This is a genomic window from Vibrio mimicus CAIM 602 (assembly GCF_000338875.1).
GTDB lineage: Bacteria > Pseudomonadota > Gammaproteobacteria > Enterobacterales > Vibrionaceae > Vibrio > Vibrio mimicus.
Genome location: NZ_AOMO01000055.1, coordinates 1 through 57,671, shown reverse-complemented (window position 1 = coordinate 57,671; position 57,671 = coordinate 1). Strand labels below are relative to the sequence as shown.

Annotated in this window: 43 protein-coding genes and 1 pseudogene (1 of these 44 running past the window's edge); 30 read left to right on the top strand and 14 right to left on the bottom strand. The window is 46.6% G+C overall.

Features of this window, described 5'->3' with window-relative positions:
* From D908_RS04040 to D908_RS04055, 4 genes are all read right to left on the bottom strand, one after another.
* A protein-coding gene (locus tag D908_RS04040) for a magnesium transporter (protein ID WP_000141576.1) crosses the window boundary here: on the bottom strand, positions 1-671 show its beginning. The gene continues 676 nt to the left of window position 1, outside the view; only the first 671 of its 1,347 coding nucleotides appear in the window; it begins with the start codon at positions 669-671; its stop codon lies off the left edge, out of view.
* Between the two features lie 2 nt (positions 672-673).
* Complete coding sequence (locus tag D908_RS04045) at positions 674-1,234, bottom strand: mechanosensitive ion channel domain-containing protein (RefSeq protein ID WP_000385040.1); 561 nt, start codon at positions 1,232-1,234, stop codon at positions 674-676.
* Positions 1,235-1,375: 141 nt separating this feature from the next.
* The gene (locus D908_RS04050; RefSeq protein ID WP_005526446.1) at positions 1,376-2,599 is read right to left on the bottom strand and encodes an HlyD family secretion protein; all 1,224 of its coding nucleotides are present in this window, start codon (positions 2,597-2,599) and stop codon (positions 1,376-1,378) included.
* Positions 2,596-2,949, bottom strand: coding sequence for a hypothetical protein (locus tag D908_RS04055; protein WP_000055362.1), 354 nt, complete (start codon positions 2,947-2,949; stop codon positions 2,596-2,598). The genes D908_RS04050 and D908_RS04055 overlap by 4 nt, the downstream gene beginning before the upstream one ends.
* Before the next feature lie 132 nt (positions 2,950-3,081).
* Here D908_RS04055 and D908_RS04060 point away from each other — a divergent pair, with 132 nt between their 5' ends.
* From D908_RS04060 to speB, 3 genes are all read left to right on the top strand, one after another.
* Positions 3,082-4,074, top strand: coding sequence for an AraC family transcriptional regulator (locus D908_RS04060; RefSeq protein ID WP_005526444.1), 993 nt, complete (start codon positions 3,082-3,084; stop codon positions 4,072-4,074).
* A 217-nt stretch (positions 4,075-4,291) separates the two neighbouring features.
* Complete coding sequence (speA, locus tag D908_RS04065) at positions 4,292-6,202, top strand: arginine decarboxylase (RefSeq protein WP_005526442.1); 1,911 nt, start codon at positions 4,292-4,294, stop codon at positions 6,200-6,202.
* The gene (gene speB, locus D908_RS04070; RefSeq protein ID WP_005526440.1) at positions 6,203-7,132 is read left to right on the top strand and encodes an agmatinase; all 930 of its coding nucleotides are present in this window, start codon (positions 6,203-6,205) and stop codon (positions 7,130-7,132) included.
* 205 nt (positions 7,133-7,337) lie between these two features.
* On the opposite strand, the gene D908_RS04075 is transcribed toward speB, so the two are convergent.
* Both D908_RS04075 and kduI read right to left on the bottom strand, forming a co-directional pair.
* Complete coding sequence (locus tag D908_RS04075; protein ID WP_005526438.1) at positions 7,338-8,786, bottom strand: OprD family outer membrane porin; 1,449 nt, start codon at positions 8,784-8,786, stop codon at positions 7,338-7,340.
* 467 nt (positions 8,787-9,253) lie between these two features.
* The gene (kduI, locus tag D908_RS04080) at positions 9,254-10,090 is read right to left on the bottom strand and encodes a 5-dehydro-4-deoxy-D-glucuronate isomerase (protein ID WP_001167140.1); all 837 of its coding nucleotides are present in this window, start codon (positions 10,088-10,090) and stop codon (positions 9,254-9,256) included.
* A 305-nt stretch (positions 10,091-10,395) separates the two neighbouring features.
* Here kduI and kdgK point away from each other — a divergent pair, with 305 nt between their 5' ends.
* The 7 genes from kdgK to D908_RS04115 all read left to right on the top strand — a co-directional run bounded on the left by kdgK (position 10,396) and on the right by D908_RS04115 (position 20,482).
* Positions 10,396-11,325, top strand: coding sequence for a 2-dehydro-3-deoxygluconokinase (kdgK, locus tag D908_RS04085; RefSeq protein ID WP_005526436.1), 930 nt, complete (start codon positions 10,396-10,398; stop codon positions 11,323-11,325).
* 22 nt (positions 11,326-11,347) lie between these two features.
* Entirely contained in the window at positions 11,348-11,980 is a 633-nt protein-coding gene (locus D908_RS04090; RefSeq protein WP_005526433.1) for a bifunctional 4-hydroxy-2-oxoglutarate aldolase/2-dehydro-3-deoxy-phosphogluconate aldolase, read from the top strand.
* Positions 11,981-12,046: 66 nt separating this feature from the next.
* The gene (gene galT / locus D908_RS04095) at positions 12,047-13,102 is read left to right on the top strand and encodes a galactose-1-phosphate uridylyltransferase (protein WP_005526432.1); all 1,056 of its coding nucleotides are present in this window, start codon (positions 12,047-12,049) and stop codon (positions 13,100-13,102) included.
* 128 nt (positions 13,103-13,230) lie between these two features.
* Positions 13,231-13,992, top strand: coding sequence for a 2-dehydro-3-deoxy-D-gluconate 5-dehydrogenase KduD (gene kduD / locus D908_RS04100; RefSeq protein ID WP_005526430.1), 762 nt, complete (start codon positions 13,231-13,233; stop codon positions 13,990-13,992).
* A 181-nt stretch (positions 13,993-14,173) separates the two neighbouring features.
* Positions 14,174-15,343, top strand: a complete 1,170-nt coding sequence (locus D908_RS04105) for a glycoside hydrolase family 88 protein (RefSeq protein ID WP_005526428.1) — start codon at positions 14,174-14,176, stop codon at positions 15,341-15,343.
* A 68-nt stretch (positions 15,344-15,411) separates the two neighbouring features.
* The gene (gene gnpA, locus D908_RS04110; protein ID WP_032467699.1) at positions 15,412-17,595 is read left to right on the top strand and encodes a 1,3-beta-galactosyl-N-acetylhexosamine phosphorylase; all 2,184 of its coding nucleotides are present in this window, start codon (positions 15,412-15,414) and stop codon (positions 17,593-17,595) included.
* 316 nt (positions 17,596-17,911) lie between these two features.
* The gene (locus D908_RS04115) at positions 17,912-20,482 is read left to right on the top strand and encodes a polysaccharide lyase family 8 super-sandwich domain-containing protein (RefSeq protein WP_005526424.1); all 2,571 of its coding nucleotides are present in this window, start codon (positions 17,912-17,914) and stop codon (positions 20,480-20,482) included.
* 76 nt (positions 20,483-20,558) lie between these two features.
* Here the strand turns inward: D908_RS04115 and D908_RS04120 are convergent, their stop codons facing one another.
* From D908_RS04120 to D908_RS04130, 3 genes are all read right to left on the bottom strand, one after another.
* Positions 20,559-22,649: a sensor domain-containing diguanylate cyclase gene (locus D908_RS04120; protein WP_005526423.1), complete on the bottom strand. Its 2,091-nt coding sequence runs from the start codon at positions 22,647-22,649 to the stop codon at positions 20,559-20,561.
* 408 nt (positions 22,650-23,057) lie between these two features.
* Positions 23,058-24,521 (bottom strand): sulfatase family protein, encoded by a 1,464-nt coding sequence (locus D908_RS04125; RefSeq protein ID WP_005526421.1) that lies wholly within the window; start codon positions 24,519-24,521, stop codon positions 23,058-23,060.
* Entirely contained in the window at positions 24,518-26,005 is a 1,488-nt protein-coding gene (locus D908_RS04130; RefSeq protein ID WP_005526419.1) for a sulfatase family protein, read from the bottom strand. Before D908_RS04130 ends, D908_RS04125 begins: the two co-directional genes overlap by 4 nt.
* Before the next feature lie 184 nt (positions 26,006-26,189).
* Between D908_RS04130 and D908_RS04135 the strand changes: the two genes are divergently transcribed.
* From D908_RS04135 to D908_RS04180, 10 genes and pseudogenes are all read left to right on the top strand, one after another.
* Positions 26,190-27,389, top strand: coding sequence for an anaerobic sulfatase maturase (locus D908_RS04135; protein ID WP_005526418.1), 1,200 nt, complete (start codon positions 26,190-26,192; stop codon positions 27,387-27,389).
* A 339-nt stretch (positions 27,390-27,728) separates the two neighbouring features.
* A complete protein-coding gene (locus D908_RS04140) occupies positions 27,729-29,444 on the top strand; it encodes a DUF2264 domain-containing protein (RefSeq protein WP_005526415.1) in 1,716 nt (571 codons plus the stop codon).
* Positions 29,445-29,493: 49 nt separating this feature from the next.
* The gene (locus D908_RS04145) at positions 29,494-31,413 is read left to right on the top strand and encodes an ABC transporter substrate-binding protein (protein WP_005526413.1); all 1,920 of its coding nucleotides are present in this window, start codon (positions 29,494-29,496) and stop codon (positions 31,411-31,413) included.
* A gap of 375 nt (positions 31,414-31,788) precedes the next feature.
* Entirely contained in the window at positions 31,789-32,796 is a 1,008-nt protein-coding gene (locus D908_RS04150) for an ABC transporter permease (RefSeq protein ID WP_000093886.1), read from the top strand.
* Positions 32,797-32,798: 2 nt separating this feature from the next.
* A complete protein-coding gene (locus D908_RS04155) occupies positions 32,799-33,959 on the top strand; it encodes an ABC transporter permease (RefSeq protein ID WP_000213773.1) in 1,161 nt (386 codons plus the stop codon).
* Positions 33,959-35,650, top strand: a complete 1,692-nt coding sequence (locus D908_RS04160; RefSeq protein WP_005526411.1) for a dipeptide ABC transporter ATP-binding protein — start codon at positions 33,959-33,961, stop codon at positions 35,648-35,650. Before D908_RS04155 ends, D908_RS04160 begins: the two co-directional genes overlap by 1 nt.
* A gap of 166 nt (positions 35,651-35,816) precedes the next feature.
* Positions 35,817-37,790 (top strand): methyl-accepting chemotaxis protein, encoded by a 1,974-nt coding sequence (locus D908_RS04165; RefSeq protein ID WP_005526409.1) that lies wholly within the window; start codon positions 35,817-35,819, stop codon positions 37,788-37,790.
* A 314-nt stretch (positions 37,791-38,104) separates the two neighbouring features.
* Complete coding sequence (gene kdgR / locus D908_RS04170; RefSeq protein WP_000151009.1) at positions 38,105-38,896, top strand: DNA-binding transcriptional regulator KdgR; 792 nt, start codon at positions 38,105-38,107, stop codon at positions 38,894-38,896.
* Between the two features lie 241 nt (positions 38,897-39,137).
* Positions 39,138-40,273: pseudogene (locus D908_RS04175) on the top strand (serine hydrolase).
* A gap of 169 nt (positions 40,274-40,442) precedes the next feature.
* Complete coding sequence (locus tag D908_RS04180) at positions 40,443-40,790, top strand: helix-turn-helix domain-containing protein (protein ID WP_000422466.1); 348 nt, start codon at positions 40,443-40,445, stop codon at positions 40,788-40,790.
* Positions 40,791-40,843: 53 nt separating this feature from the next.
* Here D908_RS04180 and D908_RS04185 read toward each other — a convergent pair whose 3' ends face one another.
* On the bottom strand, positions 40,844-41,278 hold the full coding sequence (locus tag D908_RS04185) for a hypothetical protein (protein WP_000439038.1): 435 nt from the start codon (positions 41,276-41,278) through the stop codon (positions 40,844-40,846).
* A 218-nt stretch (positions 41,279-41,496) separates the two neighbouring features.
* On the opposite strand from D908_RS04185, the gene D908_RS04190 reads away from it, so the two are divergent.
* Positions 41,497-42,216: a carbonic anhydrase gene (locus D908_RS04190; protein ID WP_032467697.1), complete on the top strand. Its 720-nt coding sequence runs from the start codon at positions 41,497-41,499 to the stop codon at positions 42,214-42,216.
* A gap of 431 nt (positions 42,217-42,647) precedes the next feature.
* Positions 42,648-43,721: an SGNH/GDSL hydrolase family protein gene (locus tag D908_RS04195; RefSeq protein ID WP_005526403.1), complete on the top strand. Its 1,074-nt coding sequence runs from the start codon at positions 42,648-42,650 to the stop codon at positions 43,719-43,721.
* A gap of 71 nt (positions 43,722-43,792) precedes the next feature.
* Here D908_RS04195 and gcvP read toward each other — a convergent pair whose 3' ends face one another.
* The 3 genes from gcvP to D908_RS04210 all read right to left on the bottom strand — a co-directional run bounded on the left by gcvP (position 43,793) and on the right by D908_RS04210 (position 48,524).
* A complete protein-coding gene (gcvP, locus tag D908_RS04200; RefSeq protein ID WP_005526401.1) occupies positions 43,793-46,657 on the bottom strand; it encodes an aminomethyl-transferring glycine dehydrogenase in 2,865 nt (954 codons plus the stop codon).
* A 142-nt stretch (positions 46,658-46,799) separates the two neighbouring features.
* On the bottom strand, positions 46,800-47,180 hold the full coding sequence (gene gcvH, locus D908_RS04205) for a glycine cleavage system protein GcvH (protein ID WP_000361813.1): 381 nt from the start codon (positions 47,178-47,180) through the stop codon (positions 46,800-46,802).
* 36 nt (positions 47,181-47,216) lie between these two features.
* Positions 47,217-48,524, bottom strand: a complete 1,308-nt coding sequence (locus D908_RS04210) for a serine hydroxymethyltransferase (protein WP_005526395.1) — start codon at positions 48,522-48,524, stop codon at positions 47,217-47,219.
* A gap of 389 nt (positions 48,525-48,913) precedes the next feature.
* Here D908_RS04210 and D908_RS04220 point away from each other — a divergent pair, with 389 nt between their 5' ends.
* From D908_RS04220 to rplT, 6 genes are all read left to right on the top strand, one after another.
* The gene (locus tag D908_RS04220) at positions 48,914-49,537 is read left to right on the top strand and encodes a helix-turn-helix domain-containing protein (RefSeq protein ID WP_005526390.1); all 624 of its coding nucleotides are present in this window, start codon (positions 48,914-48,916) and stop codon (positions 49,535-49,537) included.
* Between the two features lie 243 nt (positions 49,538-49,780).
* The gene (gcvT, locus tag D908_RS04225; RefSeq protein ID WP_005526389.1) at positions 49,781-50,911 is read left to right on the top strand and encodes a glycine cleavage system aminomethyltransferase GcvT; all 1,131 of its coding nucleotides are present in this window, start codon (positions 49,781-49,783) and stop codon (positions 50,909-50,911) included.
* A gap of 294 nt (positions 50,912-51,205) precedes the next feature.
* On the top strand, positions 51,206-53,134 hold the full coding sequence (gene thrS, locus D908_RS04230) for a threonine--tRNA ligase (RefSeq protein WP_005526387.1): 1,929 nt from the start codon (positions 51,206-51,208) through the stop codon (positions 53,132-53,134).
* Between the two features lie 3 nt (positions 53,135-53,137).
* Complete coding sequence (infC, locus tag D908_RS04235; RefSeq protein ID WP_080478870.1) at positions 53,138-53,689, top strand: translation initiation factor IF-3; 552 nt, start codon at positions 53,138-53,140, stop codon at positions 53,687-53,689.
* A gap of 103 nt (positions 53,690-53,792) precedes the next feature.
* Entirely contained in the window at positions 53,793-53,987 is a 195-nt protein-coding gene (gene rpmI / locus D908_RS04240) for a 50S ribosomal protein L35 (RefSeq protein ID WP_001885060.1), read from the top strand.
* Between the two features lie 41 nt (positions 53,988-54,028).
* Entirely contained in the window at positions 54,029-54,382 is a 354-nt protein-coding gene (gene rplT, locus D908_RS04245) for a 50S ribosomal protein L20 (protein WP_001138366.1), read from the top strand.
* 78 nt (positions 54,383-54,460) lie between these two features.
* Here the strand turns inward: rplT and intIA are convergent, their stop codons facing one another.
* The gene (intIA, locus tag D908_RS04250) at positions 54,461-55,423 is read right to left on the bottom strand and encodes an integron integrase IntIA (RefSeq protein WP_005526384.1); all 963 of its coding nucleotides are present in this window, start codon (positions 55,421-55,423) and stop codon (positions 54,461-54,463) included.
* Between the two features lie 244 nt (positions 55,424-55,667).
* Between intIA and D908_RS04255 the strand changes: the two genes are divergently transcribed.
* Both D908_RS04255 and D908_RS20685 read left to right on the top strand, forming a co-directional pair.
* Positions 55,668-56,117 carry a hypothetical protein gene (locus tag D908_RS04255; RefSeq protein ID WP_005526381.1) on the top strand — a complete coding sequence of 150 codons (450 nt, stop codon included), beginning with the start codon at positions 55,668-55,670 and terminating at the stop codon, positions 56,115-56,117.
* Positions 56,118-57,502: 1,385 nt separating this feature from the next.
* The coding region (locus D908_RS20685) for a DUF645 family protein (protein ID WP_005526374.1) at positions 57,503-57,671 on the top strand (169 nt) is incomplete at its 3' end.

Below are 57,671 nucleotides of genomic sequence, written 5' to 3'. Positions count from 1 at the left end.
TCAAGCGCATCCACAGCATCAGACAAAGTTTGCTGAGCATTGAGCGTGACCAATTCTTCCATGCGCAGATTTTTGAGCTGGGTGGTTTCTTCGGCTTGCAATACATCACTAAAGCTCACCAAGCCACGGAATTTTTTGGCTTTGTTGATCAGGTAAATGTACTGAGGGGATTCGTAGTGATATTTATCCAGTAGGACTTTGGCTCGGCGAACACTGATGCTAAAAGGTAAGGTATAAACTTTTCGATCCGCCCAGTGGCCAATTTCGTCATCCGCGAACTCGTTGGCTTGGTCATACAGCTCTAATTCATCGCGGTTGATGAGGCTTAATGCTTCACTGATGATGTCATCGGGGAGAGAGTCTTCCCACTCGATCAGTGAGAGGTTATCCAGTTTGGCCAGCGTGAGTTTTAACTCAATTTCAGACAGCGCCTTGATAACGGAGATGCGCACTTCGGCGCGCATTTCGGTCAGCACATCAATGTGCATTTCTAACGGCAAACTACGCCATAAACGCACCCGTTGTTCAACGGGAAACGCTTCTAGAATCAGGGCAATGGAGCCTTCATCTAAGCCATTTTCCACCATCTCACCAAGCAGGTGTGTCTGCTCGGATTCTTCCGCGGTGGCAATGTGTTCGATTTGTTGAGATAAGTCTTGGTATTCGGTCAAATTTACAATCCCTTAGGTAGCTGTTTTCTTTCTGGCTTTTTGGCCGCTTTCTCGGGTGCCTTCTTCAAGACAATCACAGGGCGAACAATAAATAAGTTGTTGGGGTAAAGCACGCGGTTACCATCAAGGGTTTCTAACTCAACATTGAGCAGTGCCATATCGATGATTTTCCCTTCGATAAAGTTAGCCCCATCAACCACACGTACCCAACTGCCAATCCGGCAATGGTTTTGGACGAACAAAATCAAAAATGCCGTCACGTTACTCAGTAGTGACCAACCCGCAAATAAACCGACCCCAAGCAAAGCAAACAGTGATGAACCCACGACAAGCAGGCCGCGTAGCTCAACACCCCACAAAATTAACGTGGTAAACAGCATCACCAAAAACAGTAAGGTGCGGATCAGCCAACGAGCGCGTTTAAGGCGGTGAATATCCACTCTTCCCGTAATCATGCTTTCAAATAAGCGTAGGGTAATCCGCGAAATGGGCGGATAAAAAAGGATGATGAGTGCGGTCATCAACCATTTATAGTGCGTTTGTAATAAAGCTAAGTAATCCATTTTGCTTCTCACTTGAGAGGAGAAATCACCATAACGGAATTGTATGTAATTACAATGTATAGCCAAGTGAAAAAAGGCGAATCAGTGGCGAAGTGGTGAATTTGCCACCTCTTTGATTGAGATGGCAAATTTTGAAGAGGCTCAGATGGAGTAGAAGAAATACAGTTGCGACTTCATGCGGATAATGATGCCGCGAATCGCATCGAGGAAAGCGAGGAATGAAATGGGCTTTTCACCGCTTACCCAAGCGAGGCCAACAGAGCCAACCGGGACATCATAGCCCTCTGGTTCTGCTATTTTTAAGCGAACAAAATGGTGCTTGTTGCGTAGGTTCTGTGCGGTTGTCGCGGCAACGTTTTGATCAAAGCCCATCAAGTTGCTTTGTGCTTCTCCTGTCGCTTCAACAATGCCTTCCACCGTTGCTGAAAAAATCTTGCCCGGATAAACCGAGGAAGCAAATTCGGCGAGTTGCCCTGCTTTGATATTGCGAATTGCTTGGTGGTTAACGCGCATCAGCACGTACTTCTCGTTGGTGTACATTTGCAAACGCGGCATCATGGCGATTCGTTGCCCTTCACGCAGAATGAAGTTGGTAACAAAGCCATCTGCAGGGGCGTAAACCTGAGTGCTGTTTAAATCCCATTGTGCCTTAGCCACGGTTTCGTGGGCATTGCTCAGATCGTTTTCGCGCTGGGTGATGGTCAGTTGCGCCTGCGTAATCGCAAGTTTTGCTTTATCAGCATCGACTTGTTTTTTCGCCAGTTGTGATTCGATAGTGATCAGATTCTGCTTTGCTACTTGCACGGTAGTGCTTTGTTTATCCATATCCGCTTGAGTGATGGTGTTTTTCACAATGCGGTTTTGCTCGCGATAACGCTCCAGCATCTTCTTTTGTAGCAAGTAATCTTCACGGGCAGAAGCCAATTGGCTTTGCGAAACCGTGATGTCTTTCAGCATGGATTGATAACTGGCTTTTGCGATCTCAACATCGCCTCTGGCACTATCCAAAGCCACACTGGCGGCGTTTTCGGCAATTTTGGCTTGATTAAACGCAATTTGGTAAGGTGTTGCATCAATCTCATAGAGCAACTGTCCTTTTTGAATGGTTTGGTTTGGCTCAATGTAAATTTTACTCACTTTGCCCGTGACATTCGGTGAATCAGGACGGAGCTGAATATGAGGTGATTGCACCACTGAACCGCCAGAAATATCCATTGGCGTGTAGTTGATAAGACCAACCCACACAAACATCAACCAGCCAATTCCCCCTAAGTAGGCAAAACTTTTGGTGACTTTGTTCCACGGCATACCGACCAAACGCAATAGGTAGATAAACAGTGCCCAAACGGCTAAGCCTTCGATCATGCTGAATGCTCCTTGGTTGGTGATTCTGATGCGGTTTCATCTTGCTTTTCATCGAGGCTGCCATGACGCCAAGTTTCCCTTAGATGCAAGATGGCTTTATCCATATCCACAAAAGCAAGAATAACGGCGACAACCCAAACCCAATGCCAAAGAAAGCCGATCCACGTTAAGGCAGTGATCAAGCCGATTTGATGATGATCTTTACTGTGGGCTTTATTGATGGGGATTTCATGCAGTTTCCAAAAACCATAGACGCCAGCAGCGACGGAGGCTACTAGGACTAAACCTGCAACAATATGTAGGGCGGTATCGCTACCTGTGTCGACGAAAGGAACGCTTAAAAGACTCATACCATGCTCCATAACCAAGGGAGCGCGCATTGTGCATATTACAAATCAGAGACCTGCAAAAGTAACCAAAGACGTCAAAATACGTTAGCATTTGAAATAATCGGTATCTCATCAGCAAAGGTGTAGGGTGGTATGTATTTTTTACGAGCGATAGGATTTTCTTATCTTCATTTGAAAATCAAGCAGTTGTACCACTTACCGGAAGGGTGCAGTGGGTTACCTGAGTCCGTGTTCTATCAGCCTATGACATTGATTCCAGCCAATGAGGTCAATATTTGGTATCAGCGCATGGAGCAAGCGACAAAAGATCCGGATTTTTTGCTCAAAGCAGCTCAAGATACGGTTCTGGATATGGCATTACCCGCTCATCGGTGGTTTTTTTCTGGGGCGGATCTGGCCTCGACGATTCGGCGTATCAACTATGGTTTCAGTAGCGTGCAATCGGGGTGCTCCATGGTTGGGGCACAAGTTGGGCCCATTTTGAAGTGGATCTACCGCAATCCACAGATCCAAACCGAGATGAAGGTGCATGACGGTATTCGTATGGCGACGTTTATGCTGAAGGTTTTGCGAGAATATTTGGGCGAACACTTTGCGCCAATGCGCGTACTCCTGCCCGGTAAAAGAGATAACCGGAATAAGTACTGTGATTATTTTGGCTGTGAAGTGGATTGGAACCAGCCACGGGTTGAGATTTGGTTTCACGCCAACCACCGCTTAGCGACTCAGATGCAGCATCGACCCAAAGCCAAGTCTTTGGCGATGCGCTACCAAGAGCTGGATGATTTTCTCAACATGCCTGATCCGACCGACGAACATAAAGTGGTGTATGAAACCATCAACTATGCTTGTCATTACGGTTATCCAACGTTAGAGCGAGTTTCCCAATTGCTCGGGCTTTCAACCCAGCAATTTCAGCGTCGCTTACATGGTTTCGGGATGAGTTTTTCGATCGTCATGGGTTATGTGTTAAGTAATATGGCGGTAAATTTGCTCAGCCGGAAAGTACCGATTGAAGAAGTTGCCTGTCGATTGGGCTATCAGCATGTTGCCAGTTTTAATCGCATGTTTAAAAAACAGCGTGGTGTGACGCCGAGCCAATATTGTCAACGCTTTGAAGAGTAACTTTAGTTGGTGGCATTAAGCGGCACTGAGAAAAATGAATGAAATGAAGACATTTATGCAAGTTTATGTGTGATAACTAACAGTTGTCATAACGATAAATTATTATCATTAGACACACCCTAGCTTTTCACCGATAAAGCGCGTGACATCTAGGGTGTCAGGTGTGATTTCAACCGATGAAATCATTGTAATCCTCTCTGTTTTTGTGAGATACGATGTGGAACAACCATCCAAATTAGACCGCGTTCGCGCTGACTACAATGTGCATTACTGGAGCCAAGGTTTTTTTGGCATTGACGATCAAGGCGAAGTGTATGTATCGCCGAGAAAAGACAAAGCTCATCAAACGCAATTAAGCTCAATTGTTAAACAGCTCGAAGCGCGTGATTTAAATTTGCCTGTGCTTGTACGCTTCCCGCAGATCCTGCATCAACGCGTGCACAACATTTGTGACGCTTTCAATCAGGCGATTGAAGAGTACGACTACCCGAATAAATACCTGCTGGTTTATCCCATCAAAGTGAACCAACAAAGAGAGGTAGTAGACGAGATTCTGGCCAGTCAGGCCGAATTAGAACACAAGCAACTCGGCTTAGAAGCGGGCAGTAAGCCTGAGCTTCTGGCGGTGTTGGCAATGGCTCAGCAAGCCAGTTCAGTGATTGTATGTAATGGTTATAAAGACAGAGAGTACATTCGTCTGGCACTGATCGGTGAAAAACTGGGTCATAAAGTCTTTATCGTTCTGGAAAAACTGTCAGAGCTGGATCTGGTTCTGAAAGAAGCGAAAAGCCTTGGTGTGAAACCACGTCTGGGTCTGCGTATTCGTCTTGCTTCTCAAGGTGCGGGTAAATGGCAATCGAGCGGCGGTGAAAAATCGAAGTTCGGTCTGGCGGCATCACAAGTGCTCACCGTGATTAACCGCTTGAAAGCGGAAGATCAACTGGAAGCGCTGCAACTGGTGCATTTCCACCTTGGTTCGCAAATGGCGAACATTCGCGACGTACGTAATGGAGTGAACGAGGCGGTACGTTTCTACTGTGAACTGCGTGAGCTGGGTGCACACATCGATTTCTTCGATGTCGGCGGCGGCTTGGCGGTGGATTACGATGGTACTCGTAGTCAGTCATCCAACTCGATGAACTACGGTCTGCACGAATATGCGCGTAACATCGTGAGCACAGTCAGCGATGTATGTAACCTGTACGGTCAGCCGCGTCCGGTGATCATTTCTGAATCCGGTCGTTCTATCACGGCGCATCACGCGGTGTTGATCACCAACGTAATCGGTACAGAAGCGTATTCACCAGAAGATATTCCTGCACCGGATGCAGAATCTCCAATGCTGATTAAAAACATGTGGCGTGGATTTGAAGAAGTGCAGCACGGTACCGATGACCGCGCACTGATTGAAATTTACAACGACACGCAAAGCGATCTTTCTGAAGCACACAGCCAGTTTGCAACCGGGGTACTGAACCTTGAGCACCGTGCATGGGCAGAGCAGTTGTCACTGCGTATCTACCATGAACTGCGTCAGAAGATGAGCAACAAAAACCGCTTCCATCGTCCAATTCTGGATGAGCTGCAAGAGCGTTTGGCGGACAAGTTCTTCGTGAACTTCTCACTGTTCCAGTCACTGCCGGATGCTTGGGGTATTGACCAAGTGTTCCCAGTGCTGCCGCTTTCTGGTTTGGAAGAGATGAACGATCGCCGCGCAGTGATGCTCGACATCACGTGTGACTCAGACGGTGCGGTTGAACAATACGTGGAAGGCCAAGGCATTGAAAGCACACTGCCTGTGCCAGCGTGGACAAGCGACAAACCTTACCTGATGGGCTTTTTCCTAGTCGGTGCATACCAAGAGATCTTGGGTGATATGCACAACCTGTTTGGTGATACGCACAGCGTAGTGGTAAACATTAACGATAAAGGCGACTCAGAAATTGCCTTTATCAATGAAGGCGACACGGTTGAAGATATGATGCGCTACGTTCACATTGACGTAGATAAAATTCGCACCAACTATCGTCAACTCGTTTCTCAACGTGTTGCCAAAGAAGAACAAGAGACCGTATTGGCGGAACTTGAATTAGGCCTGAGCGGCTATACTTACTTAGAGGATTTCTAAATGAATGATTTGTTTACTAAAACTGATTATTCACTCTACTCAAACGCGATGACGTTTGTACGTCGTCCTTATGTGCGTAACCCAGTAGATACTAACGCTGATGTTGTGGTACTTGGCGTGCCTTTGGATATGGCGACTTCCGGTCGTCCGGGTGCACGTATGGGACCTGACGCGATTCGTCGTGCTTCAGTGAACCTAGCATGGGAAGGTAAGAAGTTCCCTTGGGATTTCAACCTGTTCAAAAAGATCAACGTGGTTGATGCGGGCGATTTGGTTTTTGATTGCGGTGATGCAGAAGATTTCACTTACCGCTTGGAAGCTGCAACCAGCGAAATCCTGAAAAGTGGTAAAACCATGCTGGCACTGGGTGGTGATCACTTCATCACTCTGCCAATCCTACGTGCTTATGCCAAGCACTACGGCGAAATGGCGCTGATCCACTTCGATGCACACACTGACACTTACGCGAATGGCAGTGCGTATGACCACGGCACCATGTTCTACCATGCGCCAAAAGAAGGTCTGATCTCGGCTAAGCACTCGGTGCAAGTGGGTATTCGTACGGAATACAAACAAGAAGGCCACGGCTTCAACGTGATTAACGCGATGCAAGCCAACGATATGTCTGTAGAAGAGATTGTGGCGCAAATTCGCCACATCGTAGGTGACAAGCCTGTTTACCTGACTTTCGACATTGACTGTCTGGATCCAGCTTTCGCACCGGGCACGGGTACACCAGTGTGTGGCGGTTTGAGCTCAGACAAGATCCTGAAAATCATCCGTGCGCTGAAAGGCATCAACCTGATCGGTATGGATGTGGTAGAAGTCTCTCCTCCTTACGATCAAAGCGACCTGACTTCACTGGCGGGTGCAACGATCGCTCTGGAACTGCTCTACGTTTGGGCATCAAACAAAAAAGACGAAGAGTGATCTGAGTTAAGCAATTTAAAGGCCTGAGAAATCAGGCCTTTTTCTTTTGTATTTGGCTTGTTGAGCGGTTTGCTGAATACGATGTTTTTAAAGGCATCATGGATGACATCGCCTAAACGCTAAACTTGAAAATCATGACTCGGGCAGAATAAAAAAGCCTGATGGAATTCCATCAGGCCACAGAAATAACTGAAATAATGAGGGATTACTTCAGCGTTACACTGTAAGAGATTAACACTTTCAAATCGTTACGGTCGTTCTTGTGTACGATGTCGTCACCACGGAACAAGCTACGGAAAGTTTGAATGTTCAGACCTTCCAAACCGCCATCAAGGAACTTGTAACCGACGTTCCAATCCACGGAGTACATGCTGCCGTCATACTCTGCTTTTTTCAGGTCAGAACGTACGTGAGTACCGTAGTTACCGCCCATACCTGCTGATAGACCCGGTACTCCAAAGCTTGCGAAGTTATAGTTTACGCCTAGCTTAACGGCACGTGTGCCGTCGGCATTGTAGTCATCAAGGCCAGAAACGGTTTGTTGGAAGCTACGGTTATCAGAGTTTGCCCATGGTGTGAGTCGGAAGTTATAAGCCACTTCTTCACCTTGGGTATCGCTTGCTGAAAGCCCCGCAATCCAAGTAAAGTTACCTTGCTTAATGTTTGCACCTAAGCCAACGTAGCTTTGAACTTTCGCATCACTTACACCCGTTAATACGGTTTCTTCAGCAATCGAACCGTGGTAGAAACCGGTGAGGTCTACTTTCGCGCTGCCAAGAGCAAAACCGTATTTTGCAAGTGCTTGCCAGTTCGTACGGTATTCTTTACCGATACCATAACCAACATCAAACGAACCGCCATCAAAGCTGTACACTGCACCAACAGTTTGAATGTAATCAATTACATAGCCTTGGTTGGTCGATAAAGGATTTTGTTGCTGGTGCCAAACGGTGGTCATCGGTAGGAAATCTTTGCGCCAGTCATTCTTGAACTCATCAGCGAAAGCATAACCGACTACCCAATTCCCAAAATGAGCTTTAGCTTCAATACCGCGGTAAGCATGTGGGTTCAAACCCCAGCTAGAACGGATGGTACCGAAGTTAATTGGTGTATAACCACCACGCAGGGCTAAACCCGCTTCCTCATCACCAAATTTTGCTTTCAGTGCAAATACGGATAGAGCTGCATAGGATTTTTCACAAGCAACGCGAGTTGTTTTGCCTGTCGCTGGGTCATAAGTCTGGCTAGAAGGATCGTTAGCACACTCATGATCAAAGTACAGGATCTCAGACATACCTGTTGTGTCACCGATTTTCTGGTTGATGTTCGCCCAGATGTCGAGACCAATGGTGTCTTTGAAGTAACCAGACTTGTAATCCCACGCCAATTGCAGAGTTTGGTTTTCAATATTAGGTTTGAAACTCTCGCCTTCTTTTCTCTCTTCGCGATCACGGAAGTAAAGGAATGAGTGCAGTTTAGAGCTAGAGCTGTCGTAAAACGCTTGTTTGGCTTCAGTCGCAAGATCAACCGCTGCCGCACTTTGGTTACGAATATCGTTTGGATCCAGTGTTTCTGCAAAAGCCGATGCAGCAAACAGAGCCGTCAAAACGGAGGTACAAACGAGGGTTTTAGAGCCTACATGTTTCATTTTCATACGCTTTCCATTTCTTAAAATTATTGGTTTTCTAGTGAACTGATTCACCATTGCAATAATATAGATCTTTTCAATCATTAAAATAGAAATGGCGTTTTAATTATTTAAAGTAAGATCAAAATCAAAACTGTAGATAAAAAACGAAAATAATAAAACGAAAGTCACAGATTGAGATAGATAGGTATTTACACCTGAAAAAAGTAGGGCTAAGCGGGAGGAAGTAAAAAGTAAATGTCGAAAAACAATTTATCTTTATGTTTTTAAAATAAAAAACGCCCATGGAGGGCGCTTTGAGTTAAGAACAGCTATACATCACCGTTTTGTGATCCATTAAGCTTATCATCCAAGTTATCCAGTAACTTAGAGGCTCATTGAATCCAGTCGATGTGTATCCATGTTACCCATGGAATGATCTCATCACTCTTCCTAATCACTTAGGTTGGCCAATAAGTGAGGAAATGACTTCGTTATAGCAAGTCTTGCATTGCGATATGATCCATATCAGTGAAGACTTGGTTTTCACCCACCATACCCCAGATAAAGGTGTAAGCCTGAGTGCCCACGCCTGAATGGATAGACCAGCTTGGTGAAATAACCGCTTGCTCGTTACGCACAACGAGGTGGCGTGTTTCTTTCGGTTCACCCATCAAGTGGAACACGGCTGCGTCATCTTGCATGCCAAAGTAAAAGTAGACTTCCATCCGGCGCTCGTGAGTATGGCAAGGCATGGTATTCCACAGTGATCCAGGTTCGAGTTGAGTGAGTCCCATCAGTAATTGGCATGTTGGCAACACATCTGGAACGATGTACTTGTATATGGTCCGTTTGTTACTGGTGGCGGCATCACCCAAAGTCACGGGTGACGCTTCTTGTAAGGTGATCTTTTTGTTTGGATAAGCTTGATGAGCTGGTGCGCTGTTGTAGTAAAACTTCGCAGGATCCGCAGGGTTTACACTAGCGAATGCGATCTCTTTAGCCCCCATACCCACATACAAGGCTTCTTTGGCCGCAACTTGGTAAGTCTCACCATCAACAGTCACCACGCCATCGCCGCCGATGTTAATCAGCCCTAATTCGCGGCGTTGCAAGAAGTAATCAACGCCGAACGTTTTGCCTAAATCTGCCGCAAAGCTCAGTGTTTGGTTAAGGGGCTTGATCCCACCAAACACAATGCGGTCGATATGGCTGTAAGTCATGGTGTATTGGTCATCAACAAAGATCGACTCAACCAAAAACTGGCTGCGTAGATTTTCAGTGTCGAGTGTTTTCGCATGTTGGCTATGGATTGCTTGGCGTATTTGCATTACTCAATTCTCTTTCAATAAGTATGTCACCGTGTCTCTCTGTGACATGAAACAACTGTATAGCGGTGCTTTTCGGTAACGGTGTTGCTCTTTTTTACCTTCTGCACGGCCACCCGCATTCAACTTGTAGACACTTTACCACTCTTACTTTAAATGAAAATTTTTGAAATGACGTTTTATTAACTTGCTCACAGAAAAGAAAACATCACAAAACTTAAATTGAAATGTCGTTTTAAAAATAAATTTCGTGTGATTAAATACTCTACATAGCTTGAAATGTAGATTGCTGTATTAGGTACGTCACTATGAAAAAGAAAATTGCTGTACTGGGCGAATGTATGCTGGAGATCCAGAAAACTCAGTCGGGACTACGACAGGGCTTTGGTGGCGATACGCTGAATACTGCTGTCTACCTTGCTCGTTTAGCTCGCGCTGCAAAGTTAGATCTATCGGTCAGCTACTTTACAGCACTGGGTAAAGACCATCTTAGCGATGACATGATCAAAAGCTGGCAACAAGAAGGCGTGGATACCACTCACGTGGCTCGTTATGCAGATAAATTGCCCGGTTTGTATCTGATTGAAAATCGAGAAGATGGTGAGCGTGATTTTCATTACTGGCGACAAGATGCAGCAGCTCGTTACTGGATCGCTCGGGAAGAGAATGACCACTTGTGCACCATTCTGTCTGACTACGACCTTATCTATCTCTCGGGAATTACCTTAGCCATTCAAGATAGCGCCTCGTTAATCAAGCTACTGAATTTAATCAAAAAGTTAAAAGAATCGGGCTGTGTAGTGGTGTTTGATAGCAACTATCGAGAGCGCTTATGGCCAACGCCAGCACAAGCTCAGGAATGTTATGAACAGATTTTGGCACTGACGGATATTGCATTACTGACCCTAGACGATGAGCAAAAGCTGTATCAAGAAAAAACGCAAAATGACACCTTAACGCGCTTACAAGCTTTTGGTTTGGCTCAACTGGTGCTCAAGTCCGGCAGTGATGGCTGCATGGTTGTGACGAAAGGCAAAGAGCAGTGGGTACCGACAACGGCGATTCACGATGTGGTTGATACCACTGCGGCGGGGGACTCATTTAACGCAGCATACCTCTATAAGTGGTTGTCTAGCCAAGACGCAATTCAAGCGGCTTTAGCTGGGCATACATTGGCGGGGCAGGTGATACGCCACTACGGAGCCATCATCGCGCAAGATGCAATGCCAACACTGTGAACAGTCATGCTAGGAGAGAAAAATGAGTAAAAACCAATTAGAGAAACAGTTAAGTGCGATGAAAGTCGTTCCCGTGATTGCGATTAAGCATTCAGAAGATGCGGTGCAATTAGCGAAAACCTTAGTGGAGAACGGTCTGCCTTGTGCCGAAGTGACATTCAGAACGGAAGCTGCAGCAGAGGCGATTCGCTTAATGCGCCAAGCTTATCCCGATATGTTGATTGGGGCGGGCACCGTGCTTAGAACCGATCAAGTGGATGCCGCGATTGAAGCGGGAGTCGATTTTATCGTCAGCCCCGGTTTTAACCCAACCATAGTCAAATATTGCCAACAACGTGGTGTCACCATTGTTCCCGGCGTCAATAACCCGAGCCTTGTTGAGCAAGCAATGGAAATGGGCTTGAAGACATTGAAGTTTTTCCCTGCAAGTGCATCGGGCGGTACTGAAATGCTCAAAGCGTTGAACGCGGTTTACCCGGTGAAATTCATGCCAACAGGCGGAATTTCAGCCGCCAATATTCAAGATTATTTAGCCATTAGCAGCGTGCTGGCTTGTGGCGGTACATGGATGGTTCCGGGTCAATTGATTGATGAACAGAGCTGGCCTGAGATCGGCAATCTGGTTCGCAAAGCGGTAGATGCACTGACGGTTTGAAAGTGGTGATGGATGTTGAGGTAACGCCATCAAGTTGAAATCTGGGATGTAGAGAGTATTGGAAACATGACGTTAGAAGAATTTGAAGTAGCAGAGCATCCGCACCGTCGCTATAACCCGTTGACTGGTGAGTGGGTGTTGGTGTCTCCCCACAGAGCGAAGCGCCCATGGCAGGGGCAGCAAGAAGCTGCCAGTGAGCAGTCACTACCAAGCTACGACAAAGGCTGCTTTTTATGTCCCGGAAATCAGCGAGTCAATGGGGAAGTCAATCCGACCTACAGTGGCACTTATGTATTTAAGAATGACTTTGCAGCATTGACGGAAACCACACCCTTTTCAGAACAGTTGAGTGATCCGCTTTTTAAAATGCACAGCGCACGAGGCGAAAGCCGAGTGATCTGTTTCTCTGCCGATCACAGCAAGACACTCCCAGAATTGGAATCTGCTGAAATTGAGCAAGTGATCCGGACTTGGATTGAGCAAACTCAGGAGCTGAGTCAACACTACCCTTGGGTTCAAGTGTTTGAAAATAAAGGTGCGACCATGGGCTGTTCCCAGCCGCACCCGCATGGACAAATCTGGGCCAACAGCTTTGTGCCTACGCTGGTCAGCCAAAAAGATCGACATCAAGCGGATTATTTTGCTCAACACGGTTCGCCTTTGCTGTACGACTATGTTCAGCGTGAGTTAGCACTGCAAGAACGCGTTGTCGTTGAGACAGAATTTTGGGTAGCACTGGTGCCCTATTGGGCGGCGTGGCCGTTTGAAACCTTGCTGTTACCCAAACAACGGGTGAGTCGTTTAACGGAATTGTCTGGTGAACAACGTCAGGACTTGGCTATCTCGATCAAAGCGCTGACCACGCGTTATGACAACCTTTTCCAATGCACATTCCCGTACTCAATGGGCTGGCATGGTGCCCCTTTCTTGGACGATCAAGATTGTCAACATTGGCAAGTACACGCACTGTTTTATCCACCGCTATTGCGTAGTGCGACCGTGCGTAAATTTATGGTGGGTTATGAGATGTTGGCAGAAAGCCAGCGTGATTTAACGCCAGAACAGGCCGCAGAAAGATTGAGAAGTGTGAGTGCGGTGCATTACCGACAACAAGCAAGGTAAGAGCAGCAGTAACGCTTGTGCATCCGCATATTTTTTTTGCCTTAATTAAAATTTGGAACATTGTTTTTAAAAAATGTTCATAACTTTCATAAAACGAAAGAGTAAATCGAATTTACAGGAATCCAGAAATGATATTAGAAGCTTTTGATCTTAAAGGAAAAGTGGCGTTAGTCACGGGGTGTAATACCGGTTTAGGCCAAGGAATGGCAGTTGCACTGGCGCAAGCAGGTTGTGACATTGTAGGCGTTAACTATGCCGATGCGGCGGATACGCCTGAACTGGTTGAAGCGGCTGGTCAGCGGTTTTTCTCAATTACGGCCGATCTGAGTGATCAGCAAGTCATTACTAAAGTCGTTGATGAAGCGGTGGGATTAGCGGGACGCATCGATATTCTAGTCAACAACGCGGGCATTATCCGTCGTGCGGATGCCATCGAATTTACAGAAAAAGACTGGGATGATGTCATGGACATCAATATTAAAAGCGTTTTCTTCCTTTCACAGGCGGTCGCAAGGCAGTTCCTCTCACAAGGTCAAGGCGGAAAAATCATCAATATTGCTTCCATGCTTTCTTTCCAAGGCGGGATCCGTGTGCCTTCTTATACCGCATCAAAAAGTGCCGTTATGGGTATCACTCGTTTGCTGGCCAATGAGTGGGCTTCACAAGGCATCAATGTTAACGCGATTGCACCAGGATATATGGCAACCAATAACACGGCGGCACTCAGAGCGGATGCCGATCGTAACCAAGAAATTCTGTCACGCATTCCGGCTCAGCGTTGGGGTTTGCCAAGCGATTTAGCTGGCCCAGTGGTGTTCTTGGCTTCGCCAGCCTCGGATTACGTCAATGGTTACACCATTGCAGTAGACGGTGGTTGGTTGGCTCGCTAGTAAGCCTGTAATTCACCGCGTATCAGTCACAAAATTAGCATGTTTGTTTTGAAATTATGTTTTTTGAAATGATGTTTTGGAAAATGTGACTCGGCGTGATGTGAATATTTCATAAGCAAGTTATGATTTCAGTATTAGCTTGCTTATGAAGCAAATCGAATCATTGATGAGAATGACTTATATGACCAAACCTATTGCACTTCGACCATTGCCAAGCATGTTAGATGAACCTCGGGTACTCAATCATCTGAGTAAAGTGGTGGAAGCTATTGCACGTAATATTCCGAAAATTGGTGAGCGTAACCCTAAAATCGGTACTCACGATCATCAATGGGAATTTTGTGGCCAATTTGATTGGGTATCCTCATTTTGGACGGGGGAACTCTGGCTTTGTTACCAAATGACAGGCCAAGAAACCTTTAAAAACAGCGCTAAGCTGCGCAAATCTTACTTTGCCAACATGCTTTTGGATCCGTTCTGGTTGGATCATGATTTAGGTTTTCAATACAGCTTAAGCTGTGTTGCGGACTATCAACTGACAGGGGATGAAGAATCCAAGATGATGGCGATTCGCGCCGCCGATCATCTTATTCATCGATTCCGCAAAATTGGTGGTTACATTGTTGCGTGGAACGATACGCATCCCCTTGGGCCTGAAATCACTCAAGGAAAATCGATCATCGATTCTTTGCAAAACACGGCATTGCTCTTTTGGGCATCAAAGATGACAGGTTCACCGGTCTATGCGAATGCGGCTAAGCGCCACAGTGAAACCTTAGCCAAGCACATAGTGCGTGATGATTTCTCAACCTATCACTCATTTAATTTCCATCCAGTGACTCAACAGCCGCTTAAGGGCGAGACTTTCCAAGGTTACGCGGATGATTCTTGCTGGGCTCGTGGCCAATCATGGGCGATTCACGGCTTTGCCCAAACCTACCTTTATACGGGTGATGAGCAGTTTTTAACGCTCGCGAAGCAGCTTGCGAAATACGCGACTGACCACATCACGGACGATGGTGTACCCGTGTGGGATTACTGCCTACCGGCCGATGAAATTCAGTATAAGGACAGCTCTGCTGGTGCGATTACCGCGGCAGGCTTGCTGCTGATTGCGCAGTGCATTGACGATGAACAAGAAGCAAAAATGTACCGCGATTGGGGTCTGTTCTTGCTGCAAGGTCTCATGAAGCAATGCGATTTAACCAATGATGAAAAGGCACTCGGTCTGCTGGCGGAAGGCGCATCCTTCGTCAAAGTCGGTCTTTGCAACAACATGCTGCCTTATGGTGATTACTACTATCTAGAAGCGCTGATGCGTGCAAACGGCTACCGGAACTTCTTCTGGTAAGTCAGTGACTTCTCTTCTCTAGGCTGAGGGAGTTCAGCCTAGAATCGCAACTTTTCGGAGTATGAAAGATGACTAAGATGACCTCACGTAAAGGGCATATGACCCTACCTGTCGAAGTGGGACAGGAAGAGGTAGTTTTGGATTTATATCAGCGTTGGCAAGCGGATGCACTGCGAGATAGTGATGGCACCAGCATGCCAGCTTGTCTGGCAGAGCAAGACAGCGAAATCTATTCGATCATGTGTTTAGTGCGCGCCGATCAAGCCTTTGCGAACCAACACCCAGAGTACTTGCACCGTAAATACTTGATGTCTTTCCCTGTGACGGCAATGGATGAAACCTTAGTGCTGACACCACTAAAAGGGTACAGCAAAGACAAGTATGAGCTGGATGACGACAGCGATCCTAAGCAATGGTGGGAAGTGCGTAACCGCACAACGAACCAAGTGATTCCTGCTGCGCAGTGGGAGTTTGATGCTGATCACCAGCAGGTGACGATTTTCCAAGCGGTGCCTTACCATGAATACACGGTGACTTTCATGGCGCGCCAGGTCTGGGATAGCGTATCCATGTATAACGCGCTCACCAATGACTGGAAAGGGCCAAAAATCAAGAGTTTGGATCCTTATCATCCTGAGTGTCGAGCACATCTTCTGGCACATTTCCAAAAATGGCTGGATGAGCACCCGCACACGACTGTGGTGCGTTTCACGACTTTCGCTTTCCTCTTTGTGATTGATACTGGTGAAAAGAACCAAGATATCTATCGTGATTGGACGGGTTACGGTGAAACCGTTAGCCCGCGCGCCTTGGAAGATTTTGAACGCCGCTTTGGGTATAAACTCTCCCCTGAAGATTTTGTGGATGCAGGCTATTACAACGGAACGTACAAGGTACCATCACAGCGCTACCGTGACTGGATGACCTTTGTGCAAGATTTTGTGGTTGAGTTTGCGGCGCAGTTGGTGGAAATGTCTCACCAAGCCGGCAAAAAAACCGCCATGTTCCAAGGTGATCACTGGATCGGTACCGAACCATTCTTGGATAGCTATCAAAAAATTGGTTTAGATATCAACATTGGTGCAGTGGAGGATGGTGTGGCACTGCGCCGCTTAACCGACTCACAAGGCAGCCAAATTCGCGAAGCACGATTCTATCCTTATTTCTTCCCGGATGTGTTCCGTGAAGGGAATGATCCAGTTGTCGAATCCATGTCGAACTGGACTAAGATCCGCCGCGCGATGTTACAAAAACCGTTGGATCGAATTGGTTACGGTGGTTATCTCTCCTTAGCTAACCAGTTCCCGCATTTTATTGACCATGTGAGTGAGATTTCACGCGAATTTGGCACTTATTTGGATAAAACGGCACGTACTGAATCACAGAAGCTGCCGGGTAAAGTCGCGGTATTAAGCGCGTGGGGCAAAGCACGTAGCTGGCTACAAAACCAAGCACGCGATCAGCGCTTTTATGTTCCGCCTCGTCCGGATGTGATGGAGTTTGTCGGCAATAACTTACTCGAATGTTTGGCTGGGCTGCCATTTGAAGTCGAGTTCATCAGCTTTGAAGACATCATCCAGCACGGCATTGATGATGACATTAAAGTGATCATCAACACGGGCGATGCGAATTCTGCATGGAGCGGTGGCGAGTGTTGGGCCGATCCACAAGTGCTGGTAGCTTTACGTCGATTTGTTGCCAATGGTGGCGGTTTACTGGGGGTATGTGATCCTTCTGCACTGCAAAAGAATGGACGTTATTTCCAACTGGGTGATGTTTTTGGCCTTGAGAAAGAAACGGCATTGACCATGGGACGTGTCGCCATGCCACTGAACATCGCCAAAGATCATTACCTGAGCCAGTTTGTGGCTGGGGAGGAAGACTTCGGTAATCCAAGCTACGTTTACCCACAGGCAGATGATTTGGCCGTACTGGCGGCGCAAGGGCAGCATCTCGCCCTGACGGCAAGAAATTATGGCGAAGGTCGAGCGGTGTACTTAGGTAATCTGCCGTTTACCATGGTCAATGCGCGCTTGTTGCAACACATTCTGGTATGGCTGGGGGGGAATGAAGAACATCCTCAACCTTGGTTGTCATCTCATCCACTGGTGGATGTTGCCTATTATCCAGAGATGAACGTCGCGACCGCGGTGAACTTCTCGAATCAACCGCAAACCGTGATCGTCAAAAATGAAAGCGGAAGCGATGTTGAAATTCGTTTACAAGGTTACGAATGGAAGTGGATCGACTGATTAATTTTGCTTTGTGATAAAGGGCGCTCAGGCGCCCTTTTCTTATTTTAAGCCTTGTCCCGCTTAGGTTAGTGCATTTGTATTCTATTCTTGCATGATAGAGCTTTCATTCCATACGCTCGTTTAAAATTTGATCAAAACCAAGTTCTCTTAAAAATAAAAAGGCTTTTCATTATGGTTATGCTAGTGTTCCAAATAGAATTGCTCAAGCAATCGCCAATTTGAAACAGACAACTTGAAACAAAAAACTTGAAACAAACAACGTCACGTTTGGCATCTCCAATGAAAAGTGAAACCCCTACAAAGAGAACAAACCATGATGATCAATAAACTGAAGACAAAGTGGTGGCTACTGGCACCCTACATGGTCTGTCAATCGGCATTGGCAGACGACATTCAAACCCTCACGCAGCGTATTGCGCCTGATTTTGCTCAGGTTGCCGTTGAAGCGGCTCAAGGTCTTGGGCAACCATTGTCTACACTCGCAGCGCAATATCTGGCTAATCAGCAAACGGATGGTCATTGGGCGGATATTGACTACGCGGCGATTCCGACTCAAGAAGCACCTATCCGTGAGCACTTGACTCGTGTGCGTGCGTTGGCTGCCCAATATTACCTTTCCAATGATGTCACTTTTGCGGCGGGCGCCATCGCGGGTCTTTATCACTGGTATAGCGCTGACCGTACCAACAGCAACTGGTGGTGGAATGAGATTGGTAAACAGATTTATCTCGGCCCGACGGCCTTTTTGCTTGGTAATCAGTTACCCAGTGATTTAAGTACTTCGATACGTTCAGACATGCCAATAGAACCTTACAAAACGGGTGCTAACCGCACGGATATTTCAAAAGGGGTGATTTATGGCGGTTTGCTCGGTAGCGATTCAGCGCAAGTGAAACGTGGGTTAGGTGGCATTGAAGAAACCATAGTGATCACTGAAGCGGAAGGTGTGCAAGCGGATTTCTCCTTCCAGCAACACGGTGCCCAACTTTATAACGGCGGGTATGGTGATGTTTTCTTTGATGCTGCTTCTTATTGGGCTTACCAAGTCCGCGATTTGCAGTGGCATTTTGCGCCAGATAAAAATCGTCTCGTTGCGGATTATTTTTTAGATGGTGTCCGTTGGATGAGCCGACATGGCACGCTGGATTATAACGCGCGTGGTCGTGGGATTAGCCGAATAGATAAAGCCAATCTCGGCCCTCTGCTTCGCCAAGCGGATTATGTCGCCGCATTGGCTCCTGAACGCGCAGCCGAAGCACAGCAGTTTAAACAACATGTGAATGGTGCGCAGGAAACCATCACGGGATTCCGATCTTTTTACCGTTCAGACTATGCCAGCAAAGTGGCTAATGGCCACTTCATTGGCATCAAGATGAATTCTAAGCGAATCAAACCCACTGAAGCCGGGAACGGTGAGAATTTACTCGGTAACTGGATCGGGTTTGGTAGCACCTTCATCATGCAAAGAGGCGATGAATACCACGGCATCTTCCCTGTGTGGAACTGGGCTCTGGTACCAGGTACAACAGCACCACAATTTGCGATTAAACCAGCAGATTGGGGGCGTATTGAAATGCAAACGCAATTTGTCGGCAGCGTGTCGGACGGGCGAAATGGCGTTGCTGTCATGGATATGGATGCCTACCAAACCAAAGCAAAAAAAGCATGGTTTAGCTTTGATGATGAGTTGGTCGCATTGGGAGCCGGCATTCAGTCCACTCGCACAGAATATGTGAATACCACAATCAACCAAACTCGCTTGAATGGACCTGTCACTGTGGATGGTCAAGTGTATAGCAAAGGTAGCCGTCAGTTAGTGAATGCTTCTTGGGTTCACCATGATGGTATTGGTTATGTTTTCCCTGCCAACTGGTATGGGCATATGGATAACCAAACCCAAAATGGTAACTGGAGAAACATCAACACCGGTCAACCGGATGCCCCCGTTTCTGCAGATGTTTTCATGTTACGTATTGGCCACAGTTGGCAGCCAACAAACGCCTCTTATCAGTACATCGTGGTGCCGAATCGTGATGCACAAGCGGTGGCCAGCTACGCGGCCTCTGTGCCTGTCAGCGTTCTATCGAATACCCCACAAATACAAGCGGTAACGCATGTGAGCAAACAGGTGAGTGGCATTGTGTTCCATCAAGCAGGGACGCTGCAATTGCCGAGCGGTAAGACCGTCACTGTGAATAAGCCTAGTGTGCTGGTGATTGATGAATCTCAGGCGACACCTCAAGTCACATTGGCGACACCGGGGATTGGTGATCAAGTGCAGTTGAAAGTGGAAGAAGGCAACACGGTTTGGGGAACAACGGTTATAACCTCTGGAGAGCCGCGTTTGTTGGGTAAAGGCGTACTTGTTGATTTCAACGCCGTACCCGTTATTCCGCCAGCGACAGTAACCGCCAGCGCCGATGTTTTTGTGCGTGATGGACAGTACGCAAACCAAAGTTTTGGTACGAACAGTTACTTAGTCGTAAAAAGCGATGGTACGGGCTATAACCGCAAAACGGTTTTGAAATTCGATTTGAGTCAACAGGCGCTGTCCTCCAATTCACGAGCAGTGTTGCGATTGCATGTGAAAAACGTCAATACCGCTGCATCCCGTGCGATCACGGTTTCTCGTTTAAAACCCAGTGCATGGCAAGAAAACAACCTGACGTGGAGCACTGTGCAGCCGATTGAGAAGCAAGGTGTTACGGTGACTGTTACACCCTCTCAACTCAATAACTGGGTAGAGATGGACGTCTCGAATCTTCTGGTGCAAGGAGAATTGTCCTTGTTGCTTGAGAACAAAGGCACCGCGGATCCAAAGTCGGATGTGAACTTTTCCAGTAAAGAGAGTGGTTTGGCGCCTCAGTTGGTGATCCAACCATAGTCGAATCCCCGTAGGGCTTATCCTCTTACGACCTTGCGTGAATGCCGGCCGTTTGGGTAAGCCCTGTTTTTCCTGTTCATTGTGCAGAAAAAACCACTAATTGCTGCTTACCATTGGCTTTGGCTTGATAGAGCGCTTGATCTGCTAGGCTAAAAAAGCTGTCAGTCGTCATGGCTGAAGTTGGGATGATGCTTGCAGCGCCAATCGATACTGAAAGATGATTAAAGCTCTGCGCTGTTCTTTGGCCAAATTCGGTAATCACTTGAGCTAACAAGTTCAGATGAGATTGCTGCTCAAAGCCAGACATGATGACAGCAAATTCATCACCACCAAGGCGAGTGAGGCGATCCGTCGGTCGATCGAAAATATCACGCAGTAAATCAGCAAACAGTCTGAGCAGTTCGTCACCCACTTGGTGACCGAGTTGATCATTAACCAGCTTAAAACCATCCAAATCCATGACGGCAAGAGTGATGGGTTGCTGAGCTTGGTAGGTTTGCCAATACTCTTGAATGAATTCTTCGTAAGCACGCCGATTGTAAAGCTGGGTCAAACTGTCGGTACGAGCCGCTTGCGCCAATTTCCGATTGACGTTCTGTAGTTCCTGAGTACGGGCGGTGATTCGCTCCTCAAGCGTTTTATTCAGTTTTTCTAGCTTTTCTTGTCCGCGTAGCCTTGCCAACATTTCGCCAAAGTTACGAGTAAACAGTTGGATCAGTTCATGCTGATGTGAGGAAAGCAAACGCTGCCTGAGCAAGTTATCGGCACAGACGAACGCAATCAGTTCATTATCAACGGATAATGCAATGGCGGCATTCCAACCGTGCCCCACCATTTTCCGATCATGCCAAAGCGGAACATCATTGAGCATGATTAAGGTATTCGGTGTCGCGTAGGCTTGTTCAAACAGCGCTGATTCCGGATAAGCCATGGAAAAATAGCTTTCATTACGGATCACACCATCAGTATCCACACCGTAAGTACCTTGCAGCGTGCTCGGTTCTGAATCACTCGGTAAAAAGATGCCGATGCGATCAATATCCAGCTTAGATACGGAGAACTCGACAGCCTGTTGGCAGATTTCCAGCGAGTTTCTGGCGTGCGACATCAATTGCAGCGCTTGGCTGATCATGCGTACTCGATTGTTATGACGGATCTCAACCAAAATCCGTGAAACGGTTTTGGCAAACACTTCTAATGCTTCCTGAATATCAAAATCAAAAGGCTTTTGGTTGAGCAAATTATCCATGGCAATCCAACCAAGCGGCTCTTGTGATTCATTACGCAGTACGACCATGGCATTCCAACCATGGCCGATGGGCTGATGTAGGTGGTAAAGCGTGATATCTGAAACCAAATGAAACCAAGAGTTGGGCTGGCTTAGAACATTTAAAAAGCGAGGATCAAGCTGAGTGTAGGGGTAGTAATCATCGGATTCATCGCGATAGTGGCCTTGATCATCCGTACCAAACACACCGTGGTAGCGACTAGCGTTATGCTCAATTAAAAAAGTACCGACCCGATCTAACCCTAATTCTTCTCGCAGCAGCTTAACGCTCTGCTTGAGCAGATCAAACTCGGTACGGGCTGCCGTTAACTCAGCAACCCCTAGTGCCACTTTACTCATGGCTTGATGTCGGCGAGTTTGGGTTTGTAGCTTATTCAGGATCAAACCGTATTGATGATCGACCGCACGGCGATTTTCCGCGGCGGTTAATTTAATGTATTGAGTGAACCAGAATTGCTGTAATACCGTGGCCAGCATATGCCATTCATCCGCAAAAGTGCGAAAGTGTAAGTCGTTCTCTAAAGAGCAAATCAGTACCGTGGAATGCTCTTCTTCAAAAGAAAGTCGGCACACCAAAGCACATCTATCCTCAACCAACAACTGTGCGGGAATAGGGACAAATCCAGCATCCCTTCTGACTGTGGAAAGCCATTGCCACCAAGTGTTGTCTAACTTTTCAGCAAAGTCAGCCTCAGTAAGACCTGTGCCTCCATGAAGAACACACAGTGCCAACTCAGCAGGATGACAGATTTGAACGCCTTCAACAGGCAATAGAGTACTGAGATGTTGGCACAAGAGTTGGGAGACGTCGTATTGACTGATCCCAATGTGTTCAAATTGAAGTAATGAAGCTGCAGTTTGAGCCAGTTTCTTAGGCATTTCAGTGAGTAATCCATTCAATAATGACAAAGCGAGTGAAGTAAGAATTATCCTTTTCCTACCAAGCGTTTCAGCGATGGCTCCCCAATCTCATTATTTTTAGTCTTTATGGGGAAAACTTCCGATCACTGTGTAACTACAACTTTAGTTGGTCTGGAGATAACGCCCTTACCTTAAAAGTAGCCTACTTACTCAAACAATAAACTGATTTAGTGATTCTAGTCGGCACACATTTACCATAAACCTACGCTGAGGAGAAAGTTTACTCCGCGAAATAAGCTATGAAAGTGTGATGAATACGAACTTTAATCTGTGTCTTGTTGATACTTTACAAAATAGAGTGTGATGGCGATACACACTTGCATGAAAGGAAAATGGGCCATTTGGTCAACAAATAGCCCAGTTGGGTTAGCGGGTTTTGGGTCGCTGAATGGCTTGGTGAAGCGCTTGATCTAACTCCTGAACCATGTCGGGCATTTGTTCAGCCAAGTTGGTGATCTGGCCAACATCATCTTTTAAATCATAAAGTTGAGGTGAAGATTGATTGCCTTTCTCGTTCCCCGTGTATTGGCAAACAAAGTCGTCATCGTGTGCGGGAATATAAGCATAGCGTTGATTTCGGAACACTTTTTTGTACTGCATACCCTCCAACACCATCTCACTTCGCCCGACAGGATCTTTACCTAATAGTGTGTTGAGTAAAGGCTGGCTATCGGGGGCTTCTGTTTGGGTCAACGGGCGGTTGAGCAACTGAGCGAAGCTATGATAAAGGTCGACCTGGTTAAAAAGCGCGGAGCTTTGACCCGAAGCGATTTTTTGCGGCCAACGGACGATAAATGGAACCCGTGTTCCGCCCTCAAATAAGCTGTATTTCCCGCCTCGTAACGGCCCCGCCATACGATGTTGTCCATTGAGTTCAATGGCTTGATCTTTGTAACCATCGTTAAGTACGGGGCCGTTATCGCTGGAAAAGATCACTAAGGTGTTGTCTTTGAGTCCAAGTTCATCGATTTTTTTGAGGACTTTGCCGATACACCAGTCCATTTCAACAATCACATCACCACGTACACCATGTGGAGTCACGCCACGAAATTTAGGGTTAGGAATGCGAGGAACGTGTGGCTGATGCAGTGCGTAATATAAGAAAAAGGGCTCTTGCTGATGTTGTTCAATAAAGGATATGGCGTTATCTGCAAAGACTTCTCCCATGGTTTCATCGTTCCATAACGCGGATTTGCCACCCCGCATATGGCCGATGCGGCTAATGCCATTGATGATGGTGCCGTCATGTCCGTGATCGTACATTACGTCCAACAATTCTGGGTTTTGGCGACCATTGGGTACATCAGGAAAGGCTTTATCCCAATCATAGGTGACTTCGATAGGGTCGCTGGGGTCGAGATTCGCGACTTGGCGGTTATGGATATAAACACAAGGCACGCGGTCGTTGGTGGCCGCCATAATAAAGGAGTGCTCAAAACCAACATCATTCGGTGTGCCTTGGATCTCCTGATTAAAATCCAATTCGCCATTGCCCAAGCCAAGATGCCATTTGCCAACAATGCCGGTGGCATAGCCGTGTTCTTGGAACAAGTTGGCTAAAGTAGCATCGTCACTGGTAATGATTTGTGCGGCGTCACCGGGTAACACCGCGGCATCAGGATTGCGCCAAGGGTAACTGCCCGTCAATAAACTGTAGCGAGAAGGCGTACAGGTTGCGGCAGTGGCGTAGGCTTGATCAAACTTCAGCCCCTCTGCGGCGAGTTGATCCAAATTTGGTGTTGGAATGTCATTCGCGCCATAGCAACTTAAGTCGCCAAAACCTAAATCGTCGGCATACAGAATAATGACATTGGGTTGGGTATTACTCATGAATTATCCTTCGTTGATTGAACTGGATAGGGCAGGAGTGAGGCCAAAATGCCTTGTTCTGCCCAAGGATCCTGAATTCGGTGCAGTTCTTCGGCCATCAGTTGTAGGAGTGGTTTGACGAATGAATCCTGAGGCTCAAAGGGTAAATTAGTTAACTGGTACGGGTCAGTTTGGTTATCGAATAACTGGGTGGCGATAAGCTCTGCTTGACGGTTGATTTCCAATGCCAGTGTGTAGCGAAGTGTTCGGATACCGCGACTCTGCGGGAAATAGGCAATCACTTCGCCTAAGGCATTTTTCTCCCCATCTTGATTACGCAGATAGAGCGCACAGTCTGGTGAAGCAGGATGAGCGAGTGGTTGGGTAATCATGCAAGAGAGATCGCGACCATCTATCGAAAGAGGATCCGTCATCGTAACGCCAAGTAAGCCCAAGATGGTCGGCATAATATCAGGGCTGCTGAGTAAGGTTTGGCTGATGGTTGATTGCTGCTGGTGGTCAGTTTTAATCACAAAAGGCACGCGTAGTGCTTCATCGTAAATGACGTTTTTCGCATCGCTGAGGCTGTGGCTACACAGGGTTTCGCCGTGATCACTGGTAAACACGACCACGGTATTGTCCCACTCGCCGATCTCTTCGAGTGCCTCAAAAATGCGCCCAATTTCTTTATCCACACCGCTGATGTTGGCGAAATAGTAACGCGCGCTGTCGGCCTTGCTGATTGAAGCATCGGCATTTTGGCGGACTAACAGTTCCTGATTGCTGGCGGCCTGATACAAAGCGAGGTCACTCTCGCGGCAGTCATTAACACTGTTATACGGGCTGTGTGGCGGATTCATCGACACAAAAAGCGCGAAGGGTTTCTGTGCATCCCGCTCACCATGCTGATTAAGTAGATACGCGATCGCTTTATCCGCCTCATGCTCGGCCGACCATGTTTTGGGCTGATGGCGTTTACCTTGCGTGTCGTAATAATGGGGGTTGCGATGCTCATCAAAAGTGCCGTAGCCATACCAGTAATCAATGCGGTGCCGGCGCTCTGGCTCGGTATAGGAATCCCAAACCGGGAACTGTTCTTCTACATAACAGCCCGGCTTATCAGGCGCATTGGGAGTTGGGTAATCGAGATGCCATTTGCCGATGTAACCAATGTGATAACCCGATTGTGAGAGTACATCCGTAAAGCATTCTGCCTCAGTCGGCAAATTTGAGATGGTGCGTAAAGAGTGGCAGTTAAGTGGAACGCCACTTTTATTAGGATATTGCCCGGTGAACAAACTTCCTCGGTGAGGACTACATAATGGGCAATTGCTGACAGCATGAGTCAGCAAAGTGGCTTGCTGAATAAAATTGTCCAACACCGGAGTGAAAACGGGATCTGACTCGCCAGAGCAAAAGGGGCGGTAAGCGGCGTGTTGCCAAATACTCAACGCCATCACGCGCCACTGATCGGGAAACACATAAAGTAAGTTTGGTTTTTTCATTGATCACAATCGGGCAGAGTTGTTTAGATCAAAATTCTATAATGGAACGCCATTTCGAATTTGTGATCAAATCGCCACCTAAAGAAAAAATGAAAAGATGTTTTGATAAAAATGGATAAAATTGATTGGGAAGATAATTTGTCCTGCCATTGCAGGGCCGGATGCCTACACTGGATTTTTATTGATGTCAGAACAACGGATTTTTACTCGCAAACCAACGGCAAAGCGGCCATTTCATATCTTGGCAAAGCCGATTGGGCCTTTGTGCAATCTCGATTGTGCCTACTGTTTTTATCTCGATAAAACCCAGTATTACCCCGGACAAAATCGCTTTGATATGGATGATGCACTGCTAGAAGCGCATGTGCGGAACTACATTGAAAGCCAGCCAGCGGGCTGTCGTGAAGTGACTTTTGGCTGGCAGGGTGGTGAACCTACTCTGCGTGGCATCGATTTTTATCGTAAAGCGGTGGCCTTACAGCGCAAATACGCGAGGCCGGGAATGCACATTGTGAATACCTTACAAACCAATGGGGTACTCATTAATGACGAATGGGCACAATTCTTGGCCGACCATCAATTTTTGGTTGGTATCAGTCTGGATGGTGATGAAGAGCTGCACGATCACTTCCGTAAGACTCGCAGTGAGCAAGGCACTTACCAATCGGTAGTGAAAGGGCTGCGTTGTTTGCAGCGTTATCGAGTGGAATACAATGTGTTGACTGTGGTGCAAGCGTACAATGGAGACCATGGGACAAGGGTTTACCAGCATTTGGTTTCGCTTGGCGCTCAGTTCATTCAGTTTATTCCGGTAGTGGAAAGTATTGCGGGGGAAGGCATCTCTTCACGCAGTGTGAGTGCTCAGCAGTTTGGCCAGTTTATGATTGATGTCTTTGACGAGTGGCGTCAGCATCATATCGGGCAGGTGTTTGTCAGCCACTTTGATAATGCGTTGGGCATGAGTCTCGGTTTGCCTTCATCCATTTGTGTGCATGCCCAACGTTGCGGCGACAACTTGGCCGTTGAACACAATGGTGATGTGTACAGTTGCGACCACTTTGTTTTTCCTGAATTCAAACTGGGTAATCTGCGTGAGCACGATTATCCCGACCTGATTGAAACCCCGATCCAACAGAGTTTTTCAGAACGTAAACCCATAGGTAGCCAGCTTCATTGCCAAGGCTGTCCGCAATGGGATTTATGTCATGGCGCATGTCCTGCACAACGCTTAAATGATCGAGGGGAGCTTTCGCTCACTGCGCCACATCATCTTTGCGCCGGCTATAAACAGTTTTTCACTCACCTTCGCCCCTATTTGCGTGCGATGGGCAAATGCTTACGGGCAGGAAAAACAGCGCAGCAGTACCAAGACTTCCTCGGATAATCTCCAACTTTTTTGTTGTAGCCCTTTCATGGCAAGGGGCTGCACATTATTTCCCATCACAATGTTTGTCCTTGCTGGTAGCTATCCTTCATTGAGCGCTCATCGAAGAAATCAGTATCTGAGACGTTCCATTGTTTGAAATTCATAAATGAAATGGCTTTTTAAATTAAACGAAATTTTCATGGTGAAAATGTGATCGGGGTAATTAATCACTCTGATTTATGGGGATGAGTTTTGATCCAAATATCATAAATATAAAAAAGCGTTTCAAAAATATTTGTTTGTGCGATTAAATTATTTCAATAGAGCAGCAAATGTCAGTCAGGAGTCAGCATGTGCATGCGGTTGAAAGACCTAATTCAGCAACCTAAACCATTTAATCGCCGCAGTGATGTTAATGATTTAACAAAGAAAATTGCAGATTTACAGCTTGCGGTTGTTACGGGCTCGGTGAACTGGGATGCTCAAGCTTATGGTGCTGCACACTATTCTGAACAGACGGCTCAAATCGAATATTACTGTCGCCTACTTTGGCTGGCGGTACCGGCGAAGAAATTATGCCTAGAGCTAAATCAGCAGCTTGCGCAGAAAATCATGGAGGGAACTAACCCTCAGTCCCCCAATTATTGGCAGAAAGCCAAAGATTATGATCAACGAGTGGTGGAGATGTCGGCCATTGCGATGGCTTTAGTGGAAGCACCTGAAATCTATTGGTCTCCTTTTTCTTCGATTGAGCAGCAAAATTTGGCGCTCTGGCTGTTATCCGTTAACCACCTGATCTTACCGCCGAATAACTGGTATTGGTTCCGAGTGCTTATCCTCACCGCTTTACAAAGTGTGGGAGTGCGGATTGAAAACAGCGAGTTCGAAAACGACCTCAATGCGATCAGTCAGATGCAGCTAGAACAGGGTTGGTACAAAGATGGCAGCAACCCGGTGACGGACTATTACAACCCGCTCGCCTTTCAACTTTATGCATTGATGTATTGCCGCTGGAAGCCGCATTGTCCCCGCGTTCCTAATATGCTTAAACAAGCGGTTCAGTTTGCGGAAACCTATGTGAATTGGTTTGGTACCGATGGTAGCCAATTAGGGTACGGCCGATCACTGAATTACCGTTTTGCGATTTTGGCTTTCTGGGCTGAGTTGGCGCGTCTACTTCCTGAACATCGCAATGTGGCTTTGTGGCGCACGTTATGGACACAGGGGATGAATTGGTGGGCAGAACAACCGATTTGGGATTGCAACGGCACGCCGATGCCGGGCTTTGCTTATCCTAATCTTTTGATGAGTGAGTTTTATACCAGCTCAGCTTCCCCGTTGTTGGCCTTTAAAGCTTTTAACGCATTAGCGTTAGAAAATGACCATCCGTTTTGGCAAAGCCGCATTATTCCTCTTAACTCTTATTCAGAAGCTTATTGGATCAACAACCACCATCAAGTTTGGCGAAATGGGGGCAGTTACCTCATTAGCAATGCGCCGGGGAGCAGTGAATTACGCGAGTGTGCAGACAAATACTACAAATTTGCCTATAGCTCACAACATGGCTTTTGTATCGATAGCTTGCGTTGGGTCAGCCAAGGCTGGATTGGTGACAACCTTCTCGCGATACAACACCCCGATACCCATGGTTGGTATGGGCGAAAGTCGAATCATCGAACGTATCGAGTGGGCGACACGTTAGTTTCAGAGTGGTCACCTTTTACCGGTTGTGACGTGACGACTTACCAAACCCTGAAAGAGGGAAAAGAAATCCGAATTCATCGAATTGAAAGCCAGCGTGAATTGGCTTTCATTCAGACGGGTTACTGCGTGGATGCTTGGCGTGGGTGGTTTACCCACAGTGAACCTGCATCAAAACGCATCGAGTCAGAGCAACTATTTAGTGAACTGGCATTAATTCGGGGACCCGGGGAAAACCATTGTTACCCCTGTGCTCCTAATACCAACATTCTCTATCCACACGCTTGTGTGCCGGCTATATCCGGTGTTACGCACCGGGGCGTTACGGAGTTAGAGGTTCACGTATCAGCAGGAAGCAAAAGCGTTGCATGAAGCGGCGTTAACTTAAACTTGAACAATCAAAAACATCAGGGAGTGACTGATGAAACAACATAACCTTACCCCTATATTCGGCAAAATCGCACTATCGGTTGCGGCGGCGCTGTCTTTTTCAACTTGGGCTGCCACTTATAATGAAGCCCCACAATTAGCGGAGTTAGTCAAAGCGGGCAAATTGCCAGCGGTTGAACAGCGTTTGCCAGAAAATCCATTAGTGGTTGAACCGAATGAATCGATTGGCCAATACGGCGGTACTTTAAACCTAGTGGGTAAAGTAGTCGATAACGGACATCGCATCCGCACGGTGGCTTACGATAACCTGTTTAACTTTGATGCTACCTATTCAAAAGTCATCCCAAACTTAGCGACCGGTTTTACTTCTAACGCAGAGAACACAGAATATGTGATTACTTTGCGCAAAGGCGTGAAATGGTCTGATGGTTCTCCGTTTACCGCAGAAGACATCGTTTTTTATATCAATGATATTGTGGGCGATCCAGAACACTCAGGTAACCGACCGCTCGCTCTACCAACGCATGATGCCGCTCGCGCAGAAGTGATCGATACGTACACCGTCAAAATCACGCTGAGCAAACCCAATGGTCTGTTCATCCGTAGCCTTGCGACTGTAGATAGTGAAAGCTATACCGCCTTCCCTAAGCAGTACTGCTCACAATTCTTACCTAAGTTCAACGATAAAGCGGTAGCTAATGCGAAAGCGGCTGGCTTTGACTCATGGCGTCAATATGCAGCGACCAAGTGTGAAGCGCACTACTTCATTGAGCATTACACCAACGTTGATCGCCCAGTGTTAACCGCATGGAAAGTGGCTACGCCTCCGGGGCCAAATGCAAGCTATGCGGTGTTCGAGCGTAACCCTTACTACTGGCAAGTGGATACCGAAGGTAACCAACTGCCTTACCTAGATTCCGTGCGCTGGCGCTACAGTGAAGATCAAGAAGAGATGGTGTTACGTGCCGCCAATGGCGAAGCGGATTATCAACATCGTCACATTGGTCAAACGTCATATCGTCCACTTCTGATCGAAAATGAGAAGAAAGGGGGCTACACCTACGAGTTCCGTCCAAGCACGCTTAGCACTGAACTGGCGATTGCGCTGAACCAAACCACGAAAGATCCACTCAAGCGTGAGTTGTTCCAAAACAAAGATTTTCGTATTGCGTTATCTCACGCGATTGATCGTGAAGAGATCAGTGAAACTGTCTTCTCTGGTTCGGTTGGGCCTTATCAGGTTGCGCCACTGAAAATCTCGCCTTTCTATGATGAGCAAATGGCAACGCAATACACGGAATTTGACCCTGAAAAAGCGAACCAACTTCTTGATTCACTTGGTTTGAACAAACGTGATAAAGAAGGCTACCGCTTGCTCAAAAATGGCCAACGTCTGCGTATTGAAGCGCTCTCAAAAGTAGCGGATAAAGGCGTACTGGCAGATTCACTTGAGCTGGTGAAAAACCAGTGGAAAGCTGTCGGAGTGTTCTTAGACATTCGTGTACTTGAAATCAACCATGTGACCAACCTTCGTTTGACTAACGACTTCGACATGATCCCAATCATCGGTGATGGTGGTGTCGGTATCATTGACGATGCTCGTCACTACATGCCCTTTAGCCCAGAATCAACCTGGGGCTTGGGTTACTACCTGTGGGTTAGTGAGCCAACCAATGAGTTTGCAGTTGAGCCGCCAGCGCATGTCAAACGCCAGCTTGAGTTGTGGCAAAAACTGACACAAACCTCATCGCAGGATGAGCAAAATGGATACATGAAAGAGATCATCCAAATTGCTAAAGATAACTTCTATGTGATTGGTACTGTGGAATCTATGCCTGCTGGTGTTGTAGTGAATAACAAGCTGCACAACGTGCCAGAAAACATGCCTCAGTCATACAACTTCCCAACCCCGGGGCCAATGCGTATGAGCCAACTGTGGAAATCGAAGTAAATCCATTCCTTTGATCGTTAGACAACCCCATCTTCGGATGGGGTTTTTTATTGCCCTTTTTAAGCGATAACTGCTGTCGTTGATTGTTCGTACTAGGCTTACTGTGATCACCTTGGTTTCTTGTATGCAAATTTCCATGTCATTTGCACGGTGAATTGTCTGGGTGTGATCACGCTTCTTAAAAACGATGACGATCTACTCAACAAAAATATGAAAAAGCGTTTTAAAAATTAAATTCTATGCGTTCTAATAAAATTGAACTTGAATGAGGCTAAATCTTTGATCGACTGACTGCCCGCAACACAGGCCAAAAGCTTGAGATTAAAGATGAGCCATTTTGCTAGTGATTTACCGTATCGTAATTAAGGAACAGTAATGAGCAGTTTTTTTCTGTTTGCAGGTAAGCGTTTGGTGTCGATACTTGTCACGCTTTTCGCTGTCTCGATTGTTGTATTCGCCGTTATAGATCTTCCACCCGGAGATTTTGCTTCATCAAAAATTGCTGAGTTGCAATCGATGGGGCAAACCGTGGATCCGCAGATGATTTATACCATGCGCGAAATGTATGGTTTGGATAAGCCGTTGCTTGAACGCTACGCTTACTGGATGCTGGGTTTAATGACAGGTGATTTGGGTATCTCCCTGACCACCAACCAACCGGTTTGGAACACCATTGAACCTCGTATCTGGCCAACTGTGTCACTGGCGGCTGCGGTGTTCCTGTTCCAGTTTTTGATTGCCATTCCAATTGGGATGTATTCCGCACTGCGCCAATATTCTTGGGGTGATTACGTTGCCACCATCTTTGGTTTTATTGGCATGGCAACGCCGAACTTTGTTATCGCGATTGTTGCTTTGCTGATTGGTTATTACAGCTTCGATACGGTGGTTTCTGGCCTTTATTCTGAAGCCTATCTTGACCAGCCTATGTCCTGGGCTAAATTCTTTGATGCCGTTTCGCGCAGCTGGATTTACATACTGGTGGTAGGAACCGCAGGGTTGGCCGGCATTATTCGTATCATGCGTGCCAACTTGCTTGATGAGCTAAAAAAGCCGTACGTGAAAACCGCGCGTGCTAAAGGGCAAACTGAAGCGAAACTGATCCTGAAGTACCCAGTACGCATCGCGATTCTGCCGATTGTTTCAACCATAGGTTGGATGCTTCCTGCCTTGCTCGGTGCTGACATCATCGTCAGCCAGGTGATGAACATTCCTACTCTGGGCCCCTTGATGCTGGCTTCTCTGCGCGCCCAAGACATGTATGTGGCTGGTGATGTCCTGCTCATCATGTCCATCTTGACCATCATTGGTACTTTAATTTCCGATTTACTTCTGTACTGGGTTGACCCTCGGGTACGAGTTGGCGTAGCGAAGGAGTTTTAATTATGACAACCTCTACTATTCAAAGGGTAGGCCGCCTGTTTGGCCGTAAAAAGAAAACGATAGATCTATCAACGGCGACTCAGTGGCAGTTAATTGGCCTGAAAATGCGCCAACATAAACTGGCTTGGTATAGCTTGTGGTTTCTAGTCATCGTGTATTTTATTGCTCTGTTTGCTGAGTTTTTTGCCCCGTTTCAACCGAGTGATAACTGGCGTCGTTATACCTACGCTCCACCACAAGCGGTTAGCCTGTTTGAGCAAACGGATGCGGGTTGGCGTTGGGCACCTCATTTGGATCTGTATACCAGCAAAACCGATCCTCGCAGCTTGAAACGATATTACGATCTGAATCCGGATAAAAAAGCCTATTTTTCTTTCTTCGGAAAAACAGAAAGCTATGAGTTACTGGGATTCATCCCTTTCAGCTACAAATTCATTGTTCCTAAAGATCCTAAACAGCCGTTCTTCATCTTAGGCTCTGACCGAATGGGGCGTGATATGTTGTCTCGTCTTATTTATGGTGCACGAATCTCGCTCTCGGTTGGTCTGATGGGGGTATTCACTACGTTTGTGCTGGGTATCTTGATCGGTGGTATTTCGGGATACTTTGGTGGTGCGATTGATAACTTTATTCAGCGCAGCATCGAATTTATGAAATCCATCCCGACATTGCCATTGTGGATGGCGTTGTCAGCCTCCTTACCGGCACAGTGGAGCTCATTAACCAAGTATTTCCTCATCACCATTATTCTTGGCCTCGTGTCATGGCCTGATATGGCTCGTGTGGTACGCAGCCGATTTATGTCACTGCGTAACGAAGAGTATGTTGCCGCAGCATGGCTGGATGGTAACAGCCCATTTGAGATCATCCGCCGTTACATGGTGCCCAACTTCCTCAGCCACATCATTGCGGTCGTGACTTTGGCGATCCCAGCGATGATTTTGGGTGAAACCGCACTCAGCTTCTTGGGCTTAGGCTTGCAAGCTCCGATGGTCAGTTGGGGTGTATTACTGCAAGAGGCACAAAATATACGAGCACTGGCAGATGCCTCTTGGCTACTGATTCCAGCAGTAGCGGTTGTCGTCGTGATATTGGCAATGAACTTTGTGGGAGATGGTCTGCGTGATGCTTGCGACCCATACCATGATCAGGGAGCAAAATAATGAGTAATAAAATTCTACAAGTCATCGATCTGAATGTGAGCTTCCCAACCAGTACCGAGCACTTTCATGCGGTGAAAGGGGTATCGTTTGATTTGTATCGTGGTGAAACGCTCTCTGTGATCGGTGAATCAGGCTCTGGCAAATCAGTGACTTCTTCGGCCATCATGCAATTGTTGGATAGACCCGGTCGAATTGATTCAGGCAAGATCCTCTATACCACAGAGACCAATGAAACCATCGACATCGCGCAAATCGATCCTCGCAGTGCTGAAATGCGTTTATTGCGCCGCTTTAATTTCTCACTGGTATCGCAAGAGCCGATGGCGGCATTAAGCCCAGTTCATACGGTTGGCGATCAAATTAAAGAAGTGTTGTGCTTAGTAGAGCCAAGCATCAGCAAAGAAAATGCTCACCAAAGAGCGATTGAGCTGCTTTACCAAGTGCAGATGCCAGAGCCAGAGAGCCTCATTAATAAGTATTCGTTTGAGTTATCTGGCGGGCAACGCCAACGGGTCGTGATTGCCATGGCGATCGCTTCTCGCCCTGATATCTTGATTGCGGATGAACCGACGACTGCGTTGGATGTGACCACCCAAGCGGAAATCCTGCACTTATTCGACAAGCTCCAGCAAGAGATTGGCATGGCGATTTTGTTTATCACCCATGATCTTGGCGTGGTGGCGCAGATTTCGGATCGTGTCGCGGTGATGGAGAAAGGGGTACTGGTTGAATGTGGTGAAGTTCGACAAATTTTTGAAAACCCACAACACCCATATACCCAGAAGTTGATGGAAGCCACTCGCGCGTTAGAAAAACCATCCAAGGTTAAAGTGCCTTATGCGATGCGAAAAGAGAAGAGTAATCGGCCAATTCTCGATTTACAGGCTGTCACCAAAATCTTTGAAAGGCCAGCCAAAATGTTCCAGAAAAAGAGCTGGATGACGGCGGTCGATAATGCAGAGCTGACACTCTATCCCGGAGAATCCTTGGGCATTGTTGGCGAGTCTGGTTCTGGCAAAAGTACCCTTGGTCGAGCCATTTTAGGTATGTCACCAGCCAGTTCCGGTACGATTCAGTATGTCGATGAAAAGGGTGAAGTCACCATCGAACTTTCTAAATACAAACGGCAGACTCGTGACCCTCTGTTCGCCGACATGCGTTTGATTTTTCAGGATCCGTGGTCATCACTGAACCCAAGAATGACGGTGTTCGATATCATCGAAGAGCCATTGGTCAAACTGCGTACCGAAATGAACAAAACTCAGCGTGAAGAGCGTGTACGTAACATCATGAAGTGGGTTGGTTTACCGCCTGAATTCTCAAGCCGTTACCCACACGCCTTTTCTGGCGGTCAGCGGCAACGTATCGTCATTGCTCGTGCGTTAGTCACTATCCCGAAAGTGGTGATTGCCGATGAAGCGACGGCGGCGTTGGATGTGTCACTGCGTTCACAAGTGCTGGATCTGCTGATTGAGTTTCAAAACACCTATGGAACGGCGTTTATTTTAATCACCCATGACATTGCAACCGTGAAGTACTTTTGTGATCGCGTACTTGTCCTTCAGCATGGAAAAATTGTGGAACAAGGCAGCGTGGATGAAGTGATCTTTAATCCTCAGCAAGCCTATACCAAGCAATTGATCTCTGCGGTTCCAGTGGCGGAACTACCGCCGCAAGCGGCTTGCGCATAATCGGAAGTAGGTCTGCATACCCTGCGGCATGGTCACTTAAAAAGGGAGCATGTCGCAGGTTCACTGTGGAAGAGACTCAAGAGAGCTCTCTTCATCCAATCGGCTGAGTTTTCATAACATGTGTTCGCCTCCTTAAATAAGAGGCGACCTAGGTGGGATCGTTCGCATGAAATTTTGGAATCGACTATCTATTGTTGGGCGGTTTGGCTTAGTGACGGCGTTTTTATTTATCGTGGTCATTATGCTGGGGGCTTCGGCACTGTGGCAAAGCCAGCGTTTGAGCTCTCAATTGGACATTATTGCTAATCATTCCATTAAAACACTGGAAGAGTTTGCGGGCTTTGAAAAAGCCTTAACGGAATTAAGCAGTGACATGTCACACCTGAATGAGAAGTCACAGCTCGATGCTGAAAGCTTACAAAATCAATGGCTCTCGTCCATCACTTCGGTAAAGCAAGAGCTGGAACAAGTACAGCAGATAAAACCCGATTTTACGCCACAAATCTCAGAAGAATTTGTTGAGCAGATGATGGTTCTTTTGCAACTGCTCCAACAGCGTGAACAGCGTAGTTCTGAGTTACAACAAGCAACCCAGAACTACCGTTTGCTGGTCACTCGAGTCAAACGCATGGTGTATGTATCGAGTGCCACGGAGAACGATCTCAATCTAGCCATGATGATGGAAAGCCTGAGCAGCCGCATTGACTCTCTGGTGTTTAACATCGACAAAGCATTGGATTCCGATCAAATTGAAGAAGTGGATTTGATGCTGGAAAAAAGCCGACCTTTGGGGAAAGAGCTACAACCCATCATTCAAGATCTTAACGCTCGGAGTAAAAAGTTTTCCTCACGGGATATTCAACGTTTGCAAACTCTGCTAGATCAGGTCATTAGTGATACGGGCATTGTTCAACTGCATCGCAGTAAACTGGAACAGTTTCGCCAAGAGCAGAACATTACTGAAGCTTTAGTCTCGCAGCTAAATCAGCAAGTGAGATTCTTGGATACTTATCGCGGCTCGTTAGTCGAAGAGATTCAAAACAATGTGACGCAGATGAAAGAGGGGCAGAACCGATACGCTCTTGAACTGACGATTTTCATCGGTGTTGCAGGCTGTATAGCACTGTCACTTGTACTTGCCACCTCGGGCACGATCCGAGCAGGAATGCGCAATTTAAAATCGGCGTTGGACGCCATGGCCAATCGCGATTTAACCAGCACACAGGCGAAATACACGGTGGCAGAAATTGCCGTGTTAGGCAGCCATTTAGAATCCGTTCGCCAACTGCAATATGGGTTATTGAGTCAGTTAAGGGAATCATCACATCGTTTGAGCGATGTCGTGGAGCGTAACCGAACTTATACTGGGGATGTCTTGCAGGCGGTTGAAAAGCAAGATGAGCTTCTGCATAAAGTCGCCACGTTAACCGACCAAATGCTGCAAGTTAACCAAGATATGGCATCCAAGGCGGAAAACTCACGCCAACAAATGGCGGTTGCGGTGGCAGAGTCAGAAACGGGTTATCAGCATATTGAGAGGAATGATCAATATGTCTCGGATACTTCGCGTTTACTGGATGAAACTGGGGTGCAGATTGACTTGTTGGTGGCCAATGCGAATTCGATTCGCAAAGCCCTAGTCGTGATAGAAGATATTGCCAACCAAACCAACCTTCTTGCTCTTAATGCCGCAATTGAAGCAGCTCGTGCGGGTCAATACGGGCGTGGGTTTGCGGTAGTTGCGGATGAGGTGCGTAAGCTTTCAAGCCATACATCACAATCAACCTTGGAAATTCAGAGCGTTATTCAGTCATTGCATAATAGTGTTCATTTAACCGTGGAACTCATTCGCGAATGCCAACAGAGCATGAACCAAGCAACGAGTAATTCGAAGCTGGCACTGGATGCCGTAACAGAAGTGAAAGATGGCATACAGAAAGCAGCGCATCTGGCGGAAGACATTTCGGTTGCGACCACACAACAACAGCAAAGTAGCCGTAGCATTGCCCAACAGGTGGATGCGATTAAGCATAGCGCACAGAATAGTATGGCTTGCCTACAGTCGTTGGATGAAAGTGAAACGATCATTCATACCGTTTCTACGGAACAACGCCGGTTAGTCGAAAACTACCAAGTTTGAGGGGAGTAAATGCATCACCAGATGCATAACTCTAGTGATGCTTCGAGAAGGTATCAATTTGTTCTTGAAGCGTTTTGGTCGCAAAAGCTCGTAAAATTCACAATTTGTGTTAATTCGGGCGAGAAAAAAACAAAAAAATCGAATTCGGGTCTGTTTTTTTGTAGAACATTATTTTAGATTGGCGTCTGACATTGAAACCAGTTGTATTGAATTGTTTGAGCTAAATAAAAAAGTTCGGCAATTTGCGCCGTTCTTGGTAGGTCACAGCACATTTGAGCATGTCAAAAGCCGGAATTAAGTAATAGGTATAAAAAATGACAATTGATAAACAACCTGAATCTGTTTCATCGGTAATGAAAACCTTTGGTATTCTTCAAGCGCTAGCAACTCAGAAAGACATTGGTATCAGTGACCTAGCTCAACGTTTGATGATGTCAAAAAGTACGGTTTACCGTTTCTTACAGACGATGAAAACTCTGGGCTATGTTTCTCAGGAAGGTGAAACAGAAAACTATTCACTGACGCTGAAACTGTTTGAATTAGGGGCTGCTGCCTTAGAATACGTTGACTTGGTTGAATTAGCCGATGTGGAAATGCGCCGAATTTCGGATTTAACCATGGAAGCACTACATTTGGGTGCGCTGGATGGTGACGGCATCATCTACATCCACAAAATTGATTCTAAATACAATCTGCGTATGCAATCTCGCATCGGGCGTCGTAACCCACTTTACTCCACCGCAATTGGTAAAGTCCTGCTTGCCGAGCGTTGTGAAGAGGAAGTTCGCCAAATTTTGGCGGATGTGGAATTCACTCAATCTACAGAAAATACACACAGCAATGTGGATTCATTGTTGAAAGAACTGCCAATCGTTAAAGAGCAAGGTTTTGCTGAAGATAACGAAGAGCAAGAAGTGGGTCTGCGCTGTTTGGCTGTACCGGTTTATGATCGTTTCAACCGCGTGGTGGCTGGTATGAGTGTTTCTTTGCCAACTATTCGTTACACGGAAGAAAAACAGAGCGAATACGTGCAAGAGCTGCATCAAGCGGCGGCACGCATTTCTGCGAAACTGGGTTGTGTAGATTATCCTTACCAAGGTCGTTAATCATTTCATCGACTTTGCTAATACGTTTTAAAGAGCAGCCTTGAGCTGCTCTTTTCTATTTCTAGAGGGCGAAATTACAGGAGCTAAGCCTGAGGTATGTAACACATTGTAAGTTCTCAAGTATCAACTGTAAGAGTTGGTAAAGAGAAGCTGTGCTAAATTCTTTGTTGGTTATACTGCTTGCTTGGTATTTATTGGGGGACACGTTATGACCAGCACCAAGTTTCTCTTCAGGCTTTCAATGGCTTGTATGGCGTTTGTGCCAACTCTGGGTTTTTCCGCTCTCACCATTACTCCTGAGCCGCCGCAGTTGGCCGCTAATGGGTATGTATTAATCGATTATCACACCGGAAAAATACTGGTCGAACGTAATGCGCATCAAAAACTGAATCCAGCCAGCTTAACCAAGCTGATGACTGCGTATGTCGCAGGACAAGAGATGAAGCGTGGCAATATCCATGCAGAAGACCAAGTTCGGATCAGCAATAATGCTTGGGCGAAGAAATTTCCCGATTCATCAAAAATGTTCATTGAAGTGGGCAGTTACGTCAATTTGATGGATCTCTACCGTGGCTTGATTGTGCAATCGGGTAATGACGCGAGTGTGGCGATTGCCGAGCATGTTGCGGGTTCTGAAAGTGCTTTTGTGAGCCTAATGAATTCTTGGGCTCAGCAATTGGGCATGAACAACAGTTCATTCGCCAATCCACATGGGCTCGATAACTCAAATTTGTACAGCACACCTTATGATATCGCGCTATTAGGGCAAGCCATTATCCGTGATTTACCGGAAATCTACCCACTCTACAGTGAGCTTTCATTCACCTATAACGGCATCACACAACATAACCGTAACGGGTTATTGCGTGATCGCAGCATGAATGTGGATGGTATGAAAACAGGCTATACCAGTGGGGCAGGCTACAGCTTGGCTAGTTCAGCTACCAGTGGTGAAATGCGCTTAATTTCAGTCGTGATGGGATCTAAAAGCGTCAAAATTCGTGAAGCAGAAAGTAAGCAGCTTCTCAGCTACGGTTTTCGCTTTTTTGAAACCGTGAGCCCACATCAAAAAGAGAGTGTTATCCAAAGCCAACGGATCTGGTATGGCGATAAAAATGAAGTGGCATTGGGCAGTGCAGATACTGTTTATCTGACTTTGCCGCGTAATGATGTAAAAAAGCTGAATGCCGTTATTCAGCTTGATAAAACGTTAGAAGCGCCGGTTGCCAAAGGTGATGTCGTGGGGGCGATTCTTTACTACATCGGCGAAGAAAAAGTGGGTGAAGCTAAGCTCGTAGCCAGGAGTCCGTTGAGCAAGGTGGAATCTTTAAACGTCTGTTTGACTGGTTCAAACTGCTATTTGCGAGTTGGTTTTAATCGCAGTTTCTAAGTCTATCGATAAAATTCTCACTACAAACTGGGAGTTTGATCTCAGTTTGTAGTGAGATGATCAATACACATCGCAAACTCACATCAGATTGACACGCCGCACAAAAAATTCTGGCATTCTGCTTGCCATTCGCAACAACGAGGAGGAGAGGCTGTAATGGAACTGAACCAAGAAGATCGCAACGCACTTTACGATGTTTGGATGACAAAAAAAGCCAAGATGCATCTGACCCAGATGGAGATGACCAAGCGCCTTGGTGTCAGTCAGGTTGAGTTTTCCGATTTACTCAGAGGCGATGCGCCGCTCTCCATGTCTTTTGTTAGCCGTTTTTGCCAACACTTACATGTTGAACCGCACAACGTTTTACCCACGCTGAAGCGCAAAGCCCGCGCGGGTGAAAAATTGGTACATCTGCAAAACCGAGTCACGGTTGATGGTGATATCAAACGTGTTTATGTGGAAGGTAATCAAGTCGTTATTGAATATACCCATCTTGCCAAATAGTGCCGTTTGAGTACGGCTCTATTTTTACTCTCTTTTTCGCTTTGTCGTTACGTTTATAGTTCAGCGTAGCGGTACAGAAGTTCCGTTAGTTGAGTTGACCACGCCAGAGCGTTTGCCGGTTGTGCGGCGATCAGTTTTTCGACTTCCGCACAATGGGTTTCTAAATCTACCGTTTGTTCCAGATGAAAGGCGATCGCATAGAAATGCCATAGCAGGAGTCGGCTCATACGCTGAGTATTCTGCGTAGCTTGATCTGAACCTTCAAACATGGATGGAAGCTCACCCAGTGCAATGGCATGCATTTTTACCATCGCATCAATATGGGCCATGTGCGCTTTTTCTTCGCCTTCAAACTCTTCATCATCAAAGCGGTACAATTCACGCAAAATATCTTCACTAATCAAACGGTGCAAAATACGCAAACTGAACTCGGTCAGTTCTTCTTTATCCATCGCACGAATGCATTGATAGGTGTAGTCACGCTCCATGGAGTTACTCTTTTCATTGTCAATAAGAGGCGACATTGTAAAGCGTTTTTGATAGAGCGCCAGTCAATCTTCGTCAACTCCCTCACTCATTGCATGCAGGAGTGAACAGGCTTCCAGAGTCACGTTCTTAGGGCATTGCCACACTTGGCATGTGCAACGTTTTGTTTATGATGCCGAGCAGAAAATCACTGTTATGTTAATAAGATAAGCGAGGAACTATGAAAAGAATGACCTTGGCATTGGCCGTGACGGCCTGTGTTGGCTTTGGTGCACAAGCATCCGAATGGGGGTATGAAGGTGAACATGGGCCAGAGCATTGGGGGAAAATTGCGCCCTTGTGTGCAGAAGGGAAGAATCAGAGCCCAATTGATGTGACCCAAAGCGTTGAAGCAGATCTGCCGCCTTTCGCATTAAACTATCAAGGCCAAGTGGTCGGGTTACTCAATAACGGGCACACACTGCAAGCGGAAGTCAGTGGTAATAACCAGTTGCAAGTGGATGGTAACACGTTCCAACTCAAGCAATTCCATCTGCATACACCTTCAGAGAACCTACTTAATGGGAAGCAGTTCCCGCTGGAAGCGCACTTCGTTCACGCGGACGAGCAAGGCAACCTCGCTGTGGTGGCTGTGATGTATGAAGTAGGATCAGAAAACCCTATGTTGAGTAGTTTCACTGCCAATATGCCAAGTAAAGGCAGCAAGGTTGAGCTAGTCCATTCATTGCCATTGGATAAGTGGATCCCGGCATCAAAAAATTATTACCGCTTCAATGGTTCACTGACAACGCCACCTTGTAGCGAAGGAGTGCGTTGGATTGTACTTAATGAACCCTCCGTGCTTTCAGAGCAACAAGAGCAAGGTTTAATTTCGGTCATGGGCCATAACAATCGCCCAGTGCAACCTCATAATGCGCGGTTAGTTGTCAGTGCGGATTAAACGGTGAACGGTCCGAATCACACCGTAAAAAAAAGCGCCCGTAATGGGCGCTGAATTGGTTATAGCGAGTTAAATAGGACGAGAAAGCCTAAAACATGCACACTAGTTTACTCATTAGTGTACGAACAAATCTAAATCTTCTCTTTGAAAGAATCATGTCGGTTTGGTTGTGCTTTTATGAAGTTTATTTCGTGGCATCACGCCCTGTCTGGATTGATGATGCGGAACAGAGAATCCTGTAACTGACCTGTTTGTACAGAGTGGTTTCATGAGAAATCTGACCAAAATCTCTCATTTCACTCCCACAATAATTTCAATGATCAGTCTTTATTGATGTGGTGTTGAGCATGCTTGTTCAACGACCAAAAATCGCCTGCCTAATTGGGCAACTAGGCGAGCCTCTGTAGACAAAACACAATAAAGGAAGATTTATGCTTAAGCGACTTAGTTGTCTTGGTGCACTGCTGGTAAGTGCCACGAGTATGGCCGATACCGTTCCCGCAACGTATTACGCATTGCAGTATGAAGGCCGGCATATCAATGATTACGTAGCCGGAACGGTAAAAATGAACTGGCCTGGCAGCAGTGTTAAAACCCGTTTAGTGGGTACCGAACTCTCCGTTTCTTTGCTTGGCAAGGGGGACCGATTTGATGTGTTGGTGGATGGTCAACTACATCAAACCATAGTGACGAATGTTGGGAATACGCCCCAAACGTTTACACTTTATCAACAGACACAGCCCAATCCAGTGGTTATCGAGCTGGTAAAACGTACAGAAAATTACACGGAACTCAGCCAGTTTATTTCCTTTGATTATCAAGGTTATCTCGAAGGTGAATGGCGTCGTGAACCGCATATTCTCTTCATCGGTGACTCGATCAGTGCCGGGTTTGCCAGTGAGTCTAACAAGCGCGACTGTACTTATGATGAAATTGTAGCGACTTCCAATGCTCGACTGGCCTTCCCCTACAAAACTAGCCAAGCACTGCAGGCGAGCTTGACCCAAGTGTCGTTCTCCGGTTTAGGTTTAGTGCGTAACTGGGATGGCAATCAGTCTTACCACACCTTGGCGGATTACCTTGATAAACCAGCAGCCATTTATGGTTTTACCGCTGATTTTGAAGATAAACATCCGGATCTGATCGTGATTGAAGTGGGTACCAACGATTTCAGTACGCCTCCTCAGCCTCATGAACCGTGGACGACGGTGGAAGAAGTGAAAAACGCGTGGGTGAGTAAAATGGTCGATGTCGTGACTGCACTTCGTCATCGTTACGGTATGACTAATATCGTACTCATGCCAAGACCGGACTACCCCTATTACCAAATAAATCCAGCCACCGCAGAGGCAATTGCATTGCTAAACCAAGCAGGGCAAAAAGGAGTGTACAGCATGAACTTTGTCTCTCCATTTGAAGGATGTATTTGGCACCCGACGGCAACAGAGCATCAAGCCATTGCTGATCAACTGGCCAACTTCATTACTGAAAATCAGCTACTTTGATTCAAAAGTTTGTTGAGGAAATAAATAAAAAGGCGAGCACTATGGCTCGCCTTTACTAATCGGATTACCGATTAGTCTTGATAACTGTCAATGCTTGGGCATGAGCAGACTAGGTTACGGTCGCCGTACACGTTATCGACACGGTTCACCGTTGGCCAGTATTTGCTGGCTTTGGTGTGTGCCGATGGGAAGCAGGCGATTTCACGTGAGTATGGACGATCCCAATTCTCTTCGCGCAGATCCGCTTGGGTATGTGGCGCATGTACCAGAGGGTTGCTTTCAAGCGGCCATTCGCCATTTTTCACTTTGTTGATCTCGCTACGAATCGCAATCAATGCATCACAGAAGCGATCCAGTTCCGCCAAATCTTCCGATTCCGTTGGTTCAACCATTAAAGTGCCTGCTACTGGGAATGACATAGTTGGCGCGTGGAAGCCGTAGTCCATCAAGCGCTTCGCAATATCTTCTTCGCTAATCCCGGTTTCTTCTTTCAGAGGACGGATATCGATGATGCACTCGTGCGCCACTCGACCATTCGCACCGCGGTAAAGAATCGGGTAGTGCGGACGCAGACGCTCCATCACATAGTTGGCATTCAAAATCGCTAGCTTGGTTGCTTCAGCCAAACCTTCAGCACCCATCATTGCAATGTAGGCCCAAGAGATCGGCAGAATGGACGCGCTGCCAAGATCGGCTGCGGAAACTGCGAAATCAGAACCTTCTACGCCACCTTCAATGTGTCCCGGCAGGAAAGGTGCGAGGTGCGATTTCACACCGATAGGTCCCATGCCTGGGCCGCCGCCGCCATGTGGAATACAGAAGGTTTTGTGCAAGTTCAGGTGTGATACGTCTGAGCCGATAAAGCCCGGTGACGTCAAGCCCACTTGCGCGTTCATGTTCGCGCCATCAAGGTAAACTTGACCACCTGCCGCATGCACCATTTCACACACTTCACGCACTTGTTGTTCATACACACCATGCGTTGAAGGGTAGGTGATCATGATGCTGGAAAGATTGTCTTTGTGCTTTTCAATCTTGTCTGCAAGGTCAACCATATCAATGTTGCCGTTTTCATCACATTTCACCACGACGACTTTCATCGACACCATAGCCGCTGTGGCTGGGTTGGTGCCGTGTGCTGAGCTTGGAATGAGGCAAACATTGCGGTGGCCTTCGCCACGGCTTTGGTGATACCGCTGAATCGCAATCAAACCTGCATATTCACCGGAAGCCCCTGAGTTGGGTTGCAATGAGAAAGCATCGTAACCGGTAATTTCACACAGTTTTTGCTTCAGGTCTTCAGCCAATGCAGCATAGCCCGCCGCTTGTGCTTTCGGTATAAACGGATGCAGTGCGCCAAATTCAGGCCAAGTGACAGGGATCATCTCCGCAGTGGCGTTGAGCTTCATGGTGCAACTGCCTAGTGGGATCATGCCGTGAGTCAGAGAGAAATCTTTGTTTTCCAGATGCTTCATATAACGCAGCATCTGAGTTTCACTGTGGTGCGTGTTAAACACAGGGTGAGTCAAAAACGCGCTTTGGCGACGGCAACTTTCTGGAATCGCTGCGAGCTCATTGGCAGCAATGCTGTTTGAAAGCGCATGAACATCTTCTTTAATGCCAAAGATGGCAAATAGCGCTTCAACGTCTGCCACTGTCGTGGTTTCATCAAAGCTCACGCCAAGCTGATTAGGTAGTTTACGCAGGTTGATATCCGCTTGTTGCGCGGCTTGGTACAGAGCATCTGTTTTCGCGCCTGCATTGATCGCCAGCGTATCAAAGAAATGCTGGTATGCGAGTTCGTAACCTGCTTTGGTTAAGCCTGCGGCAAGAATCGCTGTGAGGTGGTGAGTGCGGCGCGCAATGGTACGTAGACCTTGTGGACCATGGTACACCGCATAAAACGCGGCCATGTTGGCCAGCAGCGCTTGCGCGGTACAGATGTTTGAGGTCGCTTTTTCGCGGCGAATGTGCTGCTCACGGGTTTGCATTGCCATACGCAATGCTTGGTTGCCTTTCGCATCGATCGAAACACCGATCACACGTCCCGGCATCGTGCGTTTATGCGCATCACGTGTTGCCATGAAAGCCGCGTGTGGACCGCCGTAACCCATAGGTACACCAAAGCGCTGTGCCGAACCAATCACCACATCTGCGCCCATTTCACCCGCGGGTTTGAGGAGCACGCTGGCGAGCAAATCGGTCGCCACGGTGACTAAGGTTTTGTTGGCCTGTGCTTTGGCGATTATGTCAGTCAGATCGCGCACTTCACCGGTAGTGCCCGGGTATTGCAGCAGTGCGCCAAAAGCTTCTTGTTGAGTGATGTTGTCAATCGAATCGACTTTCACCTCGAAGCCAAGGAATGCGGCGCGGGTTTTCACCACTTCAATGGTTTGTGGATGCACGTCATCGGCAACAAAGAACAGGTTGCTTTTGCTCTTGCCTGCGCGTTGGCACAGTGCCATCGCCTCTGCCGCCGCTGTGGCTTCATCGAGCAGTGACGCATTCGCAATTTCCATCGCGTTTAAATCCATCACCATCTGCTGATAGTTAAGCAGTGATTCAAGACGGCCTTGCGAGATTTCTGGCTGATAAGGGGTGTAAGCGGTGTACCAGCCCGGGTTCTCCATCACGTTACGTAAAATGACGTTGGGCGTGAAGGTGTTGTAGTAACCCTGACCAATGAAAGTACGTTTAATCTGGTTAAGCTTAGCGAACGATTGAATGGTCGCTAGCATGTCAGCTTCGCTTTGAGCTGGCGCGAGCTGCATTGGCGCTTCTAAACGGATCTGTGCAGGAACAGTTTGGGCGATAAGTGCATCCAAACTTTCCGCATTCACCGTTTTAAGCATGGTGGCTTGTTCTTGTTTATCCGGCCCGTTGTGGCGTGCAACGAACTCATTTTGTGTGCTTAGGCTGTGAAGTAATTCTGTCATTGTCCTTTACCTTCTTTCCATGTGAGCATGCGAACAACCTTGGTGGAATCACCACTCACTTGGCGATCAAACATCACTCATTTGAGGTGAGTGACTTTGAAAAAAAGCCGCCTGAAGGGCAGCTTTTTCATGCATGTGGCGCTTAGTCTTCTTCGATTGAAGCAAGATACTCTTCAGCGTCTTTCAGATCTTTCAACTCATCTGGATCTGACATTTTCACTTTGACGATCCAACCGCCATCGTAAGGCTCTTCATTAATCAGCTCTGGGCTGTTTTGTAGCTCTTCGTTGACTTCAATCACCACGCCCGTCACTGGGGCGTAGATGTCAGAAGCGGCTTTCACCGACTCAACCAGTGAAAAACTGTCACCAGCGTCAATTTCGGCATCGATTTCAGGTAACTCTACAAACACTACGTCACCGAGCATTTCTTGGGCGTGCTCAGAGATGCCGATGGTTACTGTACCGTCACCGTTGTCGCGAACCCATTCATGGCTTTCTGTGAACTTCAGTGTCTTGTCCATTGCGTATTCTCCAAAAAATATCGTACTGATAAAAAGCTATTGATAGAGCGGGAAGCGTTGGCACAGCGCTTTAACTTGTTTACGCACTTGTTGCTCAACCTCTGAGTTGCCTTCTGGGTTGGCCACCAAACCATCCAGAACATCCCCAATCCACTCACCGATGAGTTTGAATTCTTCACGGCCGAAACCACGGCTGGTTCCGGCAGGCGTACCTAAACGAATGCCCGATGTAATCATAGGCTTCTCTTCGTCAAATGGGATGCCATTTTTGTTACACGTGATCCCTGCACGCTCTAATGCTTGTTCAACTTGGTTGCCTTTCAAACCTTTAGGTCTGAGATCCACCAGCATCAGATGCGTATCTGTTCCGCCAGTCACAATGTCACATCCGCGAGTTTGCAACACTTCGGCCAGCACTTTTGCGTTATCGATCACCGAATCTATATAAGTGCGGAATTCAGGGCCGAGCGCTTCACCAAATGCCACTGCTTTAGCGGCAATCACGTGCATCAGTGGGCCACCTTGTAAACCGGGGAACACCGCAGAATTAATCTTTTTGTTGATCTCTTCGTGGTTGGTCAAAATCATGCCGCCGCGTGGGCCACGTAGAGTTTTGTGTGTGGTAGTGGTGACGACATGAGCATGCGGCAACGGACTTGGATGTGCACCGGTAGCCACCAGTCCGGCGATGTGCGCCATATCAACCATCAACAGCGCGCCAATTTCGTCAGCAATCGCGCGGAATTTAGAAAAATCAATCACGCGTGGAATGGCACTGCCGCCTGCGATGATCATTTTTGGTTTGTGTTCTAACGCCAGTGCACGAACAGAATCGTAGTTAATTTCGAGGGTTTGACGATCAACACCGTATTGCACCGCATTGAACCATTTACCTGAAAGAGCAGGGCGCGCACCATGGGTGAGGTGACCGCCTGCATCCAGCGACATACCCATAATGGTGTCGCCCGGTTGCAGCAGAGCAAGCATGACAGCGCCATTGGCTTGAGCGCCTGAGTGTGGTTGAACGTTTGCGTATTGGCACTGAAAAAGCATTTTGGCGCGTTCGATAGCAATCTGCTCTACGCTGTCGACATGTTCACAACCGCCGTAGTAACGGCGACCCGGATAACCTTCGGCGTATTTGTTGGTCAGGCAAGTGCCTTGTGCCTGCATAACCGCTTTAGAGACGATGTTTTCAGAGGCAATCAGTTCGATCTGTTCATTTTGGCGGGTGTATTCAGCTTGAATGGCGGCAAAGACCGCATCATTAGTTGCCGCCAGCGGAGTAGAGAAGAAGTTCTCAAGGCTAACGTTGGGATAAGCTTTGTTTAGATTTGCATTCATAGTAGATGGCCTTCCAATCTGATAACCGCACGAATATGGGTGGGTTATCGCTCCTTTTTCTGATCGCGATACCTATCGCGATCGGCTGAGTCATTCCTAATCTTGATTGCCATAAACCTTGGCAATCTAACCCCAATCCGCAGGGTCGAAAACTCGCGGTTATAAACTGAAAAATCAGCCAGAGCCGCGAGTGATTGCATCTCTTCATCTAACAAGTCGGTAACATACTCTTTGCTTGCAGAACAATCAATCAAAAATTTCCTATAGGAAACACGGTTTCTGATCTGCTTAGCAAAAGTGGCTTTATTTCTTTGTGTACTCTTTAATCAACAAATCGCTTCATGCCACAATGCTCGGCACACAGGAAGTTTTACAACGAGAGGGAAAGCATGTCAGAAGACATTTATGATGAGTACCCATCCATCACTTTGGCGCGTGAATCGGGCGAACAAGGCATCGAGCCACTCAAGCTGGGTCAGCGGATCAAAGATATCCGCACGCGATTAGGTATTACGCTTGAAGAAGCTAGCCAGCGTACTGGACTCGCTCGCTCTACACTGAGCAAAATTGAAAACGAGCAGATTTCGCCAACCTTTCAGGCCATGCAAAAATTGGCGCATGGTTTGCAGATTGATATGCCGCAACTCTTTGAACCGCCGAAGAAAATTGTTGCCACAGGGCGGCGAGATATTACCCGTAAAGAAGCAGGGAAACCGCACCCAACACAAACCTATGAACATGAATTGCTCGCGACTCAACTTTCTAACAAAAAGATGATGCCGTTCAAAAGCCGCGTGCGTGCCAGAGCGTTTGAAGAGTACAGCGATTGGGTGCGTCACGATGGTGAGGAGTTTTTGCTGATCCTTGAAGGTGAAGTGATGTTCTACAGCGAATTTTATGAGCCGGTACATTTGGCGGAAGGGGATAGTGTTTATTACGACGCCAACATGGGACACATGCTAGTTTCGGTGAGTGACGAAGATGCGCTGATCTTGTGGGTAACCGCAAGATAGCGTGTTTCCTATCCGAAAGATCTGCTTATAGAGACAGAGAAAGTGGAGTCGATCTGTAGTGATTTTTGATAACCATTTCTTAACAATGTTGTTAACTGTGATGGTGAGCACTGTTTTAATTCGATGAATCCTCTAAAACGGGCTCGGCTTGTTTATTATTGGAAACATAGTTTCCTCGTTAAAGGAATCTCGCCACTGTGCATTGCGCCCGAAGCGCGGCTTTGGCTTATATGGAGAACAAGAATGACTCAACAACACGAAACCTTACTGACCACGCCGTTGCATGCGTTACATATTGAGGTTGGCGCAAAAATGGTGCCTTTTGCAGGCTACGATATGCCAGTGCAATACGCCCTTGGGGTGAGAAAAGAGCATTTACATACCCGTGAAGCAGCAGGTCTGTTTGATGTTTCTCATATGGGACAACTGCGCTTGTACGGAGCTCAAGCCGCTGCCGCATTAGAAACCTTGGTTCCGGTTGACATCATTGATCTCCCAGCCGGTAAACAGCGTTATGCGTTTTTCACGAATGCCCAAGGTGGCATTATGGATGATTTGATGGTGGCCAACATGGGTGACCATCTGTTTGTGGTGGTGAATGCCGCGTGTAAAGAGCAAGACATTGCACATCTAAAAGCGCATTTGCCTGCGGATGTTGAGATGGAAGTGATCGAAGATCGCGCTCTGCTTGCTCTGCAAGGTCCGAAAGCGGCGCAAGTGCTCGCACGTTTGCAACCTGCCGTTACCAACATGCTGTTTATGGATGTTCAGTTGCTTGAGATCGATGGTGCAGAATGTATTGTCAGTCGCAGTGGTTACACTGGTGAAGATGGTTACGAAATCTCAGTGCCTGCTGATAAAGCGGCTGCACTGGCTCGTAGACTGACGAATTTTGAAGAAGTGGAGTGGATAGGCCTTGGCGCGCGCGACTCACTGCGTTTGGAGTGTGGTTTGTGTCTCTATGGACACGATCTCGACCAAACCACATCGCCAGTGGAAGCAAGCTTGCTGTGGGCGATTCAGCCAGTGCGCCGCAAAGGTGGTGCGCGTGAAGGCGGCTTCCCCGGTGCAGAGATTATTCTCAGCCAGATTGAAACCAAACAAGTCAGCCGTAAACGCGTAGGTTTGGTCGGACAAACCAAAGCACCAGTACGCGAAGGCACTGAGCTGTTTGACGCGCAAGGCAACAAAATTGGTGTCGTGACCAGCGGAACTGCAGGCCCAACGGCCGACAAACCAGTTTCAATGGCTTATGTCAGCACTGAGCACGCCGCTTTAGGCTGTGAAGTGTTTGCCGAAGTGCGCGGGAAGATGCTGCCGATGACTGTCGAAAAAATGCCTTTTGTACCTCAGCGTTATTATCGCGCAGGATAATCTAATCAGTGTCGCTCTTATGAAAGAGGTCAGCTTACCAAAGGAAGGGAAACCTTCCTTTGTGCTTTTTGAAACCTAGATTTGCAGCCTGAGCTGACCGAGAAAGCGGTTGTCATTTCAGCACATTGGTTTATGATGCTGCGACGTACTTAAGCTGGTGCATCCGTATTTGCGCCAAAATTTGTACCGAATTTTTTGAACTCGTTACGCCGCTATTTATTACAAAATGAATTTAAAGCGTAATTTTTTCACACAAGTGTTGCTTGGTGTGCAACACCACTGTAAGGATAATACATGCCTATTATTACTCTTCCTGACGGTAGTCAGCGTCATTTTGACAACCCAGTATCTACTCTCGAAGTTGCCCAATCTATCGGCCCTGGTCTTGCGAAAGCCACTATTGCTGGTCGTGTGAATGGTGCTCGCGTTGATGCTTGCGATCTGATTGAACACGATGCCAGCCTAGAAATCATCACTACTAAAGATGAAGTAGATGGTTTGGAAATCGTGCGTCACTCATGTGCGCACTTGCTTGGCCACGCGCTTAAGCAACTTTACCCGAATGCGAAAATGGCGATCGGTCCAACCATCGACAGCGGTTTTTACTACGACATCGATCTCGAGCAGTCTCTCTCTCAAGAAGATCTTGAGAAAATCGAAGCTCGCATGGTTGAGTTAGCGAAAACCAAATACGCGGTTGTCAAAAAGAAAGTGAGCTGGCAGGAAGCACGCGATACCTTTGAATCGCGCGGTGAAAGCTACAAGATGGAAATTCTGGATGAAAACGTGGCGCGAGATGATCGCCCAGGTCTTTACCATCATGAAGAATACATCGACATGTGTCGTGGTCCACACGTACCGCACATGGGCTTTTGTCAAAACTTCAAATTGTTGAACGTTGCTGGTGCATACTGGCGCGGTAACAGCGATAACAAAATGCTGCAACGTATCTACGGTACAGCGTTCCATGATAAGAAAGCTCTGCAAGCGCATTTAACTCGCCTTGAAGAAGCTGCAAAGCGTGACCATCGTAAAATCGGTAAGCAACTTGATCTGTTCCATATGCAGCAAGAAGCACCGGGCATGGTGTTCTGGCACCACAACGGTTGGTCTATCTTCCGTGATCTGGAAATCTTTATTCGTCAAAAATTGAACGAATACGGTTACCAAGAAGTAAAAGGTCCATTGATGATGGATCGCGTGCTTTGGGAGCGTTCTGGTCACTGGGATAAATATGCAGATGCGATGTTCACGACTTCATCAGAAAACCGTGAATACGCGATCAAGCCGATGAACTGTCCGGGTCACATCCAGATTTTCAACCAAGGTTTGAAATCTTACCGTGATCTTCCACTGCGCATGGCAGAGTTTGGTTCATGTCATCGTAACGAGCCATCAGGTTCACTACACGGCATCATGCGTGTGCGTGGGTTTACTCAAGATGACGCGCATATCTTCTGTACTGAAGACCAAATTCAGCAAGAAGTAACATCGTGCATCAAGATGGTGTATGATACCTACACGACTTTTGGTTTCCAAAACATCGTGGTGAAGCTTTCTACTCGCCCAGAAAAGCGTGTGGGTAGCGATGAAATTTGGGATAAATCAGAACAAGCGCTGATCGATTCTCTGAAGGCAATGGAAATCCCATTTGAAATTCAGGAAGGCGAAGGTGCGTTCTATGGTCCTAAAATTGAGTTTACACTCTACGACTGTTTAGATCGTGCGTGGCAATGTGGTACAGTGCAGCTCGATTTCAACTTGCCTACACGTTTAGGTGCAACTTACGTTGGTGAAAGCAATGAACGCTTAATTCCGGTGATGATCCACCGTGCGATTTTGGGTTCACTTGAGCGCTTCATCGGTATTCTTATTGAAGAATACGCAGGATTCTTCCCAACTTGGTTGGCGCCAGAGCAGGCTGTTGTTGTAAATATTACGGATAAACAAGCCGACTATGCTCATGAAGTCGCTCAAAAGCTACAAAAATGTGGTATTCGAGCAAAAGCAGACTTGAGAAATGAGAAAATAGGCTTTAAAATCCGCGAACACACTTTGAAGCGTGTTCCGTACATGTTGGTTTGTGGCGACCAAGAGATGGAAGCTGGTGAAATCGCAGTACGTACACGTAAAGGTAAAGATCTTGGTAAATTTAAATTGGATGATTTTATTAAACATATCCAAGCTGAGATTGTAAGCCGTAAGCTTAATCTGGAGGAATAAACTATTAAAGGCGGAAGACGTGGCCAAGTTCCGGTCAAGCAAAACCAGCACCGTTTAAACGGTGAAATTCGTGGCGTTCGTGAAGTTCGTTTAACTGGCGCAGACGGTGAGTCTGTAGGTGTCGTTTCGATCCAAGAAGCACTGGCTACAGCAGAAGAATCTGGTTTGGATCTCGTTGAGATCAGCCCTAACGCCGAGCCACCAGTCTGTCGTGTGATGGACTATGGCAAGTTCCTCTTTGAGAAGAGCAAGGCTACAAAAGAGCAGAAGAAGAAGCAAAAGCAGATCCAGATTAAGGAACTTAAATTCCGTCCTGGAACTGATATCGGAGACTATCAGGTAAAACTACGCAACCTGATCCGTTTCCTTGAAGAAGGCAACAAAGTGAAAGTAACTATTCGCTTCCGTGGCCGAGAGATGGCTCACCAAGACATCGGTGTAGACGTTTTGAATCGACTGAAAGAGGACACTGACGAATTCGCAGTGGTTGAATCTTTCCCGACCAAAATTGAAGCACGCCAGATGATCATGGTGTTAGCCCCTAAAAAGAAGTAATTAACGGCATTACAAGTAATGAACCTAGCCGTTGAAAGGCGGCTGGGTTTTATTCGCCCTAATTACACTGTTATTTAACTACTACAATGCGGAGTTATTCATCATGCCTAAGATGAAAAACAACAAAGGTGCTGCTAAGCGTTTCAAGAAAACTGCTGGTGGTATTAAGTACAAGCACGCTACTAAACGTCACATCCTGACTAAGCGTACTACTAAGAACAAGCGTCAGCTGCGTCCAAACGCCATTCTGCCTAAGTGCGAACTGGCTGCTGTAGCACGTATGCTTCCATACGCTTAATTCTTTTTAGTTTAATATTCGTTTAGTTTAGGAGAGACATAATGCCTCGCGTAAAACGTGGTGTACAAGCTCGTGCACGTCATAAGAAAGTTTTAAAACAAGCTAAAGGTTACTACGGTGCACGTTCACGTGTTTATCGTGTAGCGTTCCAAGCAGTTATTAAAGCTGGTCAATACGCTTACCGTGACCGTCGCGCTAAGAAACGTCAATTCCGTCAACTGTGGATTGCACGTATCAACGCTGCGGCTCGTCAAAATGGTCTGTCTTACAGCCGTTTCATCAACGGTCTGAAGAAAGCATCTATCGAGATCGATCGTAAGATCCTTGCTGATATCGCAGTATTCGACAAAGCAGCATTCGCTGTTCTAGTTGAAAAGGCGAAAGGCGCTCTGTAATAGCGTGTTATTAAGAAAAGGAGCATTTATGCTCCTTTTTTTCTATCTGAAATTTAACCATTTATCAAAACCCTCCCGCTATAAGCGCGATAACGGACTTAATACACCACTGGCCCCCCTATCAAGCACGTGAGTATAAATCTGCGTTGTTTTCACATCGGTATGACCCAATTGTTCTTGTACGGTACGTATATCAGCACCCACCTCAAGCAAATGGGTCGCAAACGAATGTCTGAGAGTATGGCAAGTGACGGTTTTCTCAATGCCTGCCTCCTGCGCAGATCTTCGCACTGTTCTTTGGAGTACCGTTTCATTCATATGATGTCGGCGCATCACATCGGATTCCGGATCTAGAGATAACTGAAAGGACGGAAAAAGATAGTGCCAACGAAATTCATAAGGTGCATTTGGGTATTTTTCTTTTAAGGCTGTTGGCAACCAAACCCCGCCGTAATTTTTCTGGTGCAGATCTCTATCGTAATAGCGCTTTGCCAAAGCAATTTGCTCTTTAAGATGGGGATAGAGTTCTTTCGCTAAAGTGACAGTACGATTTTTCCCACCTTTCCCTTGCCATATTCTGATGGCGCCATAATCAAAATCAATGTCCTGAATTCTTAAGCGAATACACTCCATCAAGCGTAAACCAGAACCGTAGAGCAACTTTGCAGGTAGCTGATATTTAGGGTCAACGACATCAAGTAAACGTCGAATTTCGTCCCTAGTCAGAACAACAGGTAATTTTCGTTCTAGTTGTGATCGTTGAAAGCGGATCTCAAGAGAAAGTGGCATCTTAAGAATTTCTTTATAAAGGAAACTCAATGAATTTAATGCCAGTGACTGAGTTTTGGCCGCGACATTACCGTTTACTGCTAAGTGAGTCAAAAACAGTTCAACCTCCTTATCTCCCATAAGGCTAGGATGTTTTTTATTGTGGAAATAAATGTAACGTGTAATCCAATGTAAGTAGGCCTCAATAGTCTTCTTTGCATAAAATCGAGTTTGCATATGTTCACTGATACTTAATAAGAATTGTGATTTCATTTTCTCTCTTATCTAAATGGCTGTTTTTATATACAGTATTGGTGTGTTTTCTTGATGTCAAGAAACTAATAAGATAGAAGTTGTATATTAATTCAGACTTGTTATTGCTATGAGATCTAACATGCTGATTTGGAAAAGATGTATGCTAATATGCACTCAGTGGTCTATTTGATAGGCAGCGGTAGACTGCCAATAAAAGATGGATGCGGTTGTCTAGAAAGCGTTAGGTGTTAATGGAGTTATGATGAAGCCGAATGAACATCTAGAGGTACTGGAAGCTCTAGGTATGTGTGCCTCAAAAGTGATTATTTGTAATAAGTTAAATAGAGTTCACGTACAAGCACAAGATCTTGATCTTCGATTATTAATATCCAAACTTATTTATGAAATTCAGACAACGAGTAATAACACTAGGGTTATGGCACCCAAAAATATGAAGAATGGAGTGCCTAGTGCTTCTAAGGCAATTCGTTACTGTGAATATCATTTATTAAAAAGAGAGGATAACCGCATGGATGAGAATGTCTCAATTGAGCATAATGGTGAAATAATCACTGCAACATACACAGTTAATGGAGATACTTTAGAAGTTTATCTGCCTGATGGAAGTAGTCGTTCAACTGAACTACGTGGTTTGAGCCCTGAATCCGCAGCAAAAATACATCTAAAAGTGTATGCAGCGAAAAACACCTAACAAACGCCTCAAGAGGGACTGTCAACGCGTGGCGTTTCCAGTCCCAATGAGCCGCGGTGGTTATGGTTGTTGTGTTTGAGTTTAGTGTTATGCGTTGCCAGCCCCTTAGGCGGGCGTTATGCTTAATCACGTAAAATCAGTGGTTTATGGTTTTCCTTTGTTCCCTCGGCTTTTCTGTTTTGTGTTTGTCGGCAAGCCGGCTTTCTTGAGCGCTGTTTTTCGGACACTTATTCTTTGGCGCTGGAAATTCAGAGAATTGCCTCATTCAATTCTCGGGCAAGCGTGAGGTTAGGGCGGTTAGCTCAATCAGAAATCCATTTTTAGATTTTTAAACTTCAAACCAGATTTGCCAAAATTCCGAGCCTGATTATCAAAACTATGATTCATTTCGGTTTTCTACGTTTTGGCTTTTGTTTCTGAATCAAAGTCGAGTTAATCTTGTTTCCAGAAAAACGTAACCCATTGAAGCTTAAGCATAACAAAGCGTTTAAGTGGGATTTGGCACGCGTGGCATTTTCGGTTTGCGTTGGGTTCGGTGATTAAGTCGCTGTGCGGTAGCTTTTGTATTGCGTGCCTGCACCCCTTAACGCGGCGTTAGTTTGCAAGAGGAAAAACGCAGCTATATCGCAAGATCTAGTGGTAAAAGCTCAAAGTTGAAATTGTCGTATCGGCGTTCAATTTCAGTGTTAACTAGCGTGGTGAAAATTCAAAATTGGCATCGTTTCAACGGTTGATTTGTTCTTTGGTGCGGCGACTTTTGGTTTACCTGAGTCGAACTTTTTTGCTGAAACTCTGCTCGTTGAGTTTGTTGGTACAAAAGCCGATCTACTCGCTGAAATAGCGTTTTCTCTGGTGTTGTAAGTTCATGTGGTTTCAGTGGCTTTGTTGAAAGTCCGCATTGTGAGATTGGTTTTCCAAAAGCGCTTTTTGGTGTTGTTAGTTCGTTTTCTGCGGCGTTGTTTGTTCCAAGTGGTTTCATTGAGTTGCCGCTTTGAGACTAAGCCTGACTTAAATGCATCAAAGCACATAAAGCTTATTGTTTTCAAAATTTAAAATGACGTAAAATCAACGCTTTGGGTTTGCAAACTAACAAACTGTTCAAGAGGGATTCGCAACGCGTGGCATTTTTACTATGCGTTGAATTTAGTGGTTAAGGTGGTATGCGGCGGCTTCGGTATTGCGTTGCTCACCCCTTAACAGGGCGTTAGCTTCTTGAAGCGGAAAATTATCAAAATCTAAGATTAGTTGCTCTGAACATGCAGCTTTTAGCGTTCAAGTTGCCCGATTTGGTTCTGTGTTTTAGCCTAATGAATATTTGGTAGAAAGTGTTGAAAGTTCCGTGGTTTCAAAGTCGCTGAAAACTAGCAAGCCTCGATGCTTCAACGTTGTTGGATGTTCAACACTCAAAGCCTGGTTTCACAAAAGGCTGCATCATCGCTGTGATCTGGCTTTCTTTGTCGCGGACTCTTAACCGTGGTCAACTCAACCTTGATCATTTTAAGTTTTGGTTGCCAACTTCACAGCTTTTGGCGTTGGACATGTGCTTGTCCGATG

What these genes read in the sequence shown, in the direction of transcription:
- D908_RS04165 (WP_005526409.1), top strand. Translation starts at nt 35,817, where the DNA reads ATGAAATTTTGGAATCGACTATCTATTGTTGGGCGGTTTGGCTTAGTG.
- D908_RS04255 (WP_005526381.1), top strand. Translation starts at nt 55,668, where the DNA reads ATGAAGCCGAATGAACATCTAGAGGTACTGGAAGCTCTAGGTATGTGT.
- gcvH (WP_000361813.1), bottom strand. Translation starts at nt 47,180, where the DNA reads ATGGACAAGACACTGAAGTTCACAGAAAGCCATGAATGGGTTCGCGAC.
- gnpA (WP_032467699.1), top strand. Translation starts at nt 15,412, where the DNA reads ATGACTAAGATGACCTCACGTAAAGGGCATATGACCCTACCTGTCGAA.
- D908_RS04135 (WP_005526418.1), top strand. Translation starts at nt 26,190, where the DNA reads ATGTCAGAACAACGGATTTTTACTCGCAAACCAACGGCAAAGCGGCCA.
- intIA (WP_005526384.1), bottom strand. Translation starts at nt 55,423, where the DNA reads ATGAAATCACAATTCTTATTAAGTATCAGTGAACATATGCAAACTCGA.
- kdgK (WP_005526436.1), top strand. Translation starts at nt 10,396, where the DNA reads ATGAAAAAGAAAATTGCTGTACTGGGCGAATGTATGCTGGAGATCCAG.
- kdgR (WP_000151009.1), top strand. Translation starts at nt 38,105, where the DNA reads ATGACAATTGATAAACAACCTGAATCTGTTTCATCGGTAATGAAAACC.
- D908_RS04220 (WP_005526390.1), top strand. Translation starts at nt 48,914, where the DNA reads ATGTCAGAAGACATTTATGATGAGTACCCATCCATCACTTTGGCGCGT.
- D908_RS04140 (WP_005526415.1), top strand. Translation starts at nt 27,729, where the DNA reads ATGCGGTTGAAAGACCTAATTCAGCAACCTAAACCATTTAATCGCCGC.
- kduD (WP_005526430.1), top strand. Translation starts at nt 13,231, where the DNA reads ATGATATTAGAAGCTTTTGATCTTAAAGGAAAAGTGGCGTTAGTCACG.
- D908_RS04155 (WP_000213773.1), top strand. Translation starts at nt 32,799, where the DNA reads ATGACAACCTCTACTATTCAAAGGGTAGGCCGCCTGTTTGGCCGTAAA.
- speB (WP_005526440.1), top strand. Translation starts at nt 6,203, where the DNA reads ATGAATGATTTGTTTACTAAAACTGATTATTCACTCTACTCAAACGCG.
- D908_RS04160 (WP_005526411.1), top strand. Translation starts at nt 33,959, where the DNA reads ATGAGTAATAAAATTCTACAAGTCATCGATCTGAATGTGAGCTTCCCA.
- rpmI (WP_001885060.1), top strand. Translation starts at nt 53,793, where the DNA reads ATGCCTAAGATGAAAAACAACAAAGGTGCTGCTAAGCGTTTCAAGAAA.
- D908_RS04115 (WP_005526424.1), top strand. Translation starts at nt 17,912, where the DNA reads ATGATGATCAATAAACTGAAGACAAAGTGGTGGCTACTGGCACCCTAC.
- D908_RS04105 (WP_005526428.1), top strand. Translation starts at nt 14,174, where the DNA reads ATGACCAAACCTATTGCACTTCGACCATTGCCAAGCATGTTAGATGAA.
- D908_RS04050 (WP_005526446.1), bottom strand. Translation starts at nt 2,599, where the DNA reads ATGATCGAAGGCTTAGCCGTTTGGGCACTGTTTATCTACCTATTGCGT.
- D908_RS04060 (WP_005526444.1), top strand. Translation starts at nt 3,082, where the DNA reads ATGTATTTTTTACGAGCGATAGGATTTTCTTATCTTCATTTGAAAATC.
- D908_RS04120 (WP_005526423.1), bottom strand. Translation starts at nt 22,649, where the DNA reads ATGCCTAAGAAACTGGCTCAAACTGCAGCTTCATTACTTCAATTTGAA.
- D908_RS04210 (WP_005526395.1), bottom strand. Translation starts at nt 48,524, where the DNA reads ATGAATGCAAATCTAAACAAAGCTTATCCCAACGTTAGCCTTGAGAAC.
- galT (WP_005526432.1), top strand. Translation starts at nt 12,047, where the DNA reads ATGACGTTAGAAGAATTTGAAGTAGCAGAGCATCCGCACCGTCGCTAT.
- rplT (WP_001138366.1), top strand. Translation starts at nt 54,029, where the DNA reads ATGCCTCGCGTAAAACGTGGTGTACAAGCTCGTGCACGTCATAAGAAA.
- D908_RS04180 (WP_000422466.1), top strand. Translation starts at nt 40,443, where the DNA reads ATGGAACTGAACCAAGAAGATCGCAACGCACTTTACGATGTTTGGATG.
- gcvT (WP_005526389.1), top strand. Translation starts at nt 49,781, where the DNA reads ATGACTCAACAACACGAAACCTTACTGACCACGCCGTTGCATGCGTTA.
- D908_RS04150 (WP_000093886.1), top strand. Translation starts at nt 31,789, where the DNA reads ATGAGCAGTTTTTTTCTGTTTGCAGGTAAGCGTTTGGTGTCGATACTT.
- D908_RS04125 (WP_005526421.1), bottom strand. Translation starts at nt 24,521, where the DNA reads ATGAGTAATACCCAACCCAATGTCATTATTCTGTATGCCGACGATTTA.
- D908_RS04185 (WP_000439038.1), bottom strand. Translation starts at nt 41,278, where the DNA reads ATGGAGCGTGACTACACCTATCAATGCATTCGTGCGATGGATAAAGAA.
- D908_RS04055 (WP_000055362.1), bottom strand. Translation starts at nt 2,949, where the DNA reads ATGAGTCTTTTAAGCGTTCCTTTCGTCGACACAGGTAGCGATACCGCC.
- D908_RS04075 (WP_005526438.1), bottom strand. Translation starts at nt 8,786, where the DNA reads ATGAAAATGAAACATGTAGGCTCTAAAACCCTCGTTTGTACCTCCGTT.
- D908_RS04190 (WP_032467697.1), top strand. Translation starts at nt 41,497, where the DNA reads ATGAAAAGAATGACCTTGGCATTGGCCGTGACGGCCTGTGTTGGCTTT.
- D908_RS04090 (WP_005526433.1), top strand. Translation starts at nt 11,348, where the DNA reads ATGAGTAAAAACCAATTAGAGAAACAGTTAAGTGCGATGAAAGTCGTT.
- D908_RS04045 (WP_000385040.1), bottom strand. Translation starts at nt 1,234, where the DNA reads ATGGATTACTTAGCTTTATTACAAACGCACTATAAATGGTTGATGACC.
- D908_RS04130 (WP_005526419.1), bottom strand. Translation starts at nt 26,005, where the DNA reads ATGAAAAAACCAAACTTACTTTATGTGTTTCCCGATCAGTGGCGCGTG.
- D908_RS04145 (WP_005526413.1), top strand. Translation starts at nt 29,494, where the DNA reads ATGAAACAACATAACCTTACCCCTATATTCGGCAAAATCGCACTATCG.
- kduI (WP_001167140.1), bottom strand. Translation starts at nt 10,090, where the DNA reads ATGCAAATACGCCAAGCAATCCATAGCCAACATGCGAAAACACTCGAC.
- thrS (WP_005526387.1), top strand. Translation starts at nt 51,206, where the DNA reads ATGCCTATTATTACTCTTCCTGACGGTAGTCAGCGTCATTTTGACAAC.
- D908_RS04195 (WP_005526403.1), top strand. Translation starts at nt 42,648, where the DNA reads ATGCTTAAGCGACTTAGTTGTCTTGGTGCACTGCTGGTAAGTGCCACG.
- gcvP (WP_005526401.1), bottom strand. Translation starts at nt 46,657, where the DNA reads ATGACAGAATTACTTCACAGCCTAAGCACACAAAATGAGTTCGTTGCA.